We start from the raw sequence: 57,671 nt of genomic DNA on the forward strand, positions 1-57,671 counted from the left end.
GATGGTCACGAGGCCCGCACCCCCGAGGGCGACGCCCAGCCGCTGGGGGAGCGAGGGCCGCTCCCGCAGCCACAGCGCGGCGATGACGACGGTCAGGAGCACCTGGGCCTGCAGCACGAGGGACGACAGGCCGGGTGGCATGCCGAGGTGGAGCGCGAGATACATCAGGGCGAACTGGCCGAGACTGGTGAAGAGCCCGATGAGCGCGAGGTCGCGCCACGGCAGGCCGGGGCGCCGCACGAGGAAGACGGCCGGCACGCAGACGACGACGAAGCGCAGCGCGAGGAAGAGCAGGGGCGGCATGGAGTCGAGACCGGTGCGGATCGCCACGAAGTTCGTGCCCCAGATGAGGGCGACGAGGACGGCGAGGGCGGAGTCACGTCTGCTCATGGAGTCATGGTGGGGGCTGTCGACCATGTAGGTCCATCAAACAATGATGCTTTCGACTGTGTAGCATCACTGCATGATCGACCCCATCGCGCTCCGCTCGCTGGTGGCCGTCGAGCGTCATGGCTCGGTCGGCGCCGCGGCCGCCTCCCTCGACTACACCCCGAGCGCGGTCTCGCAGCAGATCAAGCGGCTCGAGGCGCAGACCGGTGTCGCCCTGCTCGAACGGCAGGGCAGGGGCGTGCTGCTGACCGAGGCGGGACGCACCCTGACGGAGTCGGCGCGCGACCTGCTGGCAGAGATGGAGCGGCTCGAGTCACGGGTGCTCGGCGCTTCCGGTGACGCGGTCGGCACCCTGCGCCTCGCGACGTTCGCGACGGCCTACCGCGGCATCGTGGTGCGCGCGATCGGTCGACTTCGCACCGCCGCACCGGAGGTCGTGCTGCGTCCCGACGAGATCGACCCGTGGGACGCGGTCGACGCCGTGGCGTCCGGGTCGCACGACCTCGCGCTGGTGCACAACTGGGAGCCGCTGCCTCTCGCCATCCCCGACCACCTCGAGGTGCGCCACCTCGGACGCGACCGGGCCGACGTGCTCGTGCACCGCGACCACCCCCTCGCGGGGCGCACGACCGTCACGGTGCATGACGTCGCCGACGAGCGGTGGGTCAGCGTCGCCCCGGGCTCGATCTGCCACCAGTGGCTGCAGAAGATGTGCTCCGACGTCGGCCGCTCTCCCCGGATCGCCCACGTCGCGCTGGAGTTCGCGACGCACGTCGCGCTCGTCGGTCAGGGCGAGGCCATCGCCCTCGTGCCCCGACTCGGTCGGGGGCCGCTGCCGAGCGACGTCGTCGCCGTGCCGATCGTCGACCCCGTCTCCGAGCGGACGGTGAGCCTCGTCTGGCGACGCACCATGACCGACCGCCCGGCCCTGGGGGCGGCCGTGGAAGCGCTTGCGGCAGAAGGCTCCCGCGACCTCGCCTGACGAGATCGCTTCTCACCGCTGGGTGCTCGTGAGGATGACGAGTTGGCCCGTCGCACGGGTCATCGCGACGTAGCGGTCGACCGCTCCCTCGATGCCGTCCCCGAACGTCTCCGGGTCGACGAGCACGACGAGGTCGAACTCGAGCCCCTTCGAGAGCGCCGGCGTCAGTGACAGCACTCTGGGAGTGGGGCGGAAGGTGGGATCGCCGATGACACAGGCGATCCCGTCTGCATGGGCGGCGAGCCAGCCGTCGAGGACGTCGCCGAGGTCGGCCGTCGAGCGGTGCCTGACCGGGATCCCGGTTCGCCGGACGGAGGTCGGCACGTTGGCGTCCGGGATCATCGCGCGGATGGCCGGCTCCGCCTCCTCCATGACCTCTTGTGGCGTGCGGTAGTTGATGGTGAGGGAGGCGAGCGTGGTGCGGTCGAGACCGACCCGGGCGAGACGTTCCGTCCACGACTCGGTGAACCCGTGCCGCGCCTGGGCACGGTCACCGACGATGGTGAAGCTGCGCGACGGACACCGGGCCAGGAGCATCTGCCACTCGGCGTCGGTGAGCTCCTGGGCCTCGTCGACGACGACGTGGGCGAAGGGGCCTGCGAGCCGGTCGGTCCCGGCGCCGGGCTCGGTGCGGTCTTCGGCCAGGGCAGCGCTCAGGTCCTCGGCGCGCAGCATCGACATGACGTGCATCTCGGAGTCGTCGGTCGCGATGAGGTGGTCGATGACGCCGGCCATGTGCTCGCGTTCGGCCGCCAGGGCGACGTCGCGACGGCGCTTCCGGTCGCTCGCCTCCGGGTCGCCGAGACGCTGCCGCGCGGCGTCGAGGAGCGGGAGGTCCGACACCGTCCAGGCGCTGGGGTCGGGCCGCTGCAGCCGGTCAAGCTCCTCGGGGCCGAGGCCGGGGGCGCACCGGCGCAGGTAGGCAGGGACAGCCCAGAGGTCGGCGACGATGTCGGTGGCCTCGAGCGTCGGCCAGGCGCGGTGGAGGGTCGTGCGCAGGTCGCGGTTGCGCTCCAGCGCCCGACGGACCTCCTCCGGTGAGGCATCCCCGTCGTCATGCCTGCCGACGATGATCGAGAGCAGCTCCTCCCAGATGAGGTCGCGGGCCTCGTGGTGCGGCGTGCCGGGCGGCGGCGCCGCGAACGCGGCGGTGCAGTCGTCGGGGCTCACCCAGACCTCGTCCCACGGGGTCGTCACGGCGAAAGGCTCGGTCGGCGGCTCCTCGTAGAGCGCCACGGCCGGCTCGATCGCCCGGACGAGCTCGAGGCCGGCCTTGAGGCGGGCCACCTCAGGATCGTGCTCGTCGGGGGCCGTGGTGCCCTCGGCGACGAGGTCGCGCACGGTGCAGGTCTGCACACCCTCCTCACCGAGACTGGGCAGCACGTCGGACACGTAGGCGAGGTAGGGCTCGTGCGGCCCCACGAAGAGCACCCCTCCGCGTCGGTGCCCGAGGCGCGGGTCGGAGTAGAGCAGGTAGGCGGTGCGGTGCAGGGCAACGACCGTCTTGCCCGTGCCGGGGCCGCCGTCGACGACGAGGGCGCCCCGGGACCCGGCGCGGATGATGGCGTCCTGGTCGGCGGCGATCGTGCCGAGCACGTCGCGCATCCGGCTCGACCGGTCGGCGCCCAGACTCGCGATGAAGGCCGACTGGTCGTCGAGGGCGGCACGCCCCCGCAGGCCCGCTGCGGCAAAGACCTCGTCCCAGTAGTCGGTCACACGTCCCCGCGTCCAGCGGTAGCGGCGACGGCTGACCAGACCCATCGGGTCGGCATGGGTCGCGCCGAAGAAGGGCTCGGCGGCGGGCGAGCGCCAGTCGACGAGCAGGCGCCGGCCGGAGTCGTCGGTGAGGCCGAGCCGCCCGATGTAGACGGGGCGCGGGTCGTCCACGCCGACCACCCGACCCAGGCAGAGGTCGAGCCCGAAACGACTCAGGGTGCGCAGGCGAGCCGTGAGCCGATGCACCTCCTGGTCGCGGTCGAGCGCCCCCTGCCCGGTGCCGCCGGGTCGGCGACGGGCGGCGTCGAGGCGGTCGGACAGGCGGGCGACGGACTGCTCGACAGCCTCCCGCACGGCGGTGAGGTGCGCCTCGTCATCCGCGATGAGCTGCGGGTCGGCCTTGGGCGAGAGGTGGTCGGGGAGGTCGAACGCGGTGGTGGTCCGAGGGTGCACGTCATCAGCTCCGATCAAGGATTGCGGCCTCGGCCGGAGATTCTGTGGCAGGAGCGGGGTCTTGCCGCAAGCCCCAGGGTGCGCTATACGTTGGTAGTGGAGAGGGCGGTCGCCCTCTCCTTCGTCATGTCGCGCGAGCCGGAGGGTCCGCCGTGGCTGCCGGGTCAGACGCGCGACGCGCCTCGGCAAAGGCCTGCTGGCGGGCCGAGGGCTGGTCGAGACGCAGGGGACCTCGCAGCCGCATCGCCGGTCGCTCGAGCAGGACCCACGACAGCCACGACACGAGGATCGCCGCCGCGATCAGCGCAAGGTTGCGCGGCGTCGTGTGCTCGCCGAGGAGCCGGCTGTTGATGAAGGTCTGGTGCCACAGGTAGAGCGCGTAGCTGATGGTGCCGAAGAACACCATGAAGCGCGAGGCCACGACGCGTGAGTGACCCGACACGGCGGCATACACGAGCCACAGCCCGATGAGCGCGTGGACGGTCGCGAGCGGCCGGAAGAGAGGGTGGTCGACGGCCAGGCCATGGCCCGGGAAGGCCGACACGGCCACGAGCACGACGAAGGGGACCAGCGGGCTGGCCGCAGGCGGCTCCCACCCGCGGGCGCGCACGGCCGCCAGCCCGAAGGCGAGGGAGACACCGAGCAGCAGGGCGAAGGCGTTGGTCTCGGTGGAGATGTCGAGACGGATCGCCGAGCCGCGGGTCCAGACGCTGTAGAAGGTCGCGAGCGCCGCGAGGGACACTGCGATGGAGAGCGCTCGAGGACGCAGCCACGTCATGACCGCGATGAAGACGAGCGGCCAGACGACGTAGAACTGCTCCTCGACAGAGAGCGACCACAGGTGGTTGAAGACGCCGAGGTCGGTGCCGTTGATCCGCACCCAGTTGCCGACGTAGAAGAGCGATGCCAGGGCTGCGACGGGATAGCTCGAGAGGCGCTCGTCAGCAGTTGCCCACAGCAGCAGGGGAGTCAACGCGATGAGCAGGAGCAGGGCCGGCAGCAGACGCACGGCTCGGCGGCCCCAGAAGCGCCACAGGCTGATCGAGCCCCACCGGTCCCACTCGCGGATGAGCAGGCTCGTGATGAGGTAGCCCGACAGGACGAAGAAGAGCGTGACGCCGGAGAGGCCGCCCCAGCGCACCGGCAGTCCGGAGTGAGCGGCGACGACGAGGAGGATGGCGAGCCCTCGGACGCCGTCGAGGTCGCGGTTGCGGGAGTGCTGCACGGCGAAGAGCCTAGGTGCAGGCGGTCTAGGATTGGTCCTCGGTGCCCGCGCGACCGGGCCCAGCGGCACCACGCCGCCGACACTCCCATGCACCTCCGGAAGGACCCTCCGTGCTCCGCACTCACGAGGCCGGCGCCCTGCGCGCCGGCAGTCAGGGCCATGTAGGCCAGACCGTCACGCTCACCGGGTGGGTGGCGCGGCGTCGAGACCACGGCGGTGTGGCCTTCCTCGACCTGCGCGACGCCTCCGGCGTGGCCCAGGTCGTCGCCCGCGACGAGGTGCTGGCCCGCGGCGGCGCCCACGACGTGCGCAACGAGTTCTGCGTCAAGGTCACCGGCGAGGTGCGCGAGCGGCCCGAGGGCAACGCCAACCCCGACCTGCCCACGGGTGAGGTCGAGGTCATCGTCAGCGAGCTCGAGGTGCTGAACCCCTCGGCGCCGTTGCCCTTCCAGATCGACGAGCGCGTCACCGTCGGTGAGGAGGCCCGCCTCAAGCACCGCTACCTCGACCTGCGGCGCCCGGGCGCGAGCTCGGCCGGCGCGGCCATCCGGCTGCGCTCGCGCGTCAACGCCGCGGCTCGCGCGGTGCTGAGCGCCCGCGACTTCGTCGAGATCGAGACCCCCACCCTGACCCGCTCGACGCCGGAGGGTGCTCGCGACTTCCTCGTGCCCGCCCGGCTCGCGCCGGGGTCGTGGTACGCCCTGCCGCAGAGCCCCCAGCTGTTCAAGCAGCTGCTCATGGTGGCCGGCATGGAGCGCTACTACCAGATCGCGCGCTGCTACCGCGACGAGGACTTCCGCGCCGACCGCCAGCCGGAGTTCACGCAGCTCGACATCGAGGTGTCCTTCGTCGAGCAGGACGACGTCATCGAGCTCGGCGAGGCCGTCATCGCCGAGCTCTGGAAGCTCATCGGGGTCGAGCTGTCGACCCCGTTCGAGCGCATGACGTATGCCGACGCCATGCGGCGCTACGGGTCGGACAAGCCCGACCTGCGCTTCGGCAACGAGCTGGTCGAGTGCACCGACTACTTCGCCGACACGACCTTCCGCGTGTTCCAGGCCGACTACGTCGGTGCCGTCGTCATGCCCGGCGGCGCGTCGCAGCCGCGCAAGCAGCTCGACGCGTGGCAGGAGTGGGCCAAGCAGCGCGGTGCCCGGGGTCTGGCCTACGTGCTCGTCCAGGAGGACGGGGAGCTCGGGGGACCGGTCGCCAAGAACATCACCGACGCCGAGCGTGCCGGCCTCGCCGCCCAGGTCGGCGCGCAGCCCGGTGACTGCATCTTCTTCGCGGCCGGAGCGGCCAAGCCCTCGCGCGCGCTGCTCGGGGCGGCTCGCCTCGAGATCGGGCGACGCTGCGACCTCATCGACGAGAGCGCCTGGAGCTTCCTCTGGGTCGTCGACGCTCCGCTCTTCGAGCCGGCTGCCGACGCGGTCGCCTCTGGCGACGTCGCTGTCGGTGCCGGCGCCTGGACCGCGGTGCACCACGCCTTCACCTCGCCCAAGCCCGAGTTCCTCGACACCTTCGACACCGACCCGGGTCCGGCGCTCGCGTACGCCTACGACATCGTCTGCAACGGCAACGAGATCGGCGGCGGGTCGATCCGTATCCACCGCCGCGACGTGCAGGAGCGGGTCTTCCGGGTGATGGGCCTGTCGGAGGAGGACGCGCAGGAGAAGTTCGGCTTCCTGCTCGAGGCCTTCGCCTACGGTGCCCCGCCCCACGGCGGCATCGCCTTCGGGTGGGACCGCATCGTGTCGCTGCTCGCCGGCACCGAGTCGATCCGCGACGTCATCGCCTTCCCGAAGTCCGGTGGCGGCTACGACCCGCTCACCGCCGCCCCCGCGCCGATCACCCCGCTGCAGCGCAAGGAGGCCGGTGTCGACGCCAAGGCCGAGGCGGCCGGTCCCGCCTGACCGACTGAGCGGTGAGTCACCGCAAGCGCCTGACGCGTTGCCCGTGGCGACGGATACTGGGAGGGGCCCGTTCCGTCGTCACGGCAGGGTGGGCCCGGACGTCGGCCGCTGACGGGGAGGTCAGGATGCGCACGGTCCAGGTGCTGGAGCAGAACGGCACGCAGCGAGCTGCCGAGGTCATCGAGCTCGCGGCCCTCGCCGGGCTGGAGCTGGCCGCGGCGGCGACCCTGCTCGAGAAGGAGTCGAGCGGCGGTCGCAACATCTTCGGTCGCGACGCCGTCGAGACCGGAGGCTTCTACACCAAGGGCGGCCCCGTCACGAAGGAGTCCTACCTGCGCTACCGGGAGCACCGGTCCGAGCTCGGCGCCCAGGGGGTCGGGCCGACGCAGCTGACCTTTCCTGCGTTCCAAGACCGCGCCGACCGGTCGGGTGGGTGCTGGGACTGGCGGGTCAACACCCGCGTCGGCTTCGAGATCGTCTCGGGTCTCATCAAGGCCAAGGGAGTCCGCAACGGCTTCCGCGCCTACAACGGGTCGGGTCCGAGCGCCGAGGCGTATGCCGATGACGCGATGAAGAAGCTGCAGGTCTGGCGCAACCGCCTCGCGTCGCCCACCGTGGTCGATGACCCCGATCGGCCGACGCTCAAGGTGGGTGACACGGGGGCGGCCGTGGTGGCACTGCAGAGGTTCCTCAACCGGACCTTCCCCGGCTACTCGCAGATCGACCTGGCCCCGAAGCGCTACGGACCGCAGACTGCCAAGGTGGTGGCCGAGTTCCAGAAGCGAGCCGGGGTGTCAGGTCCCGGGGTCAGCCCCACCGGCCGTCAGGTCGGGCCCCGCACGTGGGCTGCCTTGGAGCACTTCGGCTTTCGCTGACCGACGGCCTCGGAGCCCCGGCAGCCTCGGAGCCGTGGTCAGCGGTCGAGCACGACCGGGCGGCTGGACCAGGCGCAGAGACGGTCGTAGCCGAGCGAGAGGTAGAGCTCGCGGGCGACAGCGTTGTGCGAGTACATCCCGAGGGTGCACACCCCGGACTCAGCCACGGCCCAGCGGGTCAGGGCCCCGACGATGGTGCGGCCCAGTCCTCGTCCTCGCAGGCGCGTGTCGACGGCCACGGACGAGAGGTGCGGGGCCCCCGCCCGGCTGCGGCCCCACGCCGCCACGGCAGCCAGAGCGCCGTCGGGCGCCTCGACGGCAAACCAGCGCTCGCCGCGTCCGGGCAGGGTGTCGGCCGTGGGGGAGTGGGACTTGAGGAAGGCCGTGATCTCGGCAGACCGCACCGTGTCGTCGAGCGGCTGGACGCGCTCGTGCGAGGCGTCCTCGGCAGGGGCGACGGCCGTGTGGAGCCACTCCCAGTCGCCGCCGTCCATGACCCGGTAGCGCTCGCGCAGCCGAGGCTCGAGATGCTGGGGGAGGCTGACCGAGAAGGCCCTTCGGGTGGGCTCCACCACCGCCGCGATAGCCGGCAGCGCGTCGAGCAGTGTCGTGACGCCGTCGTCGGCGCCGAGCAGGTTGACCGTGCGGCGGTCGGCCCGGCGCACGCGCTGGAAGGCGACCGCCTCGTGGTGCCGCCACCAGGTGCCCGCGAGGTCGTCGGTGACCTCCCAGCGCACGAACGGGTGGTGGCCGCTCGCCTCGAGCAGCTCGTCGAGGCCGTGCCGCACGCTCACCTGCTGCTCGGGGACCGCTCTGCTCGTGGAGGTCTCGGCCGTCACTCGGTGATCCCGAAACGGTCGTGCAACCGGCGCAGCGGCGCCGGTGCCCACCAGTTCCAGCGCCCGAGCAGCGTCATCGTGGCGGGGACGAGGAGCATCCTGACGAGCGTCGCGTCGATGATCACCGCCGCCACGAGGGCCACACCCATCTGCTTGATGATGAGGATGTCACCGGCGACGAAGCCACCGAAGACGATGACGATGAGCAGGGCCGCGGAGGTGATGATGCGGCCCGTGCGCTGCAGTCCGAGCGAGACGGCGCGGTCGTTCTCGTAGCCCTGGCGGTGGAACTCCACGATGCGCGAGAGCAGGAAGACCTCGTAATCCATCGACAGGCCGAAGCCGAACGCCAGCACGAGGAAGGGCACGATCGACTCGACGGCCCCGACCGACGAGAAGCCGAGCAGTCCTTCGAGGTGGCCCTCCTGGAAGATCCACACGACGACACCGAGCGCCGCGCCGAGCGAGATGATGTTGAGCAGCAGCGCCTTGATCGGGATGATCACCGACCCGGTCATCAGGAAGAGCAGCGCGAGCGTGCCGAGCACGACGAGCCCCACGGCATACGGCGCCCTGGCCGACATCGAGGCGAGGAAGTCGATCTGACTGGCCGCCTGCCCCGTCGTCAGGGTCTCGAAGGGCGCACTCGTCGCCCGGATCGTCGTGACGAGCTCCTGCGCCTCGTCGGAGGTCGGCGGCCCGGTGACCCGGATGTCGACCCGGTGGTCGGTCGTGCCGAGCGGGGTCACCGCCAGCGACTCGACGCCCGGGTCGTCGCGGAACTGATCGGACCACGCGGTCACGGCGGCGGTGTCGGACGAACGCGCCACGACCGTGACCTCGGGCGCCGAGAGGGCCGGGTAGTCACGCGCGAGCTGCTCGAAGAAGACCCGCTGCTGCGCGTCGACGGGGAGCAGCTCGATGCCCGAGGACGTGAGCCGCATCGACAGCGTCGGCAGGGCGAGCGTGATGAGCACGACGACGACAGCGATGATGACGGCGATGGGTCGGCGCTGCACGCCGACCGCGAGACGGGAGAAGAGCCCGGTGTCAGAGGTCGGCGCGGCCGCCTTGCGCGCCAGGCGCCTGGCGCCGAGGACGCAGAGTGCGGGCACGAGCGTGATCGCGACGACCATCGCGACGAGCACGACACTCACTCCGGCGACACCGATCGCGCGCATGATCTCGGCCTCGAAGATGAGCAGTCCCGACAGCGCGATCGCGACGATGAGCGCCGAGAAGATGACGGTGCGGCCAGCCGTGGCGACCGTGCGCTCGGCGGCCCGCGACACCTCCTCGGGCGATGGCACCCGGTGCTCGCGTTGCGAGAGCTCCTCGCGGAAGCGGCTCACCGTGAGCAGCCCGTAGTCGATCGAGAGCCCGAGCCCGAGGAGCGTCACGATGTTGACGACGGTGGCGTCGAGGTCGACGAGGAAGGAGAAGGCGAACAGCGAGAGCAGGGCCCCGCCGATCGACACGAGCGCGCCGATGATCGGCATGCCGGCGGCGATGAACCCCCCGAAGACGAAGAACATCACGATGAAGGTGAGGGGCAGCGCGATGCCCTCGCCGCGGATGAGGTCGCGCTCCACGGTGGTGGTGATCGCGGTGATGATCGCGCTCGGGCTGCCGACCGAGCCCTGCGCATCCATCGCGGCAGGCACCTCGAGCAGCGCCTTCTCGGCGGCGGCCTCGGCCTCGTCCTGAGCCGCACCGTCGAGGCCCGGCTCGAAGTCGACCACGGTCACGAAGCCGCCGGCAGCAGGCGTGCCGCCCTGCAGCAGCGGTGCCGCGGCCGGGTCGGTCAGCCCTCCCGGGGCCAGCAGCGGTGAGCGCACGGCCGCGACGCCGGGCACCTGGGCGACCTGCTGCGTGGCGGCCGCACCGTCGGCGACCACCTCGGGGTCGGTGAGGTCGGCGCCCGTCACCTGCATCGTCAGCGTCTCGAGGGCGGGCCGGGTCTGCTCGATGATCTCCTGCGCCTCCGTCGACTCGGAGGCGACGGTCGGGGCGCCCGAGGAGAGCCGGTTGAAGAGCGACTCCCCGGTGACCCCTCCGACGGCGATCGCGAAGCAGCTGATCGTGATGAGGACCCAGGCCACCACCCAGCGCGCGGGGTGGCGCGCGATGAGCCGACCGAGGCGACCCAGCCGGGTCGGTGCCGCGTGGGGTGACGCGTCGGTTGGCGCGTCCGGTGACCCGTCAGGTGCAACGTGGGATGTCACGCCGGACGTCGCACCGGAGGTCGCATCGGGGGCCGGGGCCTCGGAGGAGGGGTTCTGCACGTGGATAGCCTTCCACAGTGACCTCAGACGACCTCTTCGGTGCCGCGTCCGCAGCCGACCGTGCAGAGCAGCCGGCGTCCGCGGGCCATGCACCGCTCGCCGTGCGGATGCGACCCCGCACCCTCGAGGAGGTGCGCGGCCAGACCAAGGTGCTGCGCCCGGGGAGCCCGCTGCGCCGGCTCATCGAAGGGTCGGGTGGTGCGGCCGGCCCTCTCTCGGCGATCATCTGGGGTCCCCCGGGCACGGGCAAGACGACGCTGGCGCACCTCGTCGCTACGGCGTCCGACCGGCGCTTCGTCGAGCTGTCCGCCGTGACGGCCGGTGTCAAGGACGTCCGCTCGGTCATGGAGCAGGCCGGGCGCGACCGCGACCTCTACGGCCGTCAGACCGTGCTCTTCCTCGACGAGATCCACCGCTTCACCAAGGCCCAGCAGGACGCCCTGCTGCCGGGCGTCGAGAACCGCACCGTGATCCTCGTCGCGGCCACGACGGAGAACCCGTCGTTCAGCATCATCGCCCCGCTCCTCTCGCGCTCGGTGCTCGTCACCCTCGAGTCGCTGTCGGACGCCGACGTCGCCGACCTGTTGCAGGCGGCTCTCGACGACGAGCGGGGTCTGGCGGGCGCCCACACCCTGACCGACGACGCTCGTGAGCACCTCGTGCGCATCGCCGGCGGCGACGCCCGCCGCGCCCTGACATCGCTCGAGGCGGGCGCGGGCGTCGCCCTCGACGCGGTGGCGCCGGGCTCGGACGACGACGGGCCCGTCGCGATCACCCTGGCCCACGTCGAGCAGGCGGTCGCGCAGGCGGCGGTGCGCTACGACCGCGCGGGCGACCAGCACTACGACGTGGCCAGCGCCCTCATCAAGTCGATGCGGGGCAGCGACGTCGACGCGGCGCTGCACTACCTCGCCCGCATGCTCGAGGCGGGGGAGGACCCCCGCTTCATCGCGCGGCGCATCGTCATCTCGGCGAGCGAGGACGTCGGCATGGCCGACCCGACCGCCCTGCAGACCGCCGTCGCGGCCATGCACGCCGTGGCCCAGATCGGCATGCCGGAGGCGCGGATCATCCTCGCGCAGGCCGTGGTGCACAACGCCATGGCGCCCAAGTCCAACGCGGCATACCTCGGCGTCAACGAGGCCATCGCCGACGTGCGTGCCGGGCGCGGCGGCGCGGTGCCAGCGCACCTGCGAGGGAGTGGGTATGCCGGGGCGGAGCGCCTCGGTCACGGCGCGGGATACGCGTACGCCCACGACGCACCCGACGGGGTGGCGCAGCAGCAATACCTCCCCGACGACCTCGACGGCCAGGTGGCCTACTACCGCCCCACCGACCGGGGGTTCGAGGAGCGTCTGCGCGCCCGGCTCGAATGGCTCACGGGACGGTTGGGGCGCGGGCGCCCGGAGTGACGCGCGCCGATTGTTTCGGGCCGGTGACGTTTTGCCGGGACGATGTTGGGCAAGCCGTGGTGGTCGGTAACGATTTGTCATCCAGCGCGTCTCGAGGCTTGGACCGGGCTCAGCACTGTGGCAAGGTGACGTCGTCCCAAGGGGTGGTCAGCGGCTTGTCCGTGTGCCTCTTTCCGGGACCTGTGGACCGCCCTGCGGTCCGGATGTGAATCCCCACCAGGATGGAGACAACGCGTTGAACGCCATGCCGGAGCCCGGTGCCAAGACGGTAATCGAGGCCACGGACGAGCAGATGGTCGAGGAGACCGAGCGCAACGAGGCCATGAAGGCTCCGGCACACCGTGACGTGCGCACCGGACGGTCTCCCGGTCGCGTCGCGTGGGACCGGCTGAAGGTCGACAAGGTCGCCATCGTCTGCATGGTCATCATCCTGTTCTTCATCCTCGTCGCGGTCTTCGCGCCGTTCCTCTACTCCCTCCAGGGCGTGGACCCGGTCACCGGAGCCGAGGCCGACCCCTACACCGTGCACACTGAGCTCGTCGACTTCAACGGCCTGCCCACGGTCGGTGCCAGCTCCGCCCACTGGCTCGGTGTCGAGCCGCGCCTCGGCCGCGACCTCTTCGCCCGCTGGGCGGTCGGCGCACGACCGTCGCTCATCATCGGCTTCGTCGCGGCCGCCGTCTCCACGCTGCTCGGTGTCACCCTGGGCCTGCTCGCCGGCTACGTCGGCGGCTGGACCGACCGCGTCATCACCTGGGTCACTGACTTCTTCCTCAGCCTGCCGATCCTGCTGCTCGTCATCGCGATCGTGCCGATCATGCAGAAGAGCATCGCCGGCGACGCCGACCTCACGGCCGAGCAGACGTCGAGCATCCGCTTCTACGTCCTCATCGCCATCCTCATCGTCTTCGGGTGGATGGGACTCGCCCGCCTCGTGCGAGGCGAGGTCAAGAGCCTGCGCGAGCGCGAGTTCGTCCAGGCCGCCCGGGCGATCGGCGTGCCCACCCGGCAGATCCTCTTCAAGGAGGTCCTGCCCAACCTGGTCGGCCCGATCATCGTGTCCGCCTCGATCGCCGTTCCGGCCTACATCACCTACGAGGCGACGCTGAGCTATCTCGGTGTCGGTCTCGTCGAGCCCACCGCGTCCTGGGGCCGCACCATCGCGGATGCCCAGAACCTCTTCGCCACCTACCCCCTGTGGTTGTGGCCCTCGGTCATCGGTCTGTCGCTGCTCGTCCTCGCCCTGAGCCTTCTCGGCGACTCGATCCGCGACGCCTTCGACCCCAGCAGTCGCCGATAACCCACCCGGTTTCGGTCATCTAGATGTTCCCGGCAAAGCGCTGGGATCAGCACAACAAAGGGAGCAAACAACAATGCGCTGGACCAAAGTCCTGACCGTGGGGGCCGTGGCCTCCCTCGGCCTTGTCGCAGCCTGTGGTGCACCGTCGACGAACGGCACCGGCACGGGCAACGCGAGCGGTGACAACGGCTCGGTGGAGGGCGCTGCGGCGACCCTCGACCCGACCGCCAAGGGCCCCGCCCCCGAGGTTCCGGGAGCGAAGAAGGGTGGAACCCTCACGGTTTCCTACTCCTCGACCCCGGCCAACATGGACCCGAGCGACCAGTTCTACCAGGACACCGCGGTCATCTTCTCGCTCGGCCACCGCGCCCTGACGACCTTCGTCAGCCGCGACGGCCAGCAGGTGCTCGTTCCGGACCTCGCGACCGACCTCGGCAAGGCGTCCGAGGACGGCCTGACCTGGACGTTCACGCTCAAGGACGGCATCAAGTACGAGGACGGCACGCCGGTCAAGGCCCAGGACATCGTCTGGGCGGCCAAGCGCTCGTTCGACCCCGACCTCGCCGCCAACGGCCCGACCTACCAGCGTGAGTTCTTCAAGGGCGGCGCCGAGTACCAGGGCCCCTTCAAGGGCGACCCGAACTGGAAGGGCGTCGAGGCCAAGGACGACAAGACGATCGTCTTCAACCTCGAGAAGCGCTTCGAGACGCTGCCCTACTTCGTCTCGTTCAACCAGTTCACGCCGATCCCCGAGGCGAAGGACACGAAGGGCGACTACCAGCTGCACCCGCTGGCGACCGGCCCCTACATGTTCGACAAGTACACCCCGGGCACCGAGCTGACCCTCAAGCGCAACCCCAACTGGGACCCCGCCACCGACCCGGCGCGCAACGCCTACCCCGACGCCTTCCACTTCAAGTGGGGCCAGGACGTCGTCAAGACGCAGACCGCCGTGCTCGCCTCCAATGGTGAGGACGCCACGACGCTCAACTGGGACTCGATCGACTCCTCGCTCATCTCGCAGATCGAGGGCGAGAAGAAGGCCCAGTTCGAGGAGGGCCCCTCCTCCTGCGTGATCATGGTCAACATGGACGCGCGCAAGATCCCGATGCCGGTCCGCAAGGCGATCGCGGTGGCCTACCCGTTCGACTCGATCCACAAGGCCGGTGGCGAGACCTCGCACTCGTTCACCCCCGCCGCGACGATCATCCCGCCGCAGATCCCGGGTCACCTTGCCTACGAGGCGGAGGCCGCTCCCGGCTTCAAGATGAACGGCAAGGGCGACGGCGACGCCGAGAAGGCCAAGGCGATGCTCGCCGAGGCCGGCTACGGTGCCGACAAGCCGTTCGAGCTCATCTACTACTACACCAACGACGACGACATCGCCCAGAAGGTCAACCAGGTGCGCAAGCAGGCCTTCGAGAAGGCCGGCTTCAAGGTGACCGACATCGGTGCGCCGAGCGCCGAGCGTCGCAAGCTCGTGGGTGACCCCAACGGCAAGTACAACATGCTGCAGTCGCCCCGTGGCTGGTGCTTCGACTGGCCGTCGGCCGACTCGATCATCCCGCCCACCTTCGGCACGATCGCCCTCTCGCAGGGTGGCACGACGTTCGGTAACTTCTCCGACGCCAAGATCGACGCCGAGATCGCGCGCATCCAGCAGCTCTCCATCACGGAGCAGGGTCCGGAGTGGGGCAAGATGGACAAGTGGCTGACGGAGAACTACCTCCTGGCCATCCCGGACTACAACGACAAGGGCAACTCGGTGTTCGGCACCAAGGTGAAGAACGTCAAGAACAACCCCAACAAGGGCATGCCGGAGCTCACGCAGGTCTGGCTCGACCAGTAAGACCGGACAGAGTCGTCCTCGCGTGCGAGGGCGGTGACTGACCAGCAACCCGTGGTGGGGGCTCGGGGTCCCCGGGCCCCCACCACGGATGCCCACTCCTTGGAAGGTATCCCTTGCTCACGTACATCCTCAGGCGAGTGGCTCTCGCATTGAGCGTCATCCTCGCGACACTGGTGTCGACATTCCTGCTCTTCTTCGCCGGCCCGTCCGACCCGGCCCAGGCCATGTGTCCCGAGACGCGGTGCACCCCCCAGCGCCTCGAGGCGATCACGAAGAGCCTCGGCCTCGACAAGCCCCTCGCCCAGCAGTTCCTCGAGTACTTCAAGGGTCTCTTCGTCGGTCGGGACTTCACCTACGCCGGTGACACCGTGCACTGTGGCGCGCCGTGCCTGGGCTACTCCTTCTCGACCCGGCAGTCGGTCAACACCGAGCTGTTCACCCGCTTCCCCAACACGGTCGTGCTGGCCCTCATGGCCGCCGTCGTGTTCGTCACCGTCGGCGTGACGCTCGGCATCCTCGCCGCGATCCGCCGTGGGACCCCCGCCGACCGCGGCATCGTCGGCTCGTCGCAGACCTTCGGCGCGATCCCGTACTACGTGCTCGCCCTGCTCGTCGCGCTCTACCCCGTGGTGCTGTGGAACATCCTCCCGCAGTACACCTCGATATCGTCGGGAGTCGGGCCCTATCTGCTCGGCATGCTCGCGCCTGCCTTGATCCTCGGCCTCTACACGTCGACGTCGTACACGCGCTACACCCGCAACTCGATGCTCGAGACGCTCTCGATGGACTACATCCGCACCGCGCGCAGCAAGGGCATCCCCGAGCGCACCGTGCTCGTCAAGCACGGCTTCCGCGCAGCGATGAGCCCGATCGTCACGATCCTCGGCCTCGACATCGCCGCGCTGCTCACCGGCACGCTCATCACCGAGCAGATCTTCGGCGTCGACGGCATCGGGCGTCGCACCCTCGCAGCCTTCCGGGCCCAGGACCTTCCGGTCATCATGGGTAGTGTGCTCATCGGAGCCACCGTCGTCGTCTTCATGAACCTCGTCGTCGACATCGGCTACTCCTTCATCGACCCCCGAGTGAGGCTCTCGTGACCGCAACGGCCATCCCCACGCAGTCCGCAGAGGCCACGTCCGTCGGCGACGTCGTGCTCGACGTCGAGGATCTCTCCGTCGTCTTCCCCACCGAGGAGGGCCTCGTCAAGGCGGTCTCCAACCTCAGCTACCAGGCCCGCCTCGGCAGGACCCTCGCCATCGTCGGCGAGTCCGGCTCGGGCAAGTCGGTCTCGAGCATGGCGGTGCTCGGTCTGCACAACCCCAAGCGCACGCAGATCACCGGGAGCATCAAGCTCGACGGCATCGAGCTCGTCGGGGCGCCGCAGTCGACGTTCCAGAAGATCCGCAGCACCAAGGCCGCGATGGTCTTCCAGGACCCGCAGAGCGCCCTGCACCCGTTCCACAAGGTCGGCAAGCAGATCGCAGAGGCCTACCTCGCCCACAACAAGGTGAGCCGGTCGGTGGCCGAGAAGCGGGCCATCGAGATGCTCGACCTCGTCGGCATCCCCAACCCGAAGCGCCGCGCCCTGCAGTACCCCCACGAGTTCTCCGGTGGCATGCGCCAGCGCGCGATGATCGCGCTCGGGCTCGTCAACGACCCCAAGCTGCTCATCGCCGACGAGCCGACGACCGCCCTCGACGTCACCGTCCAGGCGCAGATCCTCGACCTCGTCAACGACCTGCAGAAGGAGTTCGGCTCCGCGGTCATCCTCATCACCCACGACCTCGCGGTCGTCGCCGAGACCGCCGATGACATTGTCGTGATGTATGCCGGGCGTGGCGTCGAGAAGGGTGACGCCAAGGAGGTGCTGGCCCAGCCGTCGCACCCCTACACCTACGGTCTGCTCCAGTCGCTGCCGTCGCACTCCGAGGACCTCGCCGAGCTCAAGGCCATCCAGGGCACACCGCCCAGCCTGCTCAACCTGCCGCCCGGCTGCTCGTTCCACCCCCGGTGCGACTTCAAGGACCAGGTCCCGGGTGACCTGTGCTGGACCGAGCTGCCGGCGTGGCGCCCGACGCCGGGCCTGGCCAACCGACAGCTCCGGTGCCACCTGGCCGACCCGGTCGCGACACTCAAGGAAGACGAGGGAGTCCGATGAGCGACCAGCTGGCCGCGCCGACCCGCGCGGCGGCCGACACCGCAGCGACGCCACTGCTCGAGGTCACCGACCTGCAGCGCTACTTCCCGTTCCGCGAGGTGCAGGGCCTGCGCATGGTCAAGGCGACGGTCAAGGCCGTCGACGGCATCAGCTTCACGCTGCGCCAGGGGCAGACCCTCGGCCTCGTGGGCGAGTCCGGTTGCGGCAAGTCGACGACGGCGCGCCTCGTGACGAGGCTCGACGAGCCCACCGGTGGATCGGTGGTCTTCGAGGGGCGCGACATCACGCACCTCAAGGAGCACGAGCTGCGCTCCATCCGGCGCGACGTGCAGATGATCTTCCAGGACCCCTACAGCTCGCTCAACCCTCGCCACACGATCGGCTCGATCCTCACGACGCCGCTCAAGGTGCACGGCCTGCACAAGGGCAAGGAGAAGGCCCGGGTCCAGGAGCTGCTCGAGATCGTCGGCCTCAACCCCGAGCACATCAACCGCTACCCCTCGGAGTTCTCGGGCGGCCAGCGCCAGCGCATCGGCATCGCCCGCGCCCTGGCGGTCGAGCCCAAGCTGATCATCGCCGACGAGCCGGTCTCGGCCCTCGACGTGTCGATCCAGGCGCAGGTCATGAACCTCCTCGCCAAGCTGCGCGACGAGCTCGACCTCGCCTTCGTGTTCGTCGCCCACGACCTCGGCGTCGTGCGCCACTTCTGCGACCAGGTCGCCGTGATGTACCTCGGCAAGATCGTCGAGTACGGCGACAAGAAGAAGATCTACGAGGCGCCCGAGCACCCCTACACGCAGGCCCTGCTGTCGGCGGCGCCCGACATCAACGTCGCGCGCGGCCACGCCCCCAAGGAGCGCATCCGCCTCGTCGGCGACGTGCCGAGCCCCATCGACCCGCCGAGCGGCTGCCGCTTCCGCACCCGCTGCTGGAAGGCGCAGGACATCTGCGCGCAGGTGGAGCCGCCGCTCATGACCTCGGTCGAGGACACGACGTCGGTGCGTGCGAAGCGTGACCGTGGCCTGCACCTGCAGGCGTGCCACTTCGCCGAGGTCAAGACGACCCTCGTCGCCGAGGTACCCGCCGAGCCGGTGGCCTGAGGCAGCAGCCACACCAGCCACGCCAGCCACACCACAGGGCCCAGCCCGTATGCCGCGGGGCCGGCTTCCACCCGGGAGCCGGCCCCGCGGCATACCCCTGGGGTGCCCCCGGCGATCGCGGGGGAGCGCGCCCGGGCGGGGGTCGGTTAGGGTTGACGGCGGCGCGACGTGCGCGCCGACGAGCGAAGGACGATGCGTGGTGGACGGCGTGGTGGACACGGAGCAGCGGGTGGTGGCGAGGCCGCAGACGCGGACGCGAGCCATCCGGGGGTCAGTCGCGCCCCGCTGAGGCGCCCCGGCTGACCCCGCCCCGACTCCCACCCCCACGATCGACCACGAGGACGACACACATGGAAACCGCTGAGATCCGGCGCCGCTGGCTCACCTTCTTCGGGGAGCGCGGCCACACGGTCGTGCCGAGCGCTCCGCTCGTGCACGACGACCCCAACCTGCTCTTCGTCAACGCCGGCATGGTGCCCTTCAAGCCCTACTTCCTGGGGCAGGAGACGCCGCCCTTCAACCGCGCCACGAGCGTGCAGAAGTGCGTGCGCACGCTCGACATCGAAGAGGTCGGCAAGACCACCCGCCACGGCACGTTCTTCCAGATGAACGGCAACTTCAGCTTCGGCGACTACTTCAAGGAAGGCGCCATCGAGCTCGCGTGGGAGCTCATCACGCGCAGCCAGCGCGACGGCGGCCTCGGCTTCGACGAGAAGGACCTCTACGCGTCCGTCTACCACGAGGACGACGAGGCCATCGCGCTCTGGAAGAAGGTCGCTGGCCTGTCCGATGACCGCATCGTGCGCCTCGGCCGCAAGGACAACTACTGGAACATGGGGGTCGCCGGCCCCGGCGGCCCGTGCTCCGAGATCCTCCTCGACCGCGGACCCCAGTTCGGCGCCGACCGCGACTGGGAGGCGGGCGACCGCTACCTCGAGTTCTGGAACCTCGTCTTCATGCAGTACGAGCTCGAGAACGTGCGGTCGAAGGAGGTCTTCGACATCGCGGGCGAGCTGCCCAAGCGCAACATCGACACCGGCATGGGCCTCGAGCGCGTCGCCTACCTGCTCCAGGGCGTCGACAACATCTACGAGACCGACGAGGTCTTCCCGGTGATCGCGGCTGCCGAGGACCTCACGGGTCGCCGCTACGGCGCCGACCACGACGACGACGTGCGCTTCCGCGTCGTCGCCGACCACGTGCGCTCCTCGCTCATGCTGATCGGTGACGGGGTGACGCCCGGCAACGAGGGCCGCGGCTACGTCCTGCGCCGCCTGCTGCGCCGCGCGGTGCGCTCGATGCGCCTGCTCGGTGTCGACGCGCCGACGCTCGAGCACCTGCTGCCCGTCAGCAAGGAGCGGATGAAGGCCTCCTACCCCGAGCTCGAGCGCGACTTCCACCGGATCAGCCAGGTCGCCTACGGCGAGGAGGACGCCTTCCGGCGCACCCTCGCGGCGGGCACGACCATCCTCGACACCGCGGTGGCGAGCGCGAAGTCGGCCGGCCGCTCGACGTTGGGCGGCGCCGAGGCGTTCGCGCTGCACGACACCTACGGCTTCCCGATCGACCTCACCCTCGAGATGGCCGCCGAGCAGGGCGTGCAGGTCGACGAGGCGGGCTTCCGCGGACTCATGGCGCAGCAGCGCGACCGCGCCAAGGCCGATGCCCGGGCGAAGAAGTCCGGCCACGGCGACACGAGCATCTACCGTCGCGTGTCCGACACCCTCGGGCGCGAGGTCGAGTTCACCGGCTACGACCAGGTCGTCACCGACAGCCGCCTGCGCGGGCTCATCCGCGGGGGCGAGGTCGTCGAGCGCTTCGGACCCGGCGACGAGGTCGAGCTCGTGCTCGACCGCACCCCGCTCTATGCCGAGTCGGGTGGCCAGCTCGCCGACCACGGCCGCATCCGCCTCTCGGGCGGTGCCGTGCTCGAGGTGACCGACGTGCAACGCCCCATCACCGGCCTCGTCGTGCACCGCGCGACGGTGCTCGAGGGCGAGGGCTCGGTCGGCGAGGAGGCGGAGGCCGAGGTCGACGTGGCGCGCCGTCGCTCCATCTCGCGCGCCCACACGGCGACGCACATGGTGCACCAGGCGCTGCGTGACGAGCTCGGCGACACCGCGACCCAGGCCGGCTCCGAGAACTCGCCGGGGCGGTTGCGCTTCGACTTCCGCTCGCAGCAGGCCGTGCCCTCGGGCGCGCTCGGCGAGATCGAGTCGCGCATCAACAGCGTGCTGCTCGACGACCTGCCGGTCACCGCCGACATCATGGCGATCGACGACGCCCGCAAGCTCGGCGCCATGGCGCTCTTCGGCGAGAAGTACGGCGAGCGCGTGCGGGTCGTGTCGATCGGCGACTGGTCGCGCGAGCTCTGCGTCGGCACGCACACGCCGCGCGTGGGCCAGATCGGCGTCGTCAAGCTGCTCGGTGAGAGCTCGATCGGCTCGGGCGTGCGCCGCGTCGAGGCTCTGGTCGGTGTCGACGCCTACACCCATCTCGCCCGCGAGGCGGCGATCGTCAGCCAGCTCACCGACGTCGTGGGTGGTCGTCGTGACGAGCTGCCCGACCGCATCGCCGGCATCCTCGGCCGACTGCGCGACGCCGAGAAGGAGATCGCCGCGGTCAAGCAGGCCCAGGTGCTCGGCGCGGCCAGCGGGCTCGTGCAGAGCGCGCGCGACATCGGCGGGGTGCGCTTCGTCAGCCACGACGCCGGTGAGGGCGTGTCGGCCGACGACCTGCGGGCCCTGGTGCTCGACGTGCGCACCCGTCTCGGCAACGACTCCCCGTCCCTCGTGTCGATGGCCGCCGTCTCCGGCGGGCGTCCGGTCGTCATCGTGGCGACCAACGAGCAGGCCCGTCAGCACGGGTTGCAGGCCGGGGCGCTCGTCAAGGTCGCGGCGCAGGCCCTCGGCGGTGGCGGTGGCGGCAAGCCCGACCTCGCGCAGGGCGGCGGCACCGACCCCACGCAGGTCTCCCGCGCGCTCGGGGTCGTCGAGGACCAGCTCCGCGCCCGAGGCGCATGACCGTCCGACCCGGGGTGCGCGTCGGCGTCGACGTGGGCAGCGCCCGCGTCGGGGTCGCGGCCTCCGATCCGTCGGGGACCTTTGCCCACCCGGTGCGCACCCTGGCTCGGGACGAGCAGCACCAGTCGGACCTCGCCGAGCTCCAGACCCTCGTCGACGAGCTCGGCGCGGTCGAGGTCGTCGTCGGCCTGCCGCTGCTGCTCTCGGGTCTCGAGGGTGAGGCCGCGCAGATCGCCCGGGCCTACGCCGTTGCCCTGGCGGCCCGAATGGGTACCGTGACGGTGCGGTTGGTCGATGAACGCTTGACCACCGTGGACGCGCACCGCAGACTACGCGACAGCGGGGTGCCGGGGCGCGGCCAGCGCAAGGTCGTCGACCAAGCCGCAGCGGTCCTCATCCTGCAGACCGCACTCGACACGGAAGCGAGCTCGGGCAGACCCCCGGGGGAGCCAGTCACCGCAGGGGGAAGACGAAAGAAGGAACGTCGCCGATGAAGGACCATCTCGAGTCATCGATCTTCGGTGACCACGATGACCACGCCGACGTCCACGACCCCGTGGCCCACGACGAGGGGCACCTGGATGATCACGGCCAGGAGCACGGCGCAGCGCCCACGAGCCGCCGGGAGGCGCGCGAGGCAGAGCTCGCGGCCAAGCGCTCGGGCAAGCGGCGCCGGGGCGCAACGCCGGAGGGCAAGGGCAAGCCCCCGGTGTGGCGACGCCTCCTCGTCATCGCGCTCGCGCTCGCCATCATCGGCGGTGGCGTCGTCGTCGCCTACGGCGCACTGCGCCCGGTCGTCGAGGGCTTCCTCGAGTCCAACGACTACCCCGGCCCCGGAGAGGGCGAGGTCCGCGTGACCGTCGAGCAGGGAGCGGGCGGCAGCGCGATCGCCCGTGAGCTCGTCGACGCCGACGTGATCAAGTCGACGAAGTCGTTCGTCGACGCCGCCAACGCGGACTCCAAGAGCGCCGGCATCCAGCCCGGTGTCTACGAGATGAAGAAGCAGATGCGCGCCACCGACGCGCTCGCCGTCCTCGTGGACCCGAAGAACCGCATCGTCACGCGCGTGACGATCCCCGAGGGCCTGTGGGCCAGCGAGATCTATCCCCGCCTCTCCAAGGCCTCCGGCATCCCGGTGGCGCAGTACGTCGAGGCGGCCAAGGACGCCAAGGCCCTCGGCCTGCCGTCGTCGGCCAAGGGCAACGTCGAGGGCTACCTCTTCCCCGCCAGCTACGAGTTCGCGCCCGACTCGAGCGCCGCCTCCCAGCTGAAGCAGATGGTGGGCGAGTCGACCAAGCGCCTCGAGGCCCTCGGCATCGCGCCGGAGCAGATGGAGCGCGTCGTCATCCTCGCCAGCCTCGTCGAGGGCGAGGCCAACAGCGAGGCCGACCGCGGCAAGGTCGCCCGGGTCATCGAGAACCGCCTCGAGGCCGACAACTCGATCGGCTTCGACTCGACGGTCAACTACATCTTCAAGAAGCGCGGGGTGCCGACGCAGGAGATGCTCGACAGCGACAGCCCCTACAACACGCGCCGTTTCAAGGGCCTTCCGCCGGGTCCGATCGCCAACCCCGGCGAGAGCGCGATCCAGGCAGCCGCGGCCCCGCCGGCCGGTGACTGGTTCTACTTCGTCACGGTCGACCTCTGCACGGGTGAGACGAAGTTCGCCGTGACCGGGGCCGAGCACGAGCGCAACGTCGCGGAGTTCAACGCCTGGCGAGAGGCGACGGGCGGCAAGTGCTGACCATCCCGCCCGGTCAGACGCGGTGCGCGGTCTGGGGCTCCCCGGTCGCGCACTCGCTCTCGCCGGTGCTGCACCGGGCGGCCCACGCCGCCCTCGGGCTGACGACCTGGTCCTACGACCGCCGTGAGGTGGACGCCGAGGGCTTCGCCGCGGCGCTCGAGGCCCTCGACGAGAGCTGGCGCGGCCTGTCGCTCACGATGCCGCTCAAGGAGGTGGCGCTCCGCGCGGCCGTCGAGGCCACCGAGACGGCCCGTGCGACCGGAGCAGCCAACACGCTCGTGCGGGTCGAGGGCGGCTGGCTCGCCGACAACACCGACGTGCACGGCATCGCCTCGGCCCTCGAGATCGTGGGCTGTGACCTCACCTCCGACGCGGTGTCCGAGGTCGTCGTCGTGGGCTCCGGGGCCACGGCTCGGTCGGCGGTCGCGGCGGTGGCTGGTGGTGCCGGCGCAAGCGTCGCCTCACGCAAGGTGACCCTCATGGTCCGCGACGAGGCCCGGCCCGAGACGCTGGCCCAGGCGCGTGCCGCCGGCCTCGCCGTCGACGTCGTGCCCCTCGGCGAGTGGCCCGACGCCGACCTCGTCATCAGCACCGTGCCGGCGGCGGCCGGCCTGTCGCTCGACACGCTGCCGACTGCCGACCCGGAGCACACCCGGGTGCTGCTCGACGTCGTCTACGGCGAGGGCCCGACCCCCCTCCAGCGTGGCGGCCAGCACCGCGGCTGGACGCTGGCGCGGGGAGTCGACATGCTCCTGCACCAGGCGACCCGGCAGGTGACGCTCATGACGGGCCGGCCCGCCCCGCTCGCCGCGATGTCAGAGGCGCTGTATGCCGTCGTCGACCCGGTCTGGGGGGTGCGGACCTCCGCCGGTGGCCGATGAGGTGGACCGCCTTCCCGGCGACCCCCTGGTGGTTCGTCGCCGTGCTGGCGCTGGCCGGAGCCGCTGTCGGGGAGGTGCTGCGCCGCCGGCTCGTGACCGGCGGTTACCGCCTGGACGACGAGACCGGGCCGCCGCCGCGTGCACCCATCGTCGTCGTGCCAGTGGCGATGGCGCTGCTCTGGGGGCTGCTGGCGTGGCGCTTCGGTCCGCTGTCGGAGTGGGCGCTCACCCCGGCCTACCTCGGTTTCGCCTTCGTCGCCGTGGCGCTCGGGTGGGTCGACGCGGACGTGCATCGCCTGCCCCGGGGACTCACCCGGCCGGCATACCCCTTGCTCGTGGGCCAGCTCGCGCTCGCCTCGCTCGCGTCGGGGGACTGGGCTGCTCTGCGCCGGGCGGCGGTCGCGGGGCTCGTGCTGTGGGCGGTCTACCTCGCGCTCGCGGTGCTGGCCGCCCTGCTCGGCAGCGGCTTCGGGCTCGGTGACGTCACTCTCGCCGGGCTCGTCGGCCTCGCGACCGGCTACGTCGGCGTCACGGCGACCCTGGTCGCGACCTTCGCGGCGTTCCTGCTCGCCGGGCTCTACGGCGTGGCGCGCATCGTGGCCCGTCGGGGCACGCGCAAGGACGACATCGCCTTCGGGCCGTGGATGCTCGTCGGCACCCTCATCGCCCTCGTCGTCGAGGTGCGCCCCCTGCTCTGACGGGAGCGGCGGCCAGGTCGGCCACGCCGTCCCGCGGGCCGGGCGCCGCGGGGTCGTCACGGGGGAGCGTGGGAGGATCGAGCCATGTTGCGTTGGTTGACGGCCGGTGAGTCGCACGGGCCCGCACTCGTCGCCATGATCGAGGGCCTTCCCGCAGGCGTCGAGGTGGGGGCCAAGGACCTGCAGGCCGCCCTGTCCCGGCGCCGCCTCGGCTACGGTCGGGGCGCGCGGATGAAGTTCGAGCAGGACGAGGTCGAGTTCCTCGGCGGGCTGCGCCACGGCGTCACGCTCGGCTCGCCCCTCGCCGTGCGCATCGGCAACAGCGAGTGGCCCAAGTGGACGACCGTGATGAGCCCCGAGGCCGTGAGCGAGGAGGCCTTCGCCGCCTCCGACGATGTCAACGCCGAGAAGGAGGTCGCGCGCAACAAGCCGCTGACCCGCCCCCGCCCCGGGCACGCCGACCTCGTCGGCATGCAGAAGTACGGCCACGAGGACGCCCGACCCGTGCTCGAGCGCGCCTCGGCCCGCGAGACCGCCGCCCGCGTCGCCCTCGGTGAGATCGCCGCCCGCTTCCTGGAGCAGGCCTACGGCATCCGCCTCGTGTCGCACACGGTGTCGATCGGCACGGCCGCGGTGCCCGCGCACGCCGAGCTGCCCACCCCCGACGACCTCGAGCGTCTCGACGCCGACCCCGTGCGCGCCTTCGACCCCGAGGGGTCGGCCGCCATGGTCGCCGAGGTCGATGCGGCGAAGAAGGACGGCGACACGCTCGGTGGGGTCGTCGAGGTGCTCGCCTACGGGCTGCCGCCGGGCCTCGGCTCGCACGTCCACTGGGACCGCAAGCTCGATGGCCAGCTCGCGCAGGCGCTCATGAGCATCCAGGCGATCAAGGGTGTCGAGGTCGGCGACGGCTTCGAGACCGCCCGTCGGCGCGGGTCGCAGGCCCACGACGAGATGGAGCTCGTCGACGGCGTCATCACCCGTCGCACGGGTCGTGCGGGCGGCACCGAGGGTGGCATGTCGACCGGCCAGGTGCTGCGGGTGCGTGCCGCGATGAAGCCGATCAGCACCGTGCCTCGCGCCCTCGCGACGGTCGACGTCTCGACCGGTGAGGCCGCGACGGCCATCCACCAGCGCTCCGACGTGTGCGCCGTGCCCGCGGCCGGCGTCGTCGCCGAGGCGATGGTCGCGCTCGTGCTCGCCCAGTCGTGCCTCGAGAAGTTCGGCGGCGACTCGGTCACCGAGACCTCGCGCAACCACACGGCCTACCTCGACGGCATCCGCGAGGGGCTGCGCACATGGTGAGCGACCCCGGCACGCGCCCCGTGGCCGTCGTCGTCGGCCCGCCCGGCGCCGGCAAGACCACCGTCGGGCAGGCCCTCGCGACGCGGCTCGGGGTGCCCTTCCACGACGTCGACGCCGCCGTCGAGGCGGCGCAGGGCCGCTCGATCTCCGACATCTTCGTCGACGACGGCGAGGTCGCCTTCCGTGACCTCGAGCGCGCCGAGGTCGCCCGCGCGCTCGCCGAGGAGTCTGGTGTCGTGGCGCTCGGTGGTGGGGCGGTGATGGACCCCCTGAGCGAGGCGGCCCTCGACGGTCACACCGTCGTCTTCCTCGACGTCGCGATCGCCGACGCGAGCAAGCGCATCGGCTTCGACCGCTCGCGGCCGCTGCTGTCGGTCAACCCCCGCGGGTCGTGGATCGCGATGATGAAGGTGCGCCGCCCCACCTATGAGCGCGTCGCCACCGTGCGCGTCGACACCGCCGGGCGCACGCCCGACGAGATCGTCGACGCCGTGGTCTCCGCCCTCGAGGCGGCGCGGGCGTGACCGCAGCAGGCTCGCCGACGACGATCGCCGTCGGCGACGACTACGACGTCGTCATCGGCTCCGGCGTTCTCGACCGCGTCGCCGACCTGCTCGGACCCGACGTCGAGCGGGTGCTCGTCGTCCACCCGCCGACGCTCCCCGCACTCACCGCCCGGGTCACCGACGCGCTGGGTGAGCGGGGGTATGCCGTCCACGTCGCCGAGGTGCCCGACGCCGAGGCAGCCAAGACCGCCACCGTCGCGGCCGCGCTCTGGTCGCAGCTGGGCGCGGCGGGCTTCACCCGCACCGATGCGGTCGTCGGGGTCGGCGGGGGCACCGTCACGGATCTCGCGGGCTTCGTCGCCGCCTCGTGGTTGCGCGGCGTGCCGGTGGTGCAGGTGCCGACGACGCTGCTCGGGATGGTCGACGCGGCCGTCGGCGGCAAGACCGGCATCAACACGCCCGAGGGCAAGAACCTCGTGGGCGCCTTCCACCCGCCGGCTGGCGTGCTGTGCGACGTCGACGTGCTGGCGACGCTGCCCGAGGCCGACCTCGCCGCGGGCCTGGCCGAGGTCGTCAAGTGCGGCTTCATCGCCGACCCGGTCATCCTCGACCTCGTCGAGTCGGCCGTGCGCGACGCACCCGAGAGCGCGCGCCGCGCCGACAACCCGCACCTGCGCGAGCTCATCGAGCGCGCCGTGCGGGTCAAGGCCGAGGTCGTCGCCTCCGACCTGCGAGAGAGCTCGCTGCGCGAGATCCTCAACTACGGCCACACCTTCGGGCACGCCATCGAGCAGGTCGAGGGCTACACCTGGCGGCACGGTGAGGCGGTGAGCGTCGGTATGGTCTACGTCGCCGAGCTCGCCCGTCTGGCCGGTCACCTGACCGGGGCCGCGGGCGACGCGCTCGTGGCCCGGCACCGTGCGATGCTCGAGTCGCTCGGGCTGCCGACGAGCTATGCCGCCGGGCGCTGGGACGAGCTGCTGACAGCCATGCGCCGCGACAAGAAGTCGCGGGGCTCGACGCTGCGCTTCGTCGTGCTCGACGGGCTGGCCCGGCCGACCCGCCTCGCGGGCCCGTCCGACGAGCTGCTGCACGCGGCATACCGGCTCGTCTCCGAGCCCGCGACCGCGGCTGCTCACTAGAGTGGCGGCATGACGGCACCCCTCGTCTTCGTCCTCTCCGGGCCCAACCTCGACCGGCTGGGCACCCGCGAGCCCGAGGTCTACGGCTCCGACACCCTCGACGACGTGCACTCCGCGGTCTCGCGTGAGGCGGGAGCGCTCGGGCTGCTCGCCGACTGCCGGCAGACCAACCACGAGGGTGAGATGATCGACTGGCTGCATGAGGCCGTCGACGCGGGCGCCGACGTCGTCATCAACCCGGGTGCATGGACGCACTACTCGTATGCCGTGCGCGACGCGTGCGCCATCGTCACCACGAGCGGGCGCAGCCTCGTCGAGGTGCACCTGTCCAACCCCGCGTCGCGAGAAGACTTCCGGCGCACCTCGGTCGTGGCGCCCGTCGCGACGGGCACGGTCGCCGGCTTCGGGTTGCAGTCCTACCTGCTGGCGCTGCGCGCCCTCGTCTGAGGGCGGACGTCCGTCGGTCCTGGCCGCTCTGAGCCGGGGGTGACCGACGTCGTCCATCCGGGTCGACGGTGGTCTGCCTGATGGACGGTCTGACCCGAGCCGCGATTACCGTCCCAGCTGGATCTGAGACCGGTCGGGTTCGACGAGGTCTGGCACAGACGGTGAGGGCGTGCGGGGCCAGGTCCAGGCGGAGCGCAGGATGAAGGCCAGGATCAGCACCTCGACTCCGATGGTGAGGCCGTAGTAGAAGGCCCAGTCCCAGGACGCCCCTGCCGCGTTGAAGACGCAGATCGGGATGAAGAGCAGGGCAACGACGAGGTTCGTGGTGCGGTTCACCCGGGCGGGCAGCGTCATGGAGAGCAGCACCATCAGGGTCGGGATCGCGATGAGCGCGAAGAACACGCTCATCAAGGTCCCGCTGATCTCGAAGACGAAGATGTCGCCACCCCGGATCACGTCGATCTCGCCTGGCTGGTAGAGGTGGAAATAGTCGATGTAGATGACGAGGAACATGAAGCTGGTCCAGGCAGCGGCAAGTTTGGCCTGCACGGGGATCGGCCGGTCGTCGAGCCCGTTCGGGGCTGTCGTTCGGATGGTCATCAGTTCTTCCTTCGATCGGAGAGGTCCGTCCGCCGGAGCGGTTCGTACGGCGTACGTCGTACGCTGTACTATCCGCGTACGCTGTACGGTTGTCAAGCCGTTCAAGGGAGCGAGGAGACGCGTGTCCGTGAGGAAGCAACGCCAGGTCGCGTCAGACGCGGGGCTGAGCAAGCAACGGGTGGTGGTCGAGGCGATCCGGCTCGCCGACCGCGAGGGGGTCGACGGGCTGAGCATGCGCCGGCTGGCTGGCGAGCTCGGCGCGGGCGCGATGTCGCTCTACCACTACGTGGCGAGCAAGGAGGAGTTGCTGGACGCCATGATCGACGTCGTGTTCGACGAGATCGAGCTCCCACCCGAGGAGACCGACTGGCAGTCGGCCATGCGACAGCGGTCGGTATCCGCCCGCCAGGTCCTCGCACGCCACCCGTGGGCGATCGGCCTGATGGAGTCGCGGACATCGCCGGGGCCCGCGCACCTCCGCCACCGCGAAGCGGTCACCGCCTGCTTGCGGAAGGCTGGCTTCTCGGTCGTGATGGCGACGCACGCCAACTGGTTGCTCGACGTCTACGTCTACGGGTTCGCCCTGCAGGCAGCCAGCCTGCCGTTCGACACCGCCGATGAGTTCGCGGACATGGCCGAGGACGTCTTCCTGCCCCAGCTTCCCCATGACGAGTTCCCCTACCTCAACGAGTCCGCCGCAGCGCTCGTCGCCATGGGCTACAACCCGGCAGATGAGTTCAGCTTCGGCCTCGACCTCGTCCTGGCCGCCCTCGAGCCCCTGAGAGCCTCCGCATAGCACCGCCCAGGGACCTTCGCGCAGCCCTCTGCGCCACAGCTCCGACAGACACGGCACCGCCTCGCTCGGCGGTCACCCCGGCCGCGGTTCACAGCAGGTGCACAGACGGCACAACGGTGGATCAACGAGGCGACGTCCAGAGTCTTCGCAGGAGGGGCCACCGGGTCCCGAGACGAAAGGTCGGCCCCATGGCACCCAAGACTCCCTCGGCTTCTGAGCGCGCGTGGCTCGACGAGCACGGCAACGAGATCGAGGACCACGACCGCGGCCTTGTCTACGACCTCCAGACTCTCGTCGACCGACGTCGCGCGCTGACCCTCTTCGGTGGTCTCGGCGTGGCTGGCGCCCTCGCCGCGTGCAGCGCGGGGACCTCGTCGACCTCGATGACCACGTCGGCCGCGAGCGGCTCGACGTCCCCCGCCGGTACGACGAGCACAGCCGGCGCGGCCACCTCGGCGGCAACGTCCTCGACCACCACCGACGCCGACCTCGTCGAGGCCCCGGACGAGACGGCCGGGCCCTACCCGGGTGATGGGTACAACGGCCAGAACGTCCTCGACGACTCAGGCATCGTGCGCCGCGACATCCGCAGCAGTTTCGGCTCCTCCACGACGACGGCCGAAGGCGTGCCACTCACCATCAAGCTGACGGTGAAGGATCTCGCGACCAGCTCGGCGCTCGTCGGCGCCGCCGTCTACGTCTGGCACTGCGACCGCGACGGCAGCTACTCGATGTACAGCGAGGGGGCCGAGGACGAGAACTACCTCCGGGGCGTGCAGGCCACCGACGACTCGGGCACCGCGACCTTCACGTCGATCTTCCCGGCCTGCTACCCCGGACGTTGGCCGCACATCCACTTCGAGGTCTACGAGAAGGTCGCCGACGCGACGTCGAGCGGGCCGATCGTCAAGACGTCGCAGATCGCGCTTCCCCAGACGGCGAGCGAGGTGGTCTACGCGACGAGCGGCTACGACCGGAGCGTGGGCAACCTCGCGCAGCTGAGCCTGCAGCGCGACAACGTCTTCGGTGACGACGGCGGCATCCACCAGCTCGCGACGATGTCGGGCAGCGTGTCAACGGGCTTCACGGCCGCGTTGACGATCGGCGTCTGACCCTCCACCGGCCCAGGGCCCGTGGGAGCCTGCTGCCATGAGTGAGGACGAGGCGCTCGTCGTCAGCGCGATGGCGATCAACGTGACCATCCCCGAGACGCTGCGGTGGACCGACACCCGCCGCGGCCAGACGTTCCGGCTCGACACCCTCAACGTCCGGATGCTCCCCGACGGCCACCTGGCGGCCAAGGCATACGGCCGGCCGGTCGAGGGCGGGCGGGGGGCCTACGTGTCCTTCACCGTGCCCGACAGTCCGGAGCTCGCGGCCCTCGTCGCCGCTGCCGCCGACCGGGCCGCCGAGCGGTGGGCAGCGCACCACGGGCTGGGGTGAGGCACCGTCACGCCGCGCCGAGGGCCTCGGGCAGGGGCTGGGCGTGCACGATCGTCAGCTCCGACACCGCGCGGGTCAGCACGACGTAGAGCCGGCGAAGCCCCGTGCGCTCGTCGGGCTCAGCCGCCGCGATGGCGGCCGGCTCCACGACGACGGTGCGGTCGAACTCCAGACCCTTGGCGACGCTGGCCGGCACGACCTCGACCTGGCGGTCCTCGTCGTCGCCGTGGTCGCGGTCGAGCCGCCCGTGCGCGATCCCGGCGGCCTCGAGCGCGGCGGAGACCCGCTCGACGTCGCGGTCGGGGGCGATGACGCCGACGGAGCCGGGTGCCGTTGCCGCCTGCTCGACCGCGTGCACGACCTCGGCGTCGAGGTCGTCGACGGCAGCGGGGCGGATCTGGAGCCGACCCGGGTTGTCACGCACCGAGACCGGCGCGCCGAGCCCCGGCGCCATGACGGGCAGGAGGCGGGCGGCATACTCGATCACCACGGCCGGCACGCGGAAGCCGCGGTCGAGCACGACGAGGTCGTGTTTCTCCTTGCCGAGGTGGCGCATCGCGTCGTCCCACGACGCGGTCGCCCAGGGCGTGGTGCCCTGGGCGATGTCGCCGAGCACGGTGACCGACCCGGTCGAGCACCGGCGGCCGACGGCCCGCAGCTGCATGGGGGAGAGGTCCTGCGCCTCGTCGAGCACGACGTGACCCAGGCTCGGCACGCGCCGCAGCAGGTCGTCGAGCTCGTCGAGCAGAGCCATGTCCGCGGGTGACCAGCGGGCCGCGCCCTTCGTGCGAGCAGGCTTGTGCCACAAGAGCATCGACTGCTCCTGCTCGGTGAGGTCGGCACCGGCCGCAGCACGCAGGGCGTCGGCGTCGGACCACAGACGGTGCAGCACACCCTGCGGGTCGAGGGCCGGCCACACGGACGAGACATACTTCCTGACCGCGGCCGACCTCGCCACGGCGTCCTGCACCCGGTCGTCGGGGGAGTCACCCGCGCGCTCCATCTCGAGCAGCAGGTGGTGGGCGAGACGCTGCGGCAGCAGGTCGCGAGCGGCCGAGTAGCGCACTCCCCGCGCGACGAGCTCGTCGAGGATCTCCTGCACGACGTATGCCGGCACGCGCCACTTGCGCACCCCCCGCGGCACCACGAGCGCCTCCGTCGCAGGCCGGACCTGGCTCCAGGTGGCCCGGTGCAGCACCGCGGCGAGGCGGGCGTCGCCCTTGAGGGTCGCGACCTCTGCGGTGTCGGTGCCCCGGGCCCGGCCGTGGTCGAGGAGCGACTCGATGGTGGCGTGCCCGACCCGCACCTCACCGAGCGAGGGAAGCACCGCCGCGATGTGGTCGAGGAACGCGCGGTTGGGGCCGATGACGAGCACGCCCGAGTGGTCGAGGCGCTCGCGGAACGAGTAGAGCAGCCACGCCGCTCGGTGCAGGCCGACCGCGGTCTTGCCGGTGCCGGGTGCGCCCTGCACGCAGATGCTGACGCCGAGCTCGCCTCGCACGATCTCGTCCTGCTCGGGCTGGATCGTCGAGACGATGTCGCGCATGGGGCCGGTGCGGGGGCGCTCGATCTCGGCCGCGAGGAGGGAGCCCGAGGCTGCCGTGTCACTGGCAGACGTCACGCCGCCCGTGGACACGAGGTGCTCGTCCTCGAGGGCGGTGAGACGACCGCGATCGACCCCGAAGCGACGCCGGAGCACGACGTCCATCCGGTCGACGGGGGACGCGCGGTAGAAGGCGGTCGAGATCGGGGCGCGCCAGTCGACGACCACGGGGTCGCCGGCCTCGTCCGAGACGTGTCGCCGTCCGATGTGGAACTGCTCGGCCGGCCCGTCGACGGGCTCGAGGTCGATGCGCCCGAAGAAGAGGGTCGTGCGGGGGTCGTCCTGGAGCGAGGCGATGCGCCGCGCGAGCACCCGGCTCAGCACCTCGCCGGAGATCGCGTCGCTCGCCCTCGACGCGTCGAGCTGCTCAGCCGACGTGCGCATCCGGGCCAGCTCGGCCCGGGCGTGGTCGAGGTAGGCCTGCTCGCGCTCGAGGTCGCCGGCGGGCGGGGCGGACGCAGGCATGACGAGGCACCTCTCACGGAGAGCAGGGGGCGGGGGAGCCGACCACGATACCGCGCAGACGGCTCCGGGCAGAGGCCGACGATTCTTCGATCAGCGCGGCTCACGGCTAGAATTGCGCGGCAACTCCCCCCAGACAGCACCTGCCCCGGCCGGGGCGGGCCTCGGCGCGCGCGGCGGGCCGGACGGCATACGAAAGTGGTTACACGACGATGGCTTCGACCAATGACCTGAAGAACGGCATGGTGCTCAACCTCGAGGGACAGCTCTGGTCCGTCGTCGAGTTCCAGCACGTGAAGCCGGGCAAGGGTCCCGCCTTCGTGCGTACCAAGCTCAAGGCCGTGCTGTCGGGCAAGGTCGTCGACAAGACCTTCAACGCCGGCACCAAGGTCGAGACGAGCAACGTCGACAAGCGGACGATGCAGTACCTCTACAAGGACGGCACCGACTTCGTCTTCATGGACACCGACACCTACGACCAGATCAACGTGTCGGAGACCGTGGTGGGCGGCGCTGCCGACTACCTCCTCGAGAACCAGAACGCCATCGTGGCCACCAACGAGGGCGCACCCCTCTATGTCGAGCTGCCCGCGTCGGTCGTGCTCGAGATCACCCACACCGAGCCGGGCCTGCAGGGCGACCGCTCGACCGGCGGCACCAAGCCCGCCACCCTCGAGACCGGCGCCCAGATCCAGGTGCCGCTCTTCCTCGAGTCCGGCACGCGCGTCAAGGTGGACACCCGCGACGGGTCCTACCTCGGCCGCGTCAACGACTGAGCGGACGCGAATCCCCTTGTCAGCACGCAGCAAAGCCCGCACGCGGGCTCTCGACATCCTCTTCGAGGCAGACCAGCGCGGCATCAACGCCGTCACCCTCCTCGACGAGCGACTGTCCGACCGCGAGTCCCGTGCGGGCAACAACCCCTACACCGCCGACCTGGTGCGCGGCGTCGTGGGGCGCTGGAACGACATCAACGCCGCCCTCACCGCTTACAGCCAGAGCTGGACGATCGACCGCATGCCCGCCGTCGACCGCGCCATCCTGCGGCTCGGTGCCTGGGAGGTCCTCTGGAACGACGAGATCCCTGACGCCGTGGCGATCTCCGAGGCCGTCGCGCTCGCGACCGACCTGTCGACCGATGAGTCGCCCGCCTTCGTCAACGGACTGCTCGGCCGGCTCGCAGAGGTCAAGGCGACCATCGTCTGAGGTCACGAATCGGTGACGTTCGTGGTGGGGCATGGTGCTACCCGCTGGTTACCGAAATTCTCAGGATCCTCCCAGCCAACGAGGAGGAATCCATGGCAGTCGTGCTCATCGGCGTCGACAACAGCGAGGCTTCGACCCGGGCGGTCGAGTTCGCCCTCGCGCGGGCCAGTGCAGAGGACCTGCAGCTCGTCGTCGCCCACGTCATCAACTGGTCGCCCTTTTCCTTCAACACCCCCAGCGAGAACGACGAGCGGCCCGCTCGCCGCAAGGCCGAGATCGAGGCCGCCCAGGAGCAGGTCATCGCCCCGATGGTGCGGCTCGTCGAGGCAGCCGGACGCGCCGCCAAGGTCGAGATCCGCCACGGCAACCCGTCGGAGACGCTCATCGACATCGCCGACGAGCTCGGCGCCGAGCACATCATCGTCGGCCGCACCGGTGACAGCGGTCTGAGAGAAGCCATCTTCGGCAGCGTCGTGATGCGCCTCGTGCACACCTCGCCCATCCCGGTGACGGTGGTGCCCTGATGGATGCCGTCGTCAACGCCTTCACCGCCTTCTCCGACTGGCTCACCGCGATCGTCTTCTACGCGCCGACGATCGGCGGGGTGGCGGTCCCGTTCATCGTCGTCTGGCTCGTCGTCGCCGGCATCTTCTTCACCGTGTGGCTCGGCTTCATGAACATCCGCGGCTTCAGCCACGCGATCAACCTCGTCCGCGGCAAGTACTCCGACCCCAACGACGCCGGCGAGGTGTCGCACTTCCAGGCGCTTGCCACCGCCGTCAGCGGCACGGTCGGGCTCGGCAACATCGCTGGAGTCGCGATCGCCGTCGCGATCGGCGGGCCGGGCGCGACGTTCTGGATGATCGTGGCCGGCTTCGTCGGGATGAGCACGAAGATGGCCGAGTGCATGCTCGGCGTGAAGTATCGCCGCGAGCACGCCGACGGCACCGTGTCGGGCGGGCCGATGTACTACCTGCGCGACGGCCTCGCGGCGCAGGGCAAGGCGAAGCTCGGCAGGTTCCTCGCCGCGGCCTTCGCGGTCTGCATGATCGGCGGGTCGCTCGGTGGCGGCAACATGTTCCAGTCCAACCAGGCCACCGCCCAGATCATCGAGGTCACCGGCGGTGAGGACGGTGCGCTCGGCAACCTGTCCTGGCTCATCGGCGTCATCTTCGGAGTGCTCGTCGGTGCCGTCATCATCGGTGGCATCAAGAGCATCGCCAAGGTGACCGAGAAGATCGTGCCCTTCATGGCGGTCCTCTACCTGACCGCCTGCCTCGTCGTCATCCTCGGCAGCATCGAGGCCGTGCCGGCCGCCATCGGCGAGATCTTCGCCGGAGCCTTCACCGGCGAGGGCGTCGTCGGTGGCGCGGTCGGGGCCCTGCTCGTCGGCTTCCAGCGCGCAGCGTTCTCCAACGAGGCGGGACTCGGCTCGGCAGCCGTCGCCCACTCCGCGGTGCGCACCAAGGAGCCGGCCACCGAGGGATTCGTCGCCCTGCTCGAGCCCTTCATCGACACGATCGTCATCTGCACGATGACCGCCCTGACCATCGTCATCACGGGTGCCTGGAACGACCCGGACGCCTCCGACATCGGTGGGGTCAACCTGACGTCGCGGGCGTTCGAGAGCGTCCTGCCGTGGTTCCCCTACGTCCTTGCGGTGGCCGTGGTGATGTTCGCCTTCTCCACGATGATCAGCTGGTCCTACTACGGCATGAAGGCGACGTCCTACCTCTTCGGTGACAACCCCACCGCTGAGAACGTCTTCAAGGTCATCTTCGTCATCTTCACGGTCATCGGCGCCGTGGCCGCGCTCGGCCCGGTCATCAACTTCTCCGACTCGATGATCTTCCTGATGGGCGTCTTCAACATCATCGGTCTCTACGTCCTGGCCAAGGTGATCCGCTCGGTGATCCTCAGCTACTTCGGGCGGGTCCAGAGTGGCGAGATCAAGGAGATGGCCCACCGCTGAGCCCTTCTCCCAGCACGACGCACGCGACACGCCGCCTCGGCCCACCCGTCGCCCACAACGGGTGGGCCGAGGCGCGGACGGGTGACGGAGCCGGCGCAGGCCCGCGTTAGACTCCTGCCCGAAGACATCCTTTAACCACCGTCCTGTGAGGCGGGGAAGGAGGTCCAGCGGCTGTGACCTGCCCTGACCTGAGCGAGCCCGCCACCAGTTCGAGCACCCCTGCCGACGCACGAGACGTCATGAGCGAGGGCGACATCTCCCGGGCGCTGCGGCGCATCGGTCACGAGATCCTCGAGCGGAACAAGGGCAGCGACGGCCTCGTCCTGCTCGGCATCCCGTCCCGGGGCGTGCCCCTCGCCCGCCGCCTCGCGGCCTGCATCGAGGACGTCGAGGGCACCCAGATCCCCGTCGGCGAGCTCGACATCACGCTGCACCGTGACGACCTCCGGCGCCACCCGGTGCGCACGGCACACCGGTCGCGCATCCCCGCGGCAGGCATCGACGACCAGGTCGTCGTCCTCGTCGACGACGTGCTCTACTCCGGCCGCACGATCCGGGCAGCGCTCGATGCGCTCTCGGAGCTCGGCCGGCCGCGAGCCGTGCGCCTCGCCGTCCTCGTCGACCGCGGGCACCGCGAGCTGCCGATCCGCGCCGACCACGTCGGCAAGAACCTCCCGACCTCGCGCGACGAGCGCGTGCACGTGCGGGTCGCCGAGCTCGACGGCATCGATGTCGTGCGCATCAGTGGGGGAGAGGGCCGATGACCAAGCACCTCATCTCCTCGGCGGACCTGCGCCGCGACGAGGTCGAGGACATCCTCGAGACGGCAGCCTCGATGCACGACCTCCAGCGCCGCGAGGTCAAGAAGGTGCCGACGCTGCGCGGGCGCACCATCATCAATTTCTTCTTCGAGGACTCCACCCGCACCCGGAGCTCGTTCGAGATCGCCGGCAAGTGGATGTCGGCCGACACGATCAACCTGTCGGCCAAGGGCTCCTCGACGAGCAAGGGCGAGAGTCTGCGAGACACGGCCATGACCGTCGACGCCATGGCCGTCGACGCCCTCGTCATCCGCCACAACGCGTCGGGGGCCTGCCACCAGGTCGCCCAGTGGGTGCGGTGCAGCGTCATCAACGCGGGCGACGGCACCCACGAGCACCCGACCCAGGCCCTGCTCGACGCCTACACGCTGCGCACCCGGCTCGGTGACCTCGACGGCAAGCACGTCGTCATCGTCGGTGACCTCACCCACTCGCGGGTCTTCCGCAGCAACGTCATCACCCTGGGGACCCTCGGCGCCCGGGTGACGGTCGTCGCCCCGCCCACGCTGATGCCGAGCGGCATCGGCGCGTGGAGCGCCGCCGACGGCTTCGCGACGAGCTGGCACCTCGACCCCGTTCTCGACGGAGACGGCGAGCACGGTCCGGTCGACGCCGTCATGATGCTGCGCGTGCAGCGCGAGCGGATGAGCGGCGGCTACTTCCCGACCGCCCGCGAGTACACCGTCGGCTACGGCCTCACCCGCGACCGCCTCGACCGGCTGGTGGCCCGCAACGACGACGTGCTCGTGCTCCACCCCGGCCCGATGAACCGTGGCCTCGAGATCGCGCCCGAGGCCGCCGACGCACCCCAGTCCGTCGTCCTCGACCAGGTCTCTGCCGGTGTCGCGGTGCGGATGGCCGTGCTCTACCACCTGCTTGCCGGCGACGACACGCCAGCGCCTGCGCTGGCCGGCGCCACGACCGAAGGAGCCGCCCGATGAGCCGCCTGCTGATCCGGGGCGCCCGACTGCTGGGTGCCGAGGCGGCCGACCTGCTCGTCGAGGACGGCGTCATCCGTGAGGTCGGCTCGGTGCGTCCGAGCGGCGACGTCGAGGTGCTCGACGCCGACGGCCTCGTCGCCCTGCCCGGCCTGGTCGACCTCCACGTGCACCTGCGCGAGCCCGGCCGCGAGGATGCCGAGACCATCGCGACCGGCTCGGCAGCCGCTGCGGCGGGCGGCTACACGGCGGTCTTCGCGATGGCCAACACGAGCCCCGTCACCGACACGGCCGAGGCCGCCGAGCGCGTGCTCGACCTCGGCCGGGCCTGCGGCCTGACCCAGGTCGTGCCGGTAGGCGCCGTGACCAAGGGCCTCGCCGGTGCCGAGCTCGCCGAGCTCGGCCTCATGGCGCGCTCCCGGGCGGCCGTGCGGGTCTTCAGCGACGACGGCCACTGCGTGCACGACGCCCGCGTCATGCGGCGCGCCCTCGAATACGTCAAGCCCTTCGGCGGCGTCATCTCCCAGCACGCCCAGGACCCGCGCCTGGCCGGCCCCGACGCCTGCTGCCACGAGGGCGAGGTGTCCGGCCGGCTCGGGCTGCCCGGCTGGCCCGGCATCGCCGAGGAGTCGATCGTCGCGCGCGACGTCATGCTCGCGCGGCACACCGGGTCGCGCGTCCACGTGGCCCATGTGTCGACCGCAGGCACCGTCGAGGTGATCCGCTGGGCCAAGGCACAGGGCATCGACGTCACCGCCGAGGTCACGCCCCACCACCTCGCCCTGACGACCGACCTGCTCACGGGCTACGACCCCGTCTACAAGGTCAACCCGCCCCTGCGCCCGTCAGAGGACGTCGAGGCCCTGCGGGCTGCGCTCGTCGACGGCACGATCGACGCCGTCGCAACCGACCACGCGCCCCACGCCCGGCACGACAAGGAGCACGCCTTCGCCGACGCGGCCTTCGGCATGCTCGGCCTCGAGACCGCAATGTCCGTGGTCAGCGAGGTGCTCGTGCGACCGGGCCTGCTCGACTGGGCCGGAGTCGCACGTGTCATGTCGATCGCGCCCGCGCGCATCGGCGGCCTTGCGGCGCAAGGCCGCTCGCTGTCGGCGGGCGAGCCGGCACACATCACGCTCGTCGACGCCGAGCGCGAGATCACGGTCGACGCGACCACGAGCCGCAGCCGTTCGCGCAACAACCCCTGGCACGGCCGCACCTTCCGCGGAGCGGTCGAGGCGACCGTCCACGCCGGACGCATCACCCACGGGCGCGGGGAGACCTCGCGCATCCACCGACCACTGAAGACCGCGAAACCGGGGGCAGACCTGTGACCACCCAGACACCACTGACCGTGCCGGGACGTGACGGGCGGCCGGGCCGCCGGCGGGAGCCGGCGGTGCTCGTGCTCGAGGACGGCCGCACCTTCCGGGGCTCGTCCTACGGCGCGCTCGGCGAGACCGTCGGTGAGGCGGTCTTCTCGACCGGCATGACCGGCTACCAGGAGACCCTCACCGACCCCAGCTACCACCGCCAGGTCATCGTCATGACGGCCCCGCACGTCGGCAACACCGGCGTCAACGGCGAGGACGACGAGAGCACGCGCATCTGGGCAGCGGGCTACGTCGTGCGCGACCCCGCCCTCCGGGCCTCCAACTGGCGCGCCACCCGTGAGCTCGAGGACGAGCTCGTCGACCAGGGCGTCGTCGGCGTCTGCGAGGTCGACACGCGGGCACTCACGCGGCACCTTCGCGAGCGGGGGTCGATGCGGGTCGGCCTCTTCAGCGGCGATGCCGCCGGTCGTCCGGTCGAGGCCCTCCTCGAGACGGTGCGCACGGGCCCCGGCATGACGGGCGCCGCGCTCGCAGCCGAGGTCACGACCAGCGAGGCGTATGCCGTCCCCGCCGTGGGCGACGCCCGTTTCACGGTCGCTGCCATCGACCTCGGCATCAAGGCGATGACGCCCCACCTCATGGCCCAGCGGGGCATCGAGGTGCACGTGCTGCCAGCGTCCGCCACCATCGACGACGTGCTCGCGGTGGAGGAGCACGGCCCCGACGGGGTGTTCTTCTCCAACGGCCCGGGCGACCCGGCGACGGCCGAGCGTGAGGTCGCCCTGCTGCGCGAGGTGCTGCGCCGGCGCATCCCCTTCTTCGGCATCTGCTTCGGCAACCAGCTCCTCGGGCGGGCTCTGGGCTTCGGCACCTACAAGCTGAAGTACGGCCACCGCGGCATCAACCAGCCCGTCATGGACCGCGCCACGGGCAAGGTCGAGGTGACGGCGCACAACCACGGTTTCGCGGTCGATGCACCACTCGACCGCGAGAGCGACACCCCGTTCGGCCGGGCCCGGGTGTCGCACGTGTGCCTCAACGACGACGTCGTCGAGGGACTCGAGTGCCTCGACGTGCCGGCCTACTCCGTCCAGTACCACCCGGAGGCCGCCGCCGGACCCCACGACGCGGCATACCTCTTCGACCGCTTCATCGAACTGATGACCTCACGCCAGCACCAGCAGGGAGAGAACGCCTAAATGCCGAAGCGCGACGACATCAAGAGCGTCCTCGTCATCGGGTCCGGCCCGATCGTCATCGGGCAGGCCTGCGAGTTCGACTACTCCGGCACCCAGGCGTGCCGCGTGCTGCGCGAGGAGGGCATCCGCGTCATCCTCGTCAACAGCAACCCGGCGACGATCATGACCGACCCCGAGTTCGCCGACGCGACCTACGTCGAGCCGATCACCCCAGAGGTCGTCGAGGCCATCATCGCCAAGGAGCGCCCCGACGCGGTGCTCGCGACGCTCGGTGGGCAGACGGCCCTCAACTGCGCGATCTCCTTGCACGACAACGGAGTTCTCGAGAAGTACGGCTGCCCCCTCATCGGCGCCAACGTCGAGGCGATCAACCTCGGTGAGGACCGCGAGAAGTTCAAGGGCGTCGTCGAGCGCTGTGGCGCCGAGTCGGCGCGCTCGATCATCTGCCACACGATGGACGAGCTGCTCGCCGCGGCCGAGGAGCTGCGCTACCCGGTCGTCGTGCGGCCGTCCTTCACCATGGGTGGCCTCGGGTCCGGCTTCGCCTACGACGAGGCCGACCTGCGACGCATCGGTGGCCAGGGGCTGCAGTACTCCCCGACGACGGAGGTGCTCCTCGAGGAGTCGATTCTCGGCTGGAAGGAGTACGAGCTGGAGGTGATGCGCGACCACGCCGACAACGTCGTCGTCGTCTGCTCGATCGAGAACCTCGACCCGATGGGCGTGCACACCGGCGACTCGATCACCGTCGCGCCCGCGCTCACCCTGACCGACCGCGAGTACCAGCGGCTGCGCGACATCGGCATCGCCATCATCCGTGAGGTGGGTGTCGACACCGGCGGCTGCAACATCCAGTTCGCGGTCAACCCGCGCGACGGCCGCATCATCGTCATCGAGATGAACCCTCGCGTCTCGCGTTCGAGCGCCCTCGCCTCCAAGGCCACCGGCTTCCCGATCGCCAAGATCGCGGCGAAGATGGCGATCGGCTACACGCTCGACGAGGTGCCCAACGACATCACGCGCGAGACGCCCGCGAGCTTCGAGCCGACGCTCGACTACGTCGTGGTCAAGGTGCCGCGCTTCGCGTTCGAGAAGTTCCCGGCCGCCGACCCGACGCTCACCACGACGATGAAGTCGGTCGGCGAGGCCATGTCGATCGGCCGCAACTTCACCGAGGCGCTGCAGAAGGCGCTGCGCTCCCTCGAGAAGCAGGGCGCGTCGTTCCACTGGGACGGCGAGATCACCAAGGTCGCGGCCGAGCGGGCGCTCGTCGAGGCCACGGTGCCGACCGACGGCCGGATCGTCCTCGTGCAGCAGGCTCTTCGCGGCGGCTGCACGGTCGAGGAGGTGCACGAGGCCACCGGCATCGACCCGTGGTTCCTCGACCAGATCGAGCTCATCAACGACATCGCGGCGATGCTCGCCGCCTCCGACGAGCTGACGCCCGACCTGCTGCGGCTCGTCAAGCGTCACGGCTTCAGCGACGCGCAGGTCGCGTCGGTCCGCCGTATGCCGGAGGCCGTGGTCCGCGGCGTGCGCCACGCCCTCGGAGTGCGCCCGGTCTACAAGACCGTCGACACCTGTGCCGCCGAGTTCGCAGCCACGACGCCCTACCACTACAGCTCCTACGACGAGGAGACCGAGGTCGCTCCTCGCGAGCGGCCCGCGGTCGTCATCCTCGGCTCCGGACCCAACCGCATCGGGCAGGGGGTCGAGTTCGACTACTCGTGCGTGCACGCGTCGTTCGCCTTGCGCGACAAGGGATTCGACACGGTCATGATCAACTGCAACCCCGAGACCGTCTCGACCGACTACGACACGAGCAGCCGTCTCTACTTCGAGCCGCTGACCCTCGAGGACGTGCTCGAGGTCATCCATGCCGAGACCCAGGCGGGCCCGCTCGCGGGCGTCATCGTGCAGCTCGGTGGGCAGACGCCGCTCGGCCTCGCACAGGCGCTCGAGGACGCGGGGGTGCCGATCGTCGGCACGTCTCCCAGCGCGATCCACCTCGCCGAGGACCGCGGCGCCTTCGGCCAGGTGCTCGCCAAGGCGGGCCTCATCGCCCCGAAGCACGGCACGGCCTACAGCTCCGACGAGGCTCTCGAGGTGGCACGCGAGATCGGCTACCCCGTGCTCGTGCGCCCGTCCTACGTGCTCGGCGGCCGCGGCATGGTCATCGTCTATGACGACGACTCCCTCGTCACCTACGTCGAGAGGGCCACGGAGGCCTCGCCCGACCACCCGATCCTCATCGACCGCTTCCTCGACGACGCCATCGAGATCGACGTCGACGCGCTCTTCGACGGCGAGGACATGTATCTCGGCGGCATCATGGAGCACGTCGAGGAGGCCGGCATCCACTCGGGTGACAGCTCGTGCACCCTGCCGCCCGCAACGCTCGGCGACGGCGAGCTCGAGCGGGTGCGCATCGCGACGCGCAAGCTCGCCGAGGGCATCGGCGTGCGCGGCCTGATGAACGTCCAGTTCGCCCTCGCCCAGGACATCCTCTACGTGATCGAGGCCAACCCCCGCGCGTCGCGCACGGTGCCCTTCGTCGCCAAGGCGACCGGTGTGCCCCTCGCGAGCGCGGCGGCACGGGTGATGCTCGGCGCCACGGTGCAGGAGCTGCGCGACGAGGGCATGCTGCCCCCGGTCAGTGACGGCGGCTCGATGCCGTCCCACGCACCCATGTCGTGCAAGGAGGCCGTGCTGCCGTTCAAGCGCTTCCGCACCAAGGAGGGCCTCGCCGTCGACTCCCTGCTCGGGCCCGAGATGCGGTCCACGGGCGAGGTGATGGGCATCGACGTCGACTTCGGCTCGGCCTTCTCCAAGGCCCAGCAGGGCAGCGGCTCGGCCCTGCCGCGCTCGGGCGCCATCTTCGTGTCGGTCGCCAACCGCGACAAGCGCGCGATGCTCTTCCCGGTCAAGCGACTCGTCGACCTCGGCTTCACGATCCTCGCCACCACCGGCACGGCTGCCGTGCTGAAGCGCAACGGCATCGAGGCGACCCTCGTGCGCAAGATCACCGAGCGCGGCGACGGCGACTCCGACAAGGGGGAGCGCTCGATCGTCGACCTCATCCTCGACGGCACGGTGCAGATGGTGGTCAACACCCCGTCGGGTCAGGACGCCCGCGCCGACGGCTACGCCATCCGGGCTGCGACCACGAGCGCCGACAAGCCGATCATCACGACGATCGCCACGCTGGCCGCCGCGGTGCTCGGCATCGAGGCGCAGCTGACGGAGCAGGTCCGGGTCAAGTCGCTGCAGGACCACGCCCGCGACCTCGACCTCTACGGCCGGGGCACGTCGACGACCGCGCCCGCTGCCGCGCGGGCTGCAGGAGGAGCCGACGCGACGGGGTCGGCGGACGCAGCGGTCCCGGCGGGGGTGGGCGCGTGAGCGGCACGCCCGGCCCTGCCGGACGCGCGCGCGTCGCCCAGGAGGTCGCCGAGGTCATCGCGACGAAGCGCGTGGGCGCCTACCAGCACCTGACGCTCGTCTCGCCGGGCGTTGCCGAGCTGGCCCGACCCGGTCAGTTCGTCGCCCTCGGCGTGGGCGGGGAGTCCTCCGCGACCCTGCTGCGCCGCTCGTTCTCGATCCACAAGGTCAGCCCGAGCGGCACCTACGGCGGCACGGTCGAGATCGTCGTCTCGGCCGTCGGGCCCGGCACGCGCTGGATCGTCGCGCGCCAGCCGCACGACCCCGTCGACGTCATCGGCCCCCTCGGCAAGGCGTTTCCCCTGCCGACGGAGCCGGTTCCTTGCGTGCTCGTCGGCGGTGGCTACGGCAGCGCCCCACTCTTCTGGCTCGCCGGCCAGCTGCGCGAACGTGGTTGCCACGTCGAGATGGTGCTCGGCGCCGCCAGCGAGGACCGCCTCTTCGGGGTCGTGGAGGCCCGTCGCAGCTGTGACGGTGTCACCGTGACCACCGACGACGGGTCGGCGGGGCACCGGGGCTGGGTCAGCGACGTGCTGCCCGACATCATCGACCGCACGAGCGCGGGCGTGGTCTACGGCTGTGGCCCGATGGGCATGTTGCGCTCGATCACCGACATCGCGGGTCGTCACGGCGCGGTCGCGCAGGTCGCCGTCGAGGAGGCCATGGCCTGCGGCGTCGGCGTCTGCATGACGTGCGTCATGCCGGTCGTCGGCACCGACGGGCAGACCCGGATGGTGCGCTCGTGCGTCGAGGGCCCCGTGTTCCGCGGTGACCGGGTGCGCTGGGACGCCTTCGAGGGCAACCACGCGCGGGTGCCCGACGACGCCGTCGGCGCACCGAGGACAGGGGGCCACTGATGACCGTCCAGGACCACGACCGCGGGGTCACCCCCCGCACTGACCCCCAGATCGACCCTCGGATCGACCTCACCGTCGACCTCGGCTTCGGGCGAGTGCTGCCCAACCCGTTGATGACGGCCTCGGGGTGCGCCGCCAACGGGGCCGAGCTGCACCGCTTCTTCGACGTCTCGCGGCTGGGGGCCTTCGTCACGAAGTCGGTGATGGCCGACCCACGCTCGGGTCGAGGCACCCCGCGCATGGCCGAGACCCCGTCGGGCATGCTCAACTCCATCGGTCTGCAGGGTCCGGGCATCGCCGCCTTCGTCGACAACGACCTGCCGTGGCTGGCCTCGGTCGGCGCACGGGTGCTGCCCTCGATCGCCGGCAGCTCGAGCACCGAGTTCGCCCACGTGGCGGCGACCCTCAGGGCGAGCCGCGCCTTCGAGGCGGTCGTCGGTGTCGAGGTCAACATCTCGTGCCCCAACGTCGCCAACCGCGGGCTCGTCTTCGCCTGCGACCCGATGGCCTCGGGCAAGGTCATCGCGCTGGTGCGCGAGCAGCTGCCACGCGACGTGCCCGTCTTTGCCAAGCTGAGCCCCGACGTCACCGACATCACGGCGATCGCGGCCGCGTGCGTCAAGGCCGGTGCCGACGGGCTCACCATGATCAACACCCTGCTCGGCATGGTCATCGACACCGACCTCATGCGGCCGCACCTCGGCGGGGTCACCGGCGGGCTCTCCGGCCCCGGCATCCGGCCGGTCGCCGTTCGGGCCATCTGGCAGGTGCGCCAGGCCATGGCTGAGGGCCGCATCCCGGTCGTGCCGATCATCGGGGTCGGGGGGGTGCGCACGGGGCGTGACGCCCTCGAGCTCGTCGCCGCCGGTGCCAGCGCCGTGCAGGTAGGCACCGCGACCTTCAACGACCCGACGGCTCCCGTGCGCGTGCTGCACGAGCTCACCGAGATCCTCGTCGAGAAGGGCCACCAGCGCTTCTCCGACGTCGTCGGGGCTGCCCACGAGAGCCGGCTCCCGCCTCGACCCACCCCGATCGACGGAGGCAGGGCATGACCGACACGGCCGGCACGACGACCCCGACGCGCCCGGAGCCGACCGGGGAGCCGACCCAGGAGGCGCCCGAGGAGGCCACCGGCTTCGGCACCCGCCTGCAGTCCGCGATGCGCCGCCACGGACCGCTCTGCGCGGGTCTCGACCCACACCGTTCCCTCGTGGAGCAGTGGGGCCTGACCTACGACCTCGCGGGTCTCGAGCGCTTCGCCCTGACGTGTGTCGAGGCCTTCGCCGGTCGGGTCGCGGCGGTCAAGCCCCAGTCGGCCTTCTTCGAGGTCTTCGGCAGCAGGGGCATCGCCGTGCTCGAGCGGGTGCTCACCGAGCTGCGCGAGGCGGGAACGCTGACGATCCTCGACGCGAAGCGCGGTGACATCGGATCGACGATGACGGCCTACGCCGAGGCCTATCTGGGTCCCGACGCGGTCGCACCGGCCGACGCGCTGACCGTGAGCCCCTACCTCGGCTACGAGTCGCTCCGGCCCGCCATCGACCTCGCCGCCCGGACCGGCCGCGGGCTCTTCGTGCTGGCGCTCACCTCCAACCCCGAGGGGCGCAGCGTGCAGCACGCGATCCGCGACGGCCGCTCGGTCGCGGCCACCGTCGTCGACGGCGCTCGCGCCGACAACGCGAGCGCCCACGGCCGGCTCGAGCTCGGCCATGTCGGGCTCGTGATCGGCGCGACGGTGGGCGACGCCGTCGAGCGCCTCGGCCTCGACCTCGTCGCCGCGGCCACCCCCGTCCTCGCCCCCGGCTTCGGGGCGCAGGGCGGCACCGCGGGCTCGCTCGCGGCGACCTTCGGCCCGGCGCTCGGGCAGGTGCTCGTGTCGTCGAGCCGCGAGATCCTCGCGGCCGGCCCCGACCCGAGCCGGCTCGTCGCCGCGACCCAGAGGGTCGCCGACGGGCTCGTCGCCGCGCACGGCTGAGGCACGCGGGTCCTCCAGATCCGCGGAGCCCCGGCGAGAACTCGGGGAGGGCCGGCGAGGGCCAGCGAGGGCCGGCGAGGGCCGGTGGAGGCGCTAAGGGCCGGCGAGAATTCGGTGAGGGCCCGGTCCGACGACCGGGTAAGAATGGTCCATGACTCACACCGCGAAGGCCCGCCGACTCCTCGCCACTGTCGCACTGACCGCCGTCCTGCCGCTCGCCGCAGCCTGCGGCTCCGGCACCACGCCCCCGACCACGCCGAGCGCAGCCGCCTCCGCGGCGTCGTCCGTCGTCAGCAGCGCCGCCTCGGAGGGTGCGACGGCCGCCGGTGGCGCCTACTGCGACGTGCTCAAGTCGGGCCAGCAGGAGCTCGAGGGGATCTCGGGCAGCCTGAGCGACAGCGCCGCCCTCGAGAAGGGCCTGTCGGTCGTGCGCAAGATCGAGGCCGCCGCCCCGCCGGAGGTCAAGCAGGCGTGGGGAGAGTTCATCACCTTCGTCGAGACCGTGACGTCGGGCAACACGAGCGCCGTCACCGACGCGATGGCCAAGATGGAGGCGGCCGGCGCCACGATCGAGTCACACGCCAAGAGCACGTGCAACCTCGACATCTCCTGACCCGCTGGGCCCGGTCACCCCGCTGAACCGCATCGCCGCGCCATGGTGCCCAGCCACCGGATCAGCGGGACCGCGGACGTGACGGGCCGGACGGCATACGGTGTGCTCATGCTGCGCCCTGCACCCCGCGCCGTCCGCGCCCTGCTCGTCGCGCTCACCGTGACCCCCCTGGCCTGCGGGTGCGGCGCGTCCGACACGACGGCCTACTGCGCCGCGCTGCAGGCGGCCGACACGCAGTGGAGCCAGGCGGGGGCCTCGCTCGAGGACAAGGCCGCTGCGACCCGGTTCGTGGCCACGGTCCAGGCGATCGAGCTGACCGCGCCCGACGAGGTGAAGTCCGAGTGGGCCTCACTGCAGACCCTCTTCGAGAAGTTCGCCACCGATGCGCCGGACCTGTCCGGGGTCACACCCGAGATGAAGGACTTCGAGGACGCCGCCCAGCGCATCGAGGCGCACGCGAAGGAGACCTGCGGCATCGACCTCGGCCAGTGAGGCCCAGGACGACCCGCCCTGCCCACCCGCGTTGCACCGGTCGCACGCGGGTCGCTAGGTTCGGGCGGGAACACCCGACCGACACAGCGAGGAGACCTGACACCGTGGCCCTTCCACCGCTCACGCCTGAGCAACGCGCAGCAGCACTCGAGAAGGCTGCCGCAGCACGTCGGGAGCGGGCCGCGGTCAAGAACCGGCTCAAGTACTCCAGCGGATCGCTCGCGGAGGTGCTCGAGGACGGCAAGGTCGACGCGGTGATCGGCAAGATGAAGGTCACCGAGCTGCTGGAGTCGATGCCCGGCGTCGGACGGGTGCGCGCCAAGGCCATCATGGAAGAGGTCGGCATCGCCGAGTCGCGCCGCGTGCGCGGCCTCGGGGCCAACCAGGTCGCGGCGCTCCTGCGCCGCTTCGAGCGGCCGTGAGCCCGGAGCAGACCCCGAGCACGACGGAGCCGCGACCCGACACCCCGACTCCGGGTCGCCTGACGGTGCTCGCCGGGCCCACGGCCGTCGGCAAGGGCACCATCGCCGCCTACGTGCGCACCTACTTCCCCGGCGTGTGGTTCTCGGTCTCGATGACGACGCGCGCGCCGCGCCCCGGCGAGGTCGACGGGGTCCACTACCACTTCGTCGACGACCGCGAGTTCGACCGGCTCGCCGAGGCGGGGCAGTTCCTCGAGTACGCCGTCGTCCACGGCGCCGCGAAGTACGGCACCCCGCGGGGTCCGGTCGAGCGCGCCATCCGGGAGGGGCGCGACGCCCTCCTCGAGATCGACCTGCAGGGCGCGCGCCAGGTGCGCGACACCTGGCCCGACGCGCTCTTCGTCTTCCTCGCACCGCCGAGCTGGGAGGAGCTGGTGCGCCGTCTCGTCGGGCGCGGCACCGAGGGGGAGGCCGAGCGGGAGCGCCGGCTCGCCACCGCCCGTGCCGAGCTGGCCGCCCAGTCGGAGTTCGACCGGGTCGTCGTCAACGACGACGTTCGTCGTGCGAGCGAAGAACTCGTATCATTGATGAGATCGGGACGCGCCGAGAGGTGAGTCCCGTCGTGCCGTGTGCCCCCGCCCGCTCCTCGCAGAGGCGTCGCACCGGCCCGCATTCCGCTGAAACCAACGAATCGAGATCACCGTGTCCGGTACCCAGGCTGCTCCCATCGGCATCACCAACCCGCCGATCGACGACCTCCTGGCGGTCGCCGACTCCAAGTACGCGCTCGTCATCTACTCCGCCAAGCGCGCGCGCCAGATCAACGCCTACTACTCCCAGCTGCAGGAGGGCCTGCTCGACTACGTCGGCCCCCTCGTCGAGACCGAGATCCACGAGAAGCCGATGTCGATCGCGCTGCGTGAGATCAACGAGGGCCTGCTCACCTCCGAGCCGACCGAGTCCTGACCCGACCCGATGAGCCGCCCGACGTCCCGGCTGCGCATCGTCCTCGGTGTCAGTGGCGGCATCGCCGCCTACAAGGCTGCGTCGCTGCTGCGGCTCTTCACCGAGAACGGCCACGACGTCACCGTCGTGCCCACCGCGGCGGCGCTCCACTTCGTCGGGGCGCCGACCTGGTCGGCCCTGTCGGGCAAGCCCGTCGCCACCGACGTGTGGACGTCGGTGCACGAGGTGCCCCACGTGCGCATCGGCCAGGGCGCCGACCTCGTCGTCGTCGCGCCGGCCACGGCTGACCTCCTCGCGAGGGCGGCCCACGGTCTCGCCGACGACCTGTTGACGACGACCCTGCTCACCGCGCGGTGCCCCGTCGCCTTCGCGCCGGCGATGCACACCGAGATGTGGGAGCACCCGGCGACGCAGGCCAACGTCGCCACCCTGCGGTCGCGCGGTGCTCACGTCATCGACCCCGCCGTGGGCCGGCTCACCGGCCAGGACACCGGCGCGGGTCGCCTCCCCGAGCCCGAGCAGCTGTATGCGGCGTGCCTCGCGATCCTCGAGGGCGTGGCTGACACCCCCGGCGCCGCCGGGCTGGAGCGCGACCTCGAGGGTCGCCGGGTCGTCGTGTCCGCCGGTGGCACCCGGGAGCCGCTCGACCCCGTGCGCTACCTCGGCAACCGCTCCTCGGGCAAGCAGGGCTGGGCCGTCGCCCGCTCGGCAGCCAGCCGCGGGGCAGAGGTCACCCTCGTCGCCGCCAACGTGTCGCTGCCGACGCCCGACGGGGTGCGGGTCGTGCCCGTCGAGACGACCCTCGAGCTGCAGGCGGCGGTGCAGGACGCCGCGGCTGGGGCCGACGTCGTCGTCATGGCTGCCGCACCGGCCGACTTCCGACCGGTGACCGTCAGCGACAGCAAGATCAAGAAGTCGAGCGACCCCGACGCCGGCCTGCGTGTCGAGCTCGTCGAGAACCCCGACATCGTGCGCGGACTCGTGCAGGAGCGCGCCGCCCGGGGGAGCGGCCCCCTCATCGTCAGCTTCGCCGCCGAGACGGGTGACGCGGACGGCTCGGTCATGGACCACGCCCGTGCGAAGTTCGCCCGCAAGGGCAGCGACGTGCAGGTCGTCAACGAGGTGGGCCGCGACCTCACCTTCGGCCAGGACGAGACGACGGTCCACGTGCTGCGCCGCGGCACGGACGAGGTGCTCACGATCGGCCCGGCGTCCAAGGACGTCGTCGCCGACGCGCTCTGGGACACCGTGTCATCGATGCTCGGCTGACGACTACACTCACCGCCCAGACCGGCCCGATCGGCCACCCCGAGCTAGGGAGAGCAAGTGCCTGCACGTCTGTTCACGTCTGAGTCCGTCACCGAGGGGCACCCGGACAAGATCTGCGACCAGATCAGCGACTCGATCCTCGATGCCCTGCTGACCGTCGACCCGCAGGCGCGGGTGGCGGTCGAGACCCTCGTCACGACCGGTCTCGTCCACGTCGCGGGCGAGGTGTCGACGACCGGCTACGTCGAGATCCCCAAGCTCGTGCGAGAGACCATCCTCGAGGTCGGCTACGACGGCTCGCAGAAGGGCTTCGACGGCCGCACCTGCGGCGTCTCGATCTCCATCGGCGCGCAGTCTCCCGACATCGCCCAGGGCGTCGACACGGCCCACGAGCACCGCACCGGCGGCGACGTCGACGACCTGCTCGACAAGCAGGGCGCCGGCGACCAGGGCCTGATGTTCGGCTACGCCTGCGACGACACGGCCGAGCTCATGCCGCTGCCCATCCACCTCGCGCACCGTCTCTCCGAGCGCCTCACCCGGGTGCGCAAGAACGACGAGCTCGCCTACCTGCGCCCCGACGGCAAGACGCAGGTCACCATCTCCTATGAGGGTGACCGCGCGGTCAAGCTCGACACCGTCGTCCTGTCGACCCAGCACGCGCCCGACGTCTCGCTCGAGGGCATGCTCGAGCCCGACATCCGGGCCCACGTCATCGAGCCCGTGCTCGCCGAGCTGCGCGAGAGCGGCACCGACCTCGACGTGAGCAGCTACCGCGCGCTCATCAACCCGACGGGGCGCTTCGAGATCGGCGGCCCGATGGGCGACGCCGGCCTCACCGGTCGCAAGATCATCGTCGACACCTACGGCGGCATGGCCCGCCACGGCGGCGGCGCCTTCTCGGGCAAGGACCCGAGCAAGGTCGACCGCTCGGGTGCCTACGCGATGCGCTGGGTGGCCAAGAACATCGTGGCGGCGGGTCTGGCCCGGCGGTGCGAGGTCCAGATCGCCTATGCCATCGGCAAGGCCCAGCCCGTCGGTCTCTACGTCGAGACCTTCGGCACCGAGACGGTGCCCGTCGACAAGATCCAGGACGCCATCGGCATGGTCTTCGACCTGCGCCCGGCCGCGATCGTCGACGCGCTCGACCTGCTGCGCCCGATCTACAAGCCAACGGCCGCCTACGGGCACTTCGGCCGCACCAAGGCCGACGGCGTCGAGAACCCCTTCACGTGGGAGCGGACCGACCGTGTGGACGCCCTGAGGCAGGCCGTCTCCGGCTGAGGCTAGATTCGCCCCCGTGGGCGACGACGAGACGATGCGACGACGGCAGCGACCGGCCGACCGGCCGGTCGCTGCCGTCGTCGTCGAGACGCCCCTCGCGCACCTCGACCGTGTCTTCGAGTACTCCGTGCCCGACGAGCTGGCCGCTGGCGCCGAGCCGGGCGCCCGCGTGCGGGTGCGCTTCGCCGGGCGCGAGCTCGACGGCTTCGTCGTCGAGCGGCGCGACCACCCCGAGCACGAGGGCCGGCTGACTCCGCTGCGCCGCGTCGTCAGCCCTGAGCCGGTGCTGACCCCCGAGGTGCTCGCCCTGTGTCGCGCCGTCGCCGACCGGTATGCCGGCACGCTGAGTGACGTGCTGCGCCTCGCCGTGCCCCGGCGCCACGCCACGGCCGAGCGCGCCCTCGCCCTGGAGAGCCCGCCGCAGGAGTCCGTCGAGGCACCCGAGCCGGGTCCGTGGACGGCCTACCCTGCCGGTCCTGCGTGGCTGAGGCGGGTCGCGTCGGGGGAGGGGCCGGCCGCCGCGTGGACGGCGCTGCCCGGTCGCCGACCCGACCACGACTGGCCCGTGGCCCTGGCGGTCGCCGCCACGACGGCATTGGCCGCCGGCCGCGGCAGCGTCGTCGTCTTGCCCGACCACCGCGACGTCGACCGGCTCGACGCCGCCCTCACGCAGCTGTTGGGCAAGGGACGGCACGTGCGGCTCACGGCCGACCAGGGTCCGCAGGCCCGCTACACCGCCTGGCTCAAGGTCCTGCGGGGTCACGTGCGCATCGTGATCGGCACGCGGGCCGCGGCCTTCGCCCCCGTACACGATCTCGGCCTCGTCGCCTGGTGGGACGACGGCGACGACCTGCTGGCCGAGCCCCGGGCGCCCTACCACCACACCGGCGTCGTCCTCGGCCTGCGGTCGGCGGCGACGGGGGCGGCGCTGCTCGCCGGCGGTTTCGGGCGCAGCCTGCGACTGCAGGTCGGCATCGAGGCCGGTGACCTCGTGCCCGTCGAGGCCGACCCGACTGCCCTGCGCAGCGCGATGCCGCGGGTGACGGTCGCGGGGGAAGGACTCGACGAGGAGCGCGATGGCCCGGCAGCGCGGGCGCACCTGCCCTCACGGGCGTGGCGCGTCGCCAAGGACGCCCTCGTCGACGGCCCGGTGCTCGTGCAGGTGCCGCGCCGCGGCTACCTGCCCTCCCTCAGCTGTGCCGAGTGCCGCACCCCCGTGCGATGCACCCGGTGCCGGGGGCCGGTGTCGGTCAGCGGCTCGGGGACGCCGCCGGCGTGTCGCTGGTGTGGCCTCGTCGTCGCCGCGGGCACCTTCGAGTGCCAGCACTGCGGCTCCCGTCGGCTGCGGTCGGCGGTCACCGGTGCCAAGCGCACGGCTGAGGAGATCGGTCGGGCCTTCCCCGGCACGCCCGTGCACACCTCGGGGTCGGGCGACGTGCTCGCGACCGTGGGCGGCGACCCGGCGCTCGTCATCGCCACCCCGGGCGCCGAGCCGGTCGCCGAGGGCGGCTACACGGCCGTGCTGCTGCTCGATGCCTGGGCCAGCCTCGACCTGCCCGTGCTCGACGCACCGCTCGAGGCGGTGCGCCGGTGGCTGGCCGCCGCAGCGCTCACCCGACCGGGCCGTGCCACGGTGCTCTGCGGGGCTCCCGAGGCCGTCGCGCTCCCCGCCGTCGAGGCTCTCGTGCGCTGGGACCCCGCCTGGCTCGCGGAGCGCGAGCTCGCCGAGCGTGCCGAGCTCGGCCTCCCGCCCGCCCTGCGCGTCGCCCAGCTGACCGGCTCGCGCCGGGCGCTCGAGGGGGCGCTGCACCAGCTCGAGCAGCAGGGACTGCCTCCGGGGGCGCAGGTGCTCGGACCGGTCCCTCACGCACCGTCAGCGCCACACCGCGGAGGCGCCCCTGCCGAGGGCGATGCCCCGGCACGGGCGGTGGCCGACCACCACGTGCTCGTGCGCGTGCCCCTCGCGGCGACGCTCGAGCTGACCCGTGCGCTCATCGCCCTCAAGGCCGTGCGATCGGCGCGCAAGGAGGCCGAGGTCGTCGCGGTGCGGGTCGACCCGCTCGACATGTTCTGACCCGCGCCCGTGGGAGAGTGACGGCATGCCCGACCGCGAGCGTGACCTCGACATCGTCCTCTTCGGCGCGACCGGCTTCGTGGGGGTGCTCACGGCCGCCCACCTGGCCGAGCACGCTCCCGACGGCGCTCGCATCGCGCTGGCCGGCCGCTCGCGCGCCAAGCTCGAGACCGCGCGCGCCGAGATCGGTGGACGCGCCCTCGACTGGCCGCTCGTCGAGGTCGACGCCACCGACTCGGCCGGGTTGCGCGGGCTGGCCGCGCGCACGACGGTGCTCGCCAGCACGGTCGGGCCCTACGCGGCATACGGCAAGGAGGTCGTGCGCGCCTGCGCCGAGGAGGGCACGCACTACGCCGACCTCACGGGCGAGGTGCTCTTCGTGCGGTGGTCGCTCGACGAGGTCGACACGCGGGCCCGCGAGACCGGGGCCGCCATCGTCCACGCGTGCGGCTTCGACTCGATCCCCTCCGACCTCGGGGTGCTCGTCACGGCCCAGCGCGCGAGCGCCGACGACGCGGGCGAGCTGGGTGAGACGACGTTGCTCGTGCGCTCGATGAAGGGCGGCTTCTCGGGCGGCACCATCGACTCCGCCCGCCAGCAGGCCATCACGACGCGCACCGACGCCGCCGCCCGGCGCACGATCTCCGACCCCTACGCGTTGAGCCCCCGCCGCTCCGAGGAGCCGTCGGGCGGTGGCCGGCCACCTGCCGGGGGAGTGCTGGGCACCCTGCGGCGCCTCGTGCCGATCGACCGCGACCCGGAGACCGGACGCTGGACCGGGCCCTTCGTGATGGCGTCGTTCAACACGCGCATCGTGCGCCTGTCCAACACCCTCTCGGGCTGGTCCTACGGGCGCTCGTTCCGCTACCGCGAGGCGACCGACTTCGGATCAGGCCCGTTGTCGCCCCTGCTGGCGGGCGGGATGGCCGTCGGCCTGGGCGGGGTCGTGACCGGCCTCGCCTACAGCCCGACGCGCGCGGTCATCGACCGCTTCCTGCCCAAGCCGGGAGAGGGCCCGGGACCCGAGGAGCGGGCGGCGGGCCGCTTCCGCATGGAGATCCGCACGACGACGACCGAGGGGCGTCGCTACCGCACGAAGGTCGGCGCCGACTACGACCCCGGCTACGGCGGCACCGCGGTGATGCTCGGCCAGACCGCCCTCGCGCTCGCGTTCGACGGCGATGACGGCGTGCCGGGGCGCACCGGGGTGTGCACGCCGGCCACCGCTCTCGGCGAGGTGCTCGTCGAGCGGCTGCGCGAGCACGGCTTCACCTTCGACGTCGCGGAGGTCACGGCGGACTGACGGTCGCCCGACAACCCCCAAAGAAGTGCTTGACGGTCGTGCCCGCCGCGCCGCATACTGCCAAACATGTCTTTGGAGGATGAACGGATCAGTGACCTGAGGGCGACGGCGCACCCGCTGCGGCTGCAGATGCTCTCGCTGCTCACCGGCGCCGAGCTGAGCGCCGCCGAGGTCGCCCGCGAGCTCGATGTCAGCCAGGCCAACGCGAGCTACCACCTGCGGCTGCTCCACGACGCGGGGTTGCTCGTCATCGCGAGCGAGGAGAACGTGCGCGGGGGGCTCGCCAAGCGCTACCGCCACGTCTGGGACGCGCCGCGCTCTGCAGGGGCGGCGCCCGCGGCTGACGGCGACGCCCAGCACTACGTGCGGGTCCTCGCCGACGCCATCCCGGCCCGCTTCGCCGACCGGCGGCCGGGTGCCCCTGACGGCACCCACCTCACCGACGCCGACCTGTGGGTGGAGCCCGAGGTCTGGTCCCGCGTCGTCTCGCTCGTCGGGGAGGCGAGCGCCCTGCTCCACGCCAGCGCTCAGCCGCCGCGCACCGAGGGCACCGTGCGGGCCAACCTCTCGGTGGCCGCCTTCGAGCTGCTGCCCGAGAGCCGGGGCACCCGATGAGGATCAAGGAGTCGCTCGGCGCGCTCGGCGACCGCCGGTTCGCGTGGTACTTCACGGCGCGCACGGTCTCGACGGCCGGCTCGGTCATGGTGCCGGTGTCGCTCGCCTTCGCCGTGCTCGACATCGACGCCTCCGCCGGCGCGCTGGCGCAGGTGCTGGGCGTGCGCACCCTGGCGATGGTCGTCTTCCTGCTCGTCGGCGGGGTGGTGGCCGACCGGTTCTCGCGCATCGTCGTGCTCCAGGTCTCGCACGCGCTGACCTTCGTCACCCAGGCCACCGCAGCGACCCTCATCATCAGCGGCGACGCCACGCTGACCCAGCTGACGGTCATCGAGGGCATCAACGGCGCCGTGACGGCCTTCACGATGCCGGCAATGATGGGCATCGTCCCCCTCGTCGTCGACCGGTCGCGGCTGCAGGAGGCCAACGCGCTGCTGTCCTTCAGCCGCAGTGGCCTCACCGTCATCGGGCCCGCGGTCGCCGGGCTCCTCGTCGTCGGCGTCGGGCCCGGCTGGGCCCTCGCGGTCAATGCGCTGACGTATGCCGTCGCCATCGTCTGCCTGAGCCGTGTCGGTCTGCCTCGGGCGGAGCCAGGCCGGGCACGGAGGCCCTCGATGGTGCACGAGCTGCGCGAGGGGTGGACAGAGTTCATCCGCCGCGAGTGGCTCTGGGTGGTCGTGCTCGCCTTCGGCCTGCTCAACGCCATCCACGTGGGTGTCATCGGCGTGCTCGGCCCGCTCATCGCCACCTCGACCGATGCCATCGGCAAGGCGGGCTGGGGGCTGGCGCTGAGCGCCGAGGCTGCCGGCACGGTCCTCATGACGATCGTCATGCTGCGGCTGCGCCTCGAGCACCCGCTCCGGGCGGGCATGCTCGCCATGTGCGCCCTCGCGGTGCCGATGGTGCTGCTCGGTGCGGCGCCGGCGCTGATCCCCGTGGCCATCGGCTTCTTCGTCGCGGGCGCTGCCGTCGAGGTCTTCGGCGTGGGCTGGAGCACGGCCCTGCACGAGCACATTCCCGTCACCGTGCTCTCGCGCGTGTCGAGCTATGACGCCCTCGGCTCCTTCGTGGCGATGCCGATCGGGACCTTCCTCTATGGCTGGCTCGCGACGACGGTCGACGTCGAGACCCTCATCCTCCTGAGCGCCGGGGTCTACGTCGTCATCGCGGTGCTGGCCCTGCTGTCGCGGTCGGTGCGCGACCTGGGCCGGTCGTCGGAGGAGCCGGTCGATGAGCAGCGCAGCGAGCGGGTCGGGCCGACGACGCCCGCGGAGCGGTCCTAGACTTGCGCTCGCACCATCCGCCCGCGCACCCAGGAGACCCGTGTCGATCAAGGACATCCGCCTCTTCGGTGACCCGGTGCTGCGCACGCCGGCGGTCGACGTCGTCGACTTCGACAAGCAGCTCCGCGTCCTCGTCAAGGACCTCGAGGACACGATGATGGATGCACCCGGTGCCGGCCTCGCCGCGCCGCAGATCGGGGTGGGGCTGCGCGTCTTCACCTACTGGGTCGACGGCGTGCTCGGTCACCTGGTCAACCCGAGCCTCGACCTCTCCGACGAGGAGCAGGACGGGCCGGAGGGGTGCCTCTCGATCCCCGGCGTCGCGTTCGACACCAAGCGAGCCCTGTCTGTCGTGGCGCGCGGCCAGGACATGTGGGGCGAGCCGGTCGTGCTCGAGGGCACCGAGCTGCTCGCCCGCTGCGTGCAGCACGAGACCGACCACCTCGACGGCGTGCTC

Annotated in this window: 52 protein-coding genes (2 of these 52 running past the window's edge); 45 read left to right on the forward strand and 7 right to left on the reverse strand. The window is 71.4% G+C overall.

What is annotated here, in order from left to right; all coding sequences use genetic code 11:
• A protein-coding gene (locus tag LG278_RS09610) for an EamA family transporter (protein WP_404393237.1) crosses the window boundary here: on the reverse strand, positions 1-390 show its 5' portion. It extends 576 nt beyond the left edge of the window; the window shows 390 of its 966 coding nt (coding positions 1-390); the start codon lies at positions 388-390; the stop codon falls past the left edge of the window.
• A 73-nt stretch (positions 391-463) separates the two neighbouring features.
• On the opposite strand from LG278_RS09610, the gene LG278_RS09615 reads away from it, so the two are divergent.
• Entirely contained in the window at positions 464-1,372 is a 909-nt protein-coding gene (locus LG278_RS09615) for a LysR family transcriptional regulator (protein ID WP_404393239.1), read from the forward strand.
• Between the two features lie 12 nt (positions 1,373-1,384).
• Here LG278_RS09615 and helR read toward each other — a convergent pair whose 3' ends face one another.
• On the reverse strand, positions 1,385-3,541 hold the full coding sequence (gene helR, locus LG278_RS09620; protein WP_404393241.1) for an RNA polymerase recycling motor ATPase HelR: 2,157 nt from the start codon (positions 3,539-3,541) through the stop codon (positions 1,385-1,387).
• A 124-nt stretch (positions 3,542-3,665) separates the two neighbouring features.
• A complete protein-coding gene (locus LG278_RS09625; protein WP_404393243.1) occupies positions 3,666-4,766 on the reverse strand; it encodes an acyltransferase family protein in 1,101 nt (366 codons plus the stop codon).
• A gap of 110 nt (positions 4,767-4,876) precedes the next feature.
• Between LG278_RS09625 and aspS the strand changes: the two genes are divergently transcribed.
• Both aspS and LG278_RS09635 read left to right on the forward strand, forming a co-directional pair.
• Complete coding sequence (gene aspS / locus LG278_RS09630) at positions 4,877-6,679, forward strand: aspartate--tRNA ligase (protein WP_404393245.1); 1,803 nt, start codon at positions 4,877-4,879, stop codon at positions 6,677-6,679.
• A gap of 125 nt (positions 6,680-6,804) precedes the next feature.
• Positions 6,805-7,554 carry a peptidoglycan-binding protein gene (locus LG278_RS09635; protein WP_404393247.1) on the forward strand — a complete coding sequence of 250 codons (750 nt, stop codon included), beginning with the start codon at positions 6,805-6,807 and terminating at the stop codon, positions 7,552-7,554.
• A gap of 38 nt (positions 7,555-7,592) precedes the next feature.
• Here the strand turns inward: LG278_RS09635 and LG278_RS09640 are convergent, their stop codons facing one another.
• Together LG278_RS09640 and LG278_RS09645 are read right to left on the reverse strand one after the other, a co-directional pair.
• Positions 7,593-8,393 carry a GNAT family N-acetyltransferase gene (locus tag LG278_RS09640; protein WP_404393249.1) on the reverse strand — a complete coding sequence of 267 codons (801 nt, stop codon included), beginning with the start codon at positions 8,391-8,393 and terminating at the stop codon, positions 7,593-7,595.
• Entirely contained in the window at positions 8,390-10,678 is a 2,289-nt protein-coding gene (locus LG278_RS09645; protein WP_404393251.1) for an MMPL family transporter, read from the reverse strand. The genes LG278_RS09640 and LG278_RS09645 overlap by 4 nt, the downstream gene beginning before the upstream one ends.
• Before the next feature lie 17 nt (positions 10,679-10,695).
• Between LG278_RS09645 and LG278_RS09650 the strand changes: the two genes are divergently transcribed.
• The 15 genes from LG278_RS09650 (at position 10,696) to LG278_RS09720 (ending at position 28,246) form a co-directional block, all read left to right on the forward strand.
• A complete protein-coding gene (locus LG278_RS09650; RefSeq protein ID WP_404393253.1) occupies positions 10,696-12,090 on the forward strand; it encodes a replication-associated recombination protein A in 1,395 nt (464 codons plus the stop codon).
• Between the two features lie 244 nt (positions 12,091-12,334).
• On the forward strand, positions 12,335-13,390 hold the full coding sequence (locus LG278_RS09655) for an ABC transporter permease (RefSeq protein ID WP_404393255.1): 1,056 nt from the start codon (positions 12,335-12,337) through the stop codon (positions 13,388-13,390).
• Positions 13,391-13,463: 73 nt separating this feature from the next.
• On the forward strand, positions 13,464-15,239 hold the full coding sequence (locus LG278_RS09660) for an ABC transporter substrate-binding protein (RefSeq protein WP_404393257.1): 1,776 nt from the start codon (positions 13,464-13,466) through the stop codon (positions 15,237-15,239).
• A gap of 137 nt (positions 15,240-15,376) precedes the next feature.
• On the forward strand, positions 15,377-16,339 hold the full coding sequence (locus LG278_RS09665) for an ABC transporter permease (protein WP_404393259.1): 963 nt from the start codon (positions 15,377-15,379) through the stop codon (positions 16,337-16,339).
• Positions 16,336-17,400 carry an ABC transporter ATP-binding protein gene (locus LG278_RS09670; RefSeq protein WP_404393261.1) on the forward strand — a complete coding sequence of 355 codons (1,065 nt, stop codon included), beginning with the start codon at positions 16,336-16,338 and terminating at the stop codon, positions 17,398-17,400. The genes LG278_RS09665 and LG278_RS09670 overlap by 4 nt, the downstream gene beginning before the upstream one ends.
• Positions 17,397-18,500 (forward strand): ABC transporter ATP-binding protein, encoded by a 1,104-nt coding sequence (locus LG278_RS09675; RefSeq protein WP_404393263.1) that lies wholly within the window; start codon positions 17,397-17,399, stop codon positions 18,498-18,500. Before LG278_RS09670 ends, LG278_RS09675 begins: the two co-directional genes overlap by 4 nt.
• Positions 18,501-18,850: 350 nt before the next feature.
• Complete coding sequence (alaS, locus tag LG278_RS09680; RefSeq protein ID WP_404393265.1) at positions 18,851-21,523, forward strand: alanine--tRNA ligase; 2,673 nt, start codon at positions 18,851-18,853, stop codon at positions 21,521-21,523.
• The gene (gene ruvX / locus LG278_RS09685; RefSeq protein ID WP_404393267.1) at positions 21,520-22,017 is read left to right on the forward strand and encodes a Holliday junction resolvase RuvX; all 498 of its coding nucleotides are present in this window, start codon (positions 21,520-21,522) and stop codon (positions 22,015-22,017) included. The genes alaS and ruvX overlap by 4 nt, the downstream gene beginning before the upstream one ends.
• Positions 22,014-23,267, forward strand: a complete 1,254-nt coding sequence (gene mltG / locus LG278_RS09690; RefSeq protein ID WP_404393269.1) for an endolytic transglycosylase MltG — start codon at positions 22,014-22,016, stop codon at positions 23,265-23,267. Before ruvX ends, mltG begins: the two co-directional genes overlap by 4 nt.
• A complete protein-coding gene (locus LG278_RS09695) occupies positions 23,261-24,148 on the forward strand; it encodes a shikimate dehydrogenase (RefSeq protein ID WP_404393271.1) in 888 nt (295 codons plus the stop codon). The genes mltG and LG278_RS09695 overlap by 7 nt, the downstream gene beginning before the upstream one ends.
• Positions 24,145-24,846, forward strand: coding sequence for a prepilin peptidase (locus LG278_RS09700; RefSeq protein ID WP_404393273.1), 702 nt, complete (start codon positions 24,145-24,147; stop codon positions 24,844-24,846). Before LG278_RS09695 ends, LG278_RS09700 begins: the two co-directional genes overlap by 4 nt.
• Positions 24,847-24,930: 84 nt before the next feature.
• A complete protein-coding gene (gene aroC / locus LG278_RS09705; protein WP_404393275.1) occupies positions 24,931-26,151 on the forward strand; it encodes a chorismate synthase in 1,221 nt (406 codons plus the stop codon).
• Positions 26,145-26,675, forward strand: coding sequence for a shikimate kinase (locus tag LG278_RS09710; RefSeq protein WP_404393277.1), 531 nt, complete (start codon positions 26,145-26,147; stop codon positions 26,673-26,675). Before aroC ends, LG278_RS09710 begins: the two co-directional genes overlap by 7 nt.
• A complete protein-coding gene (gene aroB / locus LG278_RS09715; RefSeq protein ID WP_404393279.1) occupies positions 26,672-27,799 on the forward strand; it encodes a 3-dehydroquinate synthase in 1,128 nt (375 codons plus the stop codon). Before LG278_RS09710 ends, aroB begins: the two co-directional genes overlap by 4 nt.
• A 9-nt stretch (positions 27,800-27,808) precedes the next feature.
• Complete coding sequence (locus tag LG278_RS09720) at positions 27,809-28,246, forward strand: type II 3-dehydroquinate dehydratase (RefSeq protein ID WP_404393281.1); 438 nt, start codon at positions 27,809-27,811, stop codon at positions 28,244-28,246.
• 105 nt (positions 28,247-28,351) lie between these two features.
• Here the strand turns inward: LG278_RS09720 and LG278_RS09725 are convergent, their stop codons facing one another.
• Positions 28,352-28,846, reverse strand: coding sequence for a DUF6326 family protein (locus tag LG278_RS09725; protein ID WP_404393283.1), 495 nt, complete (start codon positions 28,844-28,846; stop codon positions 28,352-28,354).
• Between the two features lie 127 nt (positions 28,847-28,973).
• Here LG278_RS09725 and LG278_RS09730 point away from each other — a divergent pair, with 127 nt between their 5' ends.
• From LG278_RS09730 to LG278_RS09740, 3 genes are all read left to right on the forward strand, one after another.
• Positions 28,974-29,642, forward strand: a complete 669-nt coding sequence (locus LG278_RS09730; protein ID WP_404393285.1) for a TetR/AcrR family transcriptional regulator — start codon at positions 28,974-28,976, stop codon at positions 29,640-29,642.
• 188 nt (positions 29,643-29,830) lie between these two features.
• The gene (locus LG278_RS09735) at positions 29,831-30,754 is read left to right on the forward strand and encodes an intradiol ring-cleavage dioxygenase (RefSeq protein ID WP_404393287.1); all 924 of its coding nucleotides are present in this window, start codon (positions 29,831-29,833) and stop codon (positions 30,752-30,754) included.
• A gap of 37 nt (positions 30,755-30,791) precedes the next feature.
• Entirely contained in the window at positions 30,792-31,085 is a 294-nt protein-coding gene (locus LG278_RS09740) for a hypothetical protein (protein ID WP_404393289.1), read from the forward strand.
• Between the two features lie 7 nt (positions 31,086-31,092).
• Here the strand turns inward: LG278_RS09740 and LG278_RS09745 are convergent, their stop codons facing one another.
• The gene (locus LG278_RS09745) at positions 31,093-33,153 is read right to left on the reverse strand and encodes a HelD family protein (RefSeq protein ID WP_404393291.1); all 2,061 of its coding nucleotides are present in this window, start codon (positions 33,151-33,153) and stop codon (positions 31,093-31,095) included.
• Positions 33,154-33,362: 209 nt separating this feature from the next.
• On the opposite strand from LG278_RS09745, the gene efp reads away from it, so the two are divergent.
• From efp to def, 24 genes are all read left to right on the forward strand, one after another.
• Entirely contained in the window at positions 33,363-33,926 is a 564-nt protein-coding gene (efp, locus tag LG278_RS09750) for an elongation factor P (protein WP_404393293.1), read from the forward strand.
• 16 nt (positions 33,927-33,942) lie between these two features.
• Positions 33,943-34,356 (forward strand): transcription antitermination factor NusB, encoded by a 414-nt coding sequence (gene nusB, locus LG278_RS09755; RefSeq protein WP_404393295.1) that lies wholly within the window; start codon positions 33,943-33,945, stop codon positions 34,354-34,356.
• 92 nt (positions 34,357-34,448) lie between these two features.
• Entirely contained in the window at positions 34,449-34,880 is a 432-nt protein-coding gene (locus LG278_RS09760; RefSeq protein WP_404393297.1) for a universal stress protein, read from the forward strand.
• Positions 34,880-36,328: an alanine/glycine:cation symporter family protein gene (locus LG278_RS09765; RefSeq protein ID WP_404393299.1), complete on the forward strand. Its 1,449-nt coding sequence runs from the start codon at positions 34,880-34,882 to the stop codon at positions 36,326-36,328. The genes LG278_RS09760 and LG278_RS09765 overlap by 1 nt, the downstream gene beginning before the upstream one ends.
• 239 nt (positions 36,329-36,567) lie before the next feature.
• The gene (gene pyrR / locus LG278_RS09770; protein ID WP_404393300.1) at positions 36,568-37,092 is read left to right on the forward strand and encodes a bifunctional pyr operon transcriptional regulator/uracil phosphoribosyltransferase PyrR; all 525 of its coding nucleotides are present in this window, start codon (positions 36,568-36,570) and stop codon (positions 37,090-37,092) included.
• The gene (locus LG278_RS09775) at positions 37,089-38,090 is read left to right on the forward strand and encodes an aspartate carbamoyltransferase catalytic subunit (protein ID WP_404393302.1); all 1,002 of its coding nucleotides are present in this window, start codon (positions 37,089-37,091) and stop codon (positions 38,088-38,090) included. Before pyrR ends, LG278_RS09775 begins: the two co-directional genes overlap by 4 nt.
• A complete protein-coding gene (locus tag LG278_RS09780; protein WP_404393303.1) occupies positions 38,087-39,421 on the forward strand; it encodes a dihydroorotase in 1,335 nt (444 codons plus the stop codon). Before LG278_RS09775 ends, LG278_RS09780 begins: the two co-directional genes overlap by 4 nt.
• Before the next feature lie 14 nt (positions 39,422-39,435).
• Positions 39,436-40,620, forward strand: coding sequence for a glutamine-hydrolyzing carbamoyl-phosphate synthase small subunit (carA, locus tag LG278_RS09785; RefSeq protein ID WP_404393599.1), 1,185 nt, complete (start codon positions 39,436-39,438; stop codon positions 40,618-40,620).
• Positions 40,621-44,022 carry a carbamoyl-phosphate synthase large subunit gene (carB, locus tag LG278_RS09790; protein WP_404393305.1) on the forward strand — a complete coding sequence of 1,134 codons (3,402 nt, stop codon included), beginning with the start codon at positions 40,621-40,623 and terminating at the stop codon, positions 44,020-44,022.
• Positions 44,019-44,918 carry a dihydroorotate dehydrogenase electron transfer subunit gene (locus LG278_RS09795; protein ID WP_404393307.1) on the forward strand — a complete coding sequence of 300 codons (900 nt, stop codon included), beginning with the start codon at positions 44,019-44,021 and terminating at the stop codon, positions 44,916-44,918. The genes carB and LG278_RS09795 overlap by 4 nt, the downstream gene beginning before the upstream one ends.
• The gene (locus tag LG278_RS09800) at positions 44,918-45,970 is read left to right on the forward strand and encodes a dihydroorotate dehydrogenase (protein ID WP_404393309.1); all 1,053 of its coding nucleotides are present in this window, start codon (positions 44,918-44,920) and stop codon (positions 45,968-45,970) included. The genes LG278_RS09795 and LG278_RS09800 overlap by 1 nt, the downstream gene beginning before the upstream one ends.
• 107 nt (positions 45,971-46,077) lie before the next feature.
• Positions 46,078-46,893 (forward strand): orotidine-5'-phosphate decarboxylase, encoded by an 816-nt coding sequence (gene pyrF, locus LG278_RS09805; RefSeq protein ID WP_404393601.1) that lies wholly within the window; start codon positions 46,078-46,080, stop codon positions 46,891-46,893.
• Between the two features lie 151 nt (positions 46,894-47,044).
• Positions 47,045-47,506, forward strand: coding sequence for a hypothetical protein (locus LG278_RS09810; protein ID WP_404393311.1), 462 nt, complete (start codon positions 47,045-47,047; stop codon positions 47,504-47,506).
• Positions 47,507-47,548: 42 nt separating this feature from the next.
• Positions 47,549-47,998 carry a hypothetical protein gene (locus tag LG278_RS09815; RefSeq protein WP_404393313.1) on the forward strand — a complete coding sequence of 150 codons (450 nt, stop codon included), beginning with the start codon at positions 47,549-47,551 and terminating at the stop codon, positions 47,996-47,998.
• Between the two features lie 104 nt (positions 47,999-48,102).
• Positions 48,103-48,420, forward strand: coding sequence for an integration host factor, actinobacterial type (gene mihF, locus LG278_RS09820; protein WP_404393315.1), 318 nt, complete (start codon positions 48,103-48,105; stop codon positions 48,418-48,420).
• The gene (gene gmk, locus LG278_RS09825) at positions 48,417-49,034 is read left to right on the forward strand and encodes a guanylate kinase (RefSeq protein WP_404393317.1); all 618 of its coding nucleotides are present in this window, start codon (positions 48,417-48,419) and stop codon (positions 49,032-49,034) included. Before mihF ends, gmk begins: the two co-directional genes overlap by 4 nt.
• An 88-nt stretch (positions 49,035-49,122) precedes the next feature.
• The gene (gene rpoZ, locus LG278_RS09830) at positions 49,123-49,386 is read left to right on the forward strand and encodes a DNA-directed RNA polymerase subunit omega (RefSeq protein ID WP_404393319.1); all 264 of its coding nucleotides are present in this window, start codon (positions 49,123-49,125) and stop codon (positions 49,384-49,386) included.
• Between the two features lie 30 nt (positions 49,387-49,416).
• The gene (coaBC, locus tag LG278_RS09835) at positions 49,417-50,655 is read left to right on the forward strand and encodes a bifunctional phosphopantothenoylcysteine decarboxylase/phosphopantothenate--cysteine ligase CoaBC (protein WP_404393603.1); all 1,239 of its coding nucleotides are present in this window, start codon (positions 49,417-49,419) and stop codon (positions 50,653-50,655) included.
• A gap of 57 nt (positions 50,656-50,712) precedes the next feature.
• On the forward strand, positions 50,713-51,939 hold the full coding sequence (gene metK / locus LG278_RS09840; RefSeq protein ID WP_404393321.1) for a methionine adenosyltransferase: 1,227 nt from the start codon (positions 50,713-50,715) through the stop codon (positions 51,937-51,939).
• Between the two features lie 16 nt (positions 51,940-51,955).
• A complete protein-coding gene (locus tag LG278_RS09845; RefSeq protein ID WP_404393323.1) occupies positions 51,956-54,013 on the forward strand; it encodes a primosomal protein N' in 2,058 nt (685 codons plus the stop codon).
• 25 nt (positions 54,014-54,038) lie between these two features.
• On the forward strand, positions 54,039-55,316 hold the full coding sequence (locus tag LG278_RS09850; RefSeq protein WP_404393325.1) for a saccharopine dehydrogenase family protein: 1,278 nt from the start codon (positions 54,039-54,041) through the stop codon (positions 55,314-55,316).
• A gap of 66 nt (positions 55,317-55,382) precedes the next feature.
• The gene (locus tag LG278_RS09855; protein WP_404393327.1) at positions 55,383-55,931 is read left to right on the forward strand and encodes an ArsR/SmtB family transcription factor; all 549 of its coding nucleotides are present in this window, start codon (positions 55,383-55,385) and stop codon (positions 55,929-55,931) included.
• Positions 55,928-57,214, forward strand: a complete 1,287-nt coding sequence (locus tag LG278_RS09860) for an MFS transporter (protein WP_404393329.1) — start codon at positions 55,928-55,930, stop codon at positions 57,212-57,214. Before LG278_RS09855 ends, LG278_RS09860 begins: the two co-directional genes overlap by 4 nt.
• 40 nt (positions 57,215-57,254) lie before the next feature.
• On the forward strand, positions 57,255-57,671 hold the 5' portion of the coding sequence (def, locus tag LG278_RS09865; protein WP_404393331.1) for a peptide deformylase. The gene runs 129 nt beyond the window's last position; only the first 417 of its 546 coding nucleotides appear in the window; its start codon is at positions 57,255-57,257; its stop codon lies beyond the right edge, outside the window.

It is taken from the genome of Humibacillus xanthopallidus (assembly GCF_044793955.1).
In the GTDB taxonomy this organism is placed as follows: domain Bacteria; phylum Actinomycetota; class Actinomycetes; order Actinomycetales; family Dermatophilaceae; genus Humibacillus; species Humibacillus xanthopallidus_C.

What these genes read in the sequence shown, in the direction of transcription:
- LG278_RS09710 (WP_404393277.1), top strand. Translation starts at nt 26,145, where the DNA reads ATGGTGAGCGACCCCGGCACGCGCCCCGTGGCCGTCGTCGTCGGCCCG.
- LG278_RS09780 (WP_404393303.1), top strand. Translation starts at nt 38,087, where the DNA reads ATGAGCCGCCTGCTGATCCGGGGCGCCCGACTGCTGGGTGCCGAGGCG.
- pyrR (WP_404393300.1), top strand. Translation starts at nt 36,568, where the DNA reads ATGAGCGAGGGCGACATCTCCCGGGCGCTGCGGCGCATCGGTCACGAG.
- aroC (WP_404393275.1), top strand. Translation starts at nt 24,931, where the DNA reads ATGTTGCGTTGGTTGACGGCCGGTGAGTCGCACGGGCCCGCACTCGTC.
- ruvX (WP_404393267.1), top strand. Translation starts at nt 21,520, where the DNA reads ATGACCGTCCGACCCGGGGTGCGCGTCGGCGTCGACGTGGGCAGCGCC.
- LG278_RS09810 (WP_404393311.1), top strand. Translation starts at nt 47,045, where the DNA reads ATGACTCACACCGCGAAGGCCCGCCGACTCCTCGCCACTGTCGCACTG.
- LG278_RS09760 (WP_404393297.1), top strand. Translation starts at nt 34,449, where the DNA reads ATGGCAGTCGTGCTCATCGGCGTCGACAACAGCGAGGCTTCGACCCGG.
- LG278_RS09765 (WP_404393299.1), top strand. Translation starts at nt 34,880, where the DNA reads ATGGATGCCGTCGTCAACGCCTTCACCGCCTTCTCCGACTGGCTCACC.
- mltG (WP_404393269.1), top strand. Translation starts at nt 22,014, where the DNA reads ATGAAGGACCATCTCGAGTCATCGATCTTCGGTGACCACGATGACCAC.
- LG278_RS09725 (WP_404393283.1), bottom strand. Translation starts at nt 28,846, where the DNA reads ATGACCATCCGAACGACAGCCCCGAACGGGCTCGACGACCGGCCGATC.
- alaS (WP_404393265.1), top strand. Translation starts at nt 18,851, where the DNA reads ATGGAAACCGCTGAGATCCGGCGCCGCTGGCTCACCTTCTTCGGGGAG.
- LG278_RS09775 (WP_404393302.1), top strand. Translation starts at nt 37,089, where the DNA reads ATGACCAAGCACCTCATCTCCTCGGCGGACCTGCGCCGCGACGAGGTC.
- LG278_RS09740 (WP_404393289.1), top strand. Translation starts at nt 30,792, where the DNA reads ATGAGTGAGGACGAGGCGCTCGTCGTCAGCGCGATGGCGATCAACGTG.
- pyrF (WP_404393601.1), top strand. Translation starts at nt 46,078, where the DNA reads ATGCGCCGCCACGGACCGCTCTGCGCGGGTCTCGACCCACACCGTTCC.
- LG278_RS09855 (WP_404393327.1), top strand. Translation starts at nt 55,383, where the DNA reads ATGTCTTTGGAGGATGAACGGATCAGTGACCTGAGGGCGACGGCGCAC.
- LG278_RS09635 (WP_404393247.1), top strand. Translation starts at nt 6,805, where the DNA reads ATGCGCACGGTCCAGGTGCTGGAGCAGAACGGCACGCAGCGAGCTGCC.
- LG278_RS09860 (WP_404393329.1), top strand. Translation starts at nt 55,928, where the DNA reads ATGAGGATCAAGGAGTCGCTCGGCGCGCTCGGCGACCGCCGGTTCGCG.
- LG278_RS09675 (WP_404393263.1), top strand. Translation starts at nt 17,397, where the DNA reads ATGAGCGACCAGCTGGCCGCGCCGACCCGCGCGGCGGCCGACACCGCA.
- LG278_RS09615 (WP_404393239.1), top strand. Translation starts at nt 464, where the DNA reads ATGATCGACCCCATCGCGCTCCGCTCGCTGGTGGCCGTCGAGCGTCAT.
- LG278_RS09800 (WP_404393309.1), top strand. Translation starts at nt 44,918, where the DNA reads ATGACCGTCCAGGACCACGACCGCGGGGTCACCCCCCGCACTGACCCC.
- LG278_RS09745 (WP_404393291.1), bottom strand. Translation starts at nt 33,153, where the DNA reads ATGCCTGCGTCCGCCCCGCCCGCCGGCGACCTCGAGCGCGAGCAGGCC.
- efp (WP_404393293.1), top strand. Translation starts at nt 33,363, where the DNA reads ATGGCTTCGACCAATGACCTGAAGAACGGCATGGTGCTCAACCTCGAG.
- LG278_RS09735 (WP_404393287.1), top strand. Translation starts at nt 29,831, where the DNA reads ATGGCACCCAAGACTCCCTCGGCTTCTGAGCGCGCGTGGCTCGACGAG.
- LG278_RS09655 (WP_404393255.1), top strand. Translation starts at nt 12,335, where the DNA reads ATGCCGGAGCCCGGTGCCAAGACGGTAATCGAGGCCACGGACGAGCAG.
- LG278_RS09850 (WP_404393325.1), top strand. Translation starts at nt 54,039, where the DNA reads ATGCCCGACCGCGAGCGTGACCTCGACATCGTCCTCTTCGGCGCGACC.
- LG278_RS09660 (WP_404393257.1), top strand. Translation starts at nt 13,464, where the DNA reads ATGCGCTGGACCAAAGTCCTGACCGTGGGGGCCGTGGCCTCCCTCGGC.
- carB (WP_404393305.1), top strand. Translation starts at nt 40,621, where the DNA reads ATGCCGAAGCGCGACGACATCAAGAGCGTCCTCGTCATCGGGTCCGGC.
- LG278_RS09700 (WP_404393273.1), top strand. Translation starts at nt 24,145, where the DNA reads ATGAGGTGGACCGCCTTCCCGGCGACCCCCTGGTGGTTCGTCGCCGTG.
- LG278_RS09815 (WP_404393313.1), top strand. Translation starts at nt 47,549, where the DNA reads ATGGTGCCCAGCCACCGGATCAGCGGGACCGCGGACGTGACGGGCCGG.
- LG278_RS09720 (WP_404393281.1), top strand. Translation starts at nt 27,809, where the DNA reads ATGACGGCACCCCTCGTCTTCGTCCTCTCCGGGCCCAACCTCGACCGG.